Origin of the sequence: Nostoc sp. UCD121 (assembly GCF_014222285.1) — a bacterium.
In the GTDB taxonomy this organism is placed as follows: Bacteria; Cyanobacteriota; Cyanobacteriia; order Cyanobacteriales; family Nostocaceae; genus Nostoc.
On sequence record NZ_JACKZS010000004.1, the window covers coordinates 57,672 to 99,032 of the forward strand.

Below are 41,361 nucleotides of genomic sequence, written 5' to 3' on the forward strand. Positions count from 1 at the left end.
ATAAGAAGCAATACAAATTGCTAAACCTTCAGAATGAGGCGGACGCGCTGCACTATAAGCGTGTAATCCGCTCAGACTAGAATCATTTTCAACTATTTTGGTATAAGCGTTGAGAATTTCTGCAACTTCACAGTGCAAACTCAAGCTGATGCTATCTCGTGCTTCTGGATGTTTTTCCATCAAGCGAGTTAGACCACGCATAATAAATTCAAAATGGGCGAAGTCGTATCTTTCCTCTTTATTAATCATCAAAAAGAGGTTTTGCTGGTCTGACAAACCATGCAACCCATAGCCACCATAAAACATGAAGATTTTAAACGAAGATATACCGTGTTCCTCAAACAATAAAGGTATTTCATCGATATGCTGGCTTGCTATAGGTGCAATGTGGTAGGCGTAATCTACAAAAAAATTACCTGCGGATAACACCAAAACCTCTGGAAAAAAATCGCGGTAGGAGCCGCCTTTGTTAAGATAATACTGCCCTGTACGAATGTAATTCAGGCTGGTAGTCACGCCTCCCATAGCGGCTGCTTTGCTTTCAGTCAGAGCATCTTTATCAAGGGGTTGATAGATACCGACGTGCATGTGGGCATCCACGACTCCAGGAAAGGCTAGCAGGTTTTTGCCATCGAATATCTGTTTGCCTGTGTCTGCGCTAATATTAGAGGCAATCTGAGCAAATTTTCCATCTTTAATGCCTAAATCAAGTAGTTCGATTACATCCTGATGGGGACGAACTACCCGCACATTTTTGATAATTTGATCTAATAGGGGAGTTTCAGACACAGTAGACCTCACACTAAAATGAGTTTAGTCAGGAATTCCAACATCGAATCTGGACAAAGATCAAATCCTATCATTATATATAACGGTTTTTTATGAAATCATCTTCAGGAGAAAAAACAATGGAAAGCTTTAATGAATATAATATAGACCCAAATCAATTTACTTTTCTCAAAATCTTTGAAGATAACTGGCAAGTGATTAGAGAGGAATTTAAACGCTTTATTAACCAGGCATCTGATGAAGAGCTAAAGTTAACTTACGATATTCTGGGGCCTAAAAGTAAAACGATTAAAACCAAGGGTAATGCAAAATACAGCGCTTTTGGTATTTTATTTCAAGGTGTTTTTATTGAACAATATATTCAAGCTTATCAAATACAATATCCTGATTATGGGCCAGATGAGGCATCAAAAAAAGCACTTTTATTAAGAGAGAAGTATTTTCCAAATTTAGCTAATTTGATAAAAAATGTGAATTTTATTGATGATGATATTATCAGAAACGTCTATTATGGGACATTTCATCCAGGGTTAGATATTAAGCTGCATGTAAACTATAACCCTCATACAAATCGTGGGTATTTAGGATTAATAGTTCCAGAGGGAGATGTGGCTATGAAAATATGCCATGATCAACTTTATTGGCATGAAGGAAAATTCCTGGTTTTAGATCATAGCTATCCACACTGTCCACATAATTACACCAATTATGATAGAACTGTTTTGGTTGTAGACTTTTTTAAACCAGATAAGCCTAGAGATGAAGTGATCCGATTTGAGAAAGAGCAAGTCGCACAACGGATGCAAGATAATCCTTACAGTTTAGGTGTTTTTGGTAAAAGTGATAAAGCTAAAGAAGAAGATTTTATCAAATATGGTTTAGCTCATCAGTTAGAGTGGGATAAAGCTTTATAAGCTTAATTATGATCTTCAAACTGGCTAGGAAGGATAATTCGTCATTTTCAAAATTCTCTCAAGAGTCTCCCATACCCGTACACTCTATCTTGGATATTGTTATGTCGTAAGGCATACCACCAAATTGCCGCATTAATGGCAATGACCGGCTTTCCGAGCCACCGCTCTGCTTCGTCGGCAAGCTGGAGCATACTTAAATTGGTACCCATCTGCACGATCGCGTCTACGTCATCACCGTCGAGTTCCTGAAGATAGTTGCGAAGAGTATCTTCACAGACCTCAGCGATCGCTATTGCAGTAGGAGAACGCAGTCCTTTCAACCGGACGACCTCCACCCCAATATCACTGAAGAAGCCGCATAATCTGTCGTCAGCTACAGCCTGATAAGGGGTGATGACGGCGATCTTATTTACTTTGAATGCTTCGAGAGCCGCCTGACACGCCGATCCACCCGCAGCCACTCCAAGACCAGTATAATCCTCAAGCCGTTTCACGAAGGCTCTGTTCCCCTTAAGTCCTTCCCAAAAAGTTTCGGCGCTCATTGCCATGATCAAGTAGTCGATACCAGCTGTCATCACGCGATCAACCGCGAAGAGAATTTCGTCGTCGATCTGCTCCAGAATACGCACCATCTTTTCGTCACTACTCAAGTCCTGATCGCGAATATGAATCCGGGACATGTGGGATGTAACACCCCGTACCGCCATCGCGTGAAAATCTGGTTCGACAATCGTGTTTGTGCTGGGCGCAAGCACGCCAAATTTTTTGCGCCACCCTAACGCATCTGTCATTGTGGAGTACCCGTGGATATCGCTTATGTCAAGGTATACCGACTATACATGAACTTGCCCCCAGATCGTGAAAAATTCTGATGGAATCGTAGTCAATTATTTGTTGTCTAAAGGTTGTTTTGCTTGTGGGATGAGTATATTGCGATCGCCTAATTACTTACCCTGCTTGCTGATTGTATTTTCAGGAGTGGGATTTGTTGCGATCGAGTGCAGCCTGGAGACGTATCTCATCTTGCTGAGTAATATCTGGGTTATGCAGTATCCAATAACAATCTAGGCGGTCATTGGTGCGAAACAAAAGTAATGCTCCGCTTTCTGTCCAGAACGGGCCGTGTGGAATGTGTGCTGGTCGCCAGTAATAGCCATCTTTGCACATTGCCGTATAGCGTCTATTAAAAGGATCATCGCTCATAGACCAATGTCCAAGCACATCTCCACTAATGACATAAGCCTCCTCAGTAGTAGGATGACCAGCATAGAAATTGCCTTCAGTCCACATCGGTACTAAGCCTAAAATCCACGTGGCGCGTCCGGTTTTTTTATTGGTATACAGGCTTTTACGTGCTGAACCAGGAGGTAAAAAGGTTGTGCTTTCCCATTTCATCGCGTGGAGTTCTTGCAAAGGAACATACTCAGTCATCCGTTCATGGGTCTGTATATTCACATGATATACAGAAGTTTCTGGGATTTGCTCAAGGCTTGCGTAGTCTTCTGTGATATAAGTGGGGGTAGCATTTGGCATCCACAAGATGATGGTGTCTTCTTCCGTTTTCCAAGGGCCAGTAGGTATGCCAGTGGGGATGAAAGAGTAACTGAGATTGCGTAGTCTAAACCCACCCTGGCAAAGTGTGCCGGTTAATACAAAAATTTCCACATCGGTAGTGAAATGACCAATCGGTGCGCTCCAACCCTTTTTCAGGACGACTCGCTGTGTAGATTCACCTGTACTTTCGTTGACGGATAGAACCTGTGCAGTACCATGTTTACCAATAAAAAAGTTTTCTACATTAAAAGGCACTTGTGGAAAGTTAAGAACTGAGTTGAGTGATTCTTCCGTTTCTACATGTTTGCGCCCTGTAGAGATGTTCTTGTTCATTTTAATACCTGTGTCTGGGTGTGGAAGATTAACATTATTATCGAGTGAATATGAGATTTTATGAATATATAGCAGAGGCACGCGATCGCATTTTTTACCTGTTATACATGAACCAACACAGTTTCAAGGCATAGAAGCAATTCCCGAAGCTGTAGAATATCTCTTGCGTAGTCAGAATTGTGGCAAAGTAGTTGTGAGGTTTTAAGTCACACAGCATTAGTCTATATCTAGTTAGGGTGGGTGGGAATGACACAAGACTCAGAAAATACTTTAAAAGTTGCTCGACAGGCATTTGAGCATCTTACGTATGGTATGGCAACTGGAGAGTGGGAAGCATTGTTAGATATGCTCACAGAAGATTTTACCCTTTGGTTTCCAATGGGTAAATTCCACGGTTTGAATGTCGGTAAAGAGCGAGCTAGAGAATTTTTCGAGTACGTTTTTGAAGCCTTTAATCCTGGTTTGAACCTGACTGGTTTAGACCGTGTTACTAGCAATGAAACAACGGCTGTTTTTGAGTTTCGAGATGAGGGGCTTTTGTTCGGGCAGCTTTACAAAAATCGAGTAGCAGTTTCTTTTGATGTGCGCGGAGAAAAAATTTGTGGCTATAGGGAATACTTTGGCAGCGATGGTAAATCCTATTAAATAATTCGTAATTACGAATTACGAATTTGTATTGAGCGCAGCCGAAATATTACGAATTATTTAGTTTCTCTCAGGGTTGAGTTTGTTGATTTCTTTACACTTAGCTTCTGCGGCTTGATATGCTGCCAAATAGTCCTGACCACCCAACATCACATCACCATAATATTCATAAGGTGGCTCGCCATAGATTGGCAATGGTTCATCTTCTGGATAATCTTCTTTCGATTCTTCAATGATGGCTTTCAATTTTTTAACCGTTAGCCTTTGTGCCGCAAAATACCAGAGTTCTTGGGGATTTTTGTTCAGGTGCGGTAATGTGGGATCGATAATGCGTACCTCAGAGGCATCGCCTAGTTCAATCCAACTGTGTTCAATCGGCCTGTATGGCTTTCCCACAAAAGTTAAAAATCCTTGGACATATCTTGCTCCCTCAGTAGACAATGCTGCTTTGTAAGCATTATCAAAGGGAGTGCTAGCTCTGCTTTTTATGCGTTCAGCAGTTTCGATTGACAGCGTTTCATCCAGTAGTTTGTTCATCAATAGCAAGGATTAGAGCAGCCATGAGAATATATTACCACTCATGGGCACTGGGGAATAGGGAATAGGGAATAGGGAATAGGGAATAGGGAATGGGGAATGGGGAATGGGGAATGAGGTAGAAATAACCAATGACAAATGACAAATGACAAACTCTACTTTGTATTAATTACCATCTGTAAATTTCTTAACAAGTCGCTTGAGGTGTAGGGCTTGGACAAAAGGGTTTTGACACTATTACCAAGGATTTTAATCATTTCATGATTGGAAGCTAATCCACTAACACCAATAATTTTGATCTCTGGATTAATTTTTTTCAACACACTGATGGTTGTTGGCCCATCCATGTTTGGCATCATCATATCAACCAAGACGACACTAATTTCTTGTTGATATTCTGTGTAGAGTGCGATCGCATCAATCCCATCACTAGCTACTATAACTTTATAGGCATTTTTTTCTAACCAGGTTTGAGTAACCTCTCGAATTGAATCTTCATCATCAACAACGAGAATCAATTCTCCATGCCCCGGCGGTAATTCATCTCTAGCTAATTTACTATCTGTCTCTATTGTTTGCGTGACAGGTAAGCAAACTTGAAGCTCTGTGCCTTTGCCCACGTCAGTCACCACATTCACAAAACCGTAGTGGCTTTTGATAATCCCAAGCACTGTTGAAAGACCAAGCCCTGCGCCTTTTCCGACTTCTTTTGTTGTGAAAAATGGCTCAAAAATTCTATCTACTATTTCTCTCTTAATTCCTATCCCTGTATCACAGACGCTAATCATTACATAAGAACCTACTTTAGCATCAATATTCATTTTGGCGTAGTGAGTATCAACCCAGAAATTCTTCGCAGAAATCTTTAGGATACCGCCATTAGGCATGGCATCACAAGCATTGATACATAGGTTCGTTAGCACTTGGTGTAACTGAGTAGCATCGCCAAAGATATTCCATAAGTTTTTCTCAGAAACATCAATACGGATTTCAATAGCTCTGGAAAATGTTTGCTTAATAATATTTTCAATTTCTGAAATCAAATACCGCACCTGTAAAGTTTTAAAGTTACCTACAGAGCCGCGTGAAAACCATAACACTTGTTTAACTAAATCTGCGGCGCGTTTAACATTTGTTTCCATAATTGTTAGCCAGTACTGACTTTTTTCATCTGGAAGCTGTGCCTCTAAAAGTTGCACTGTCATCAACATAGGTGTTAGTGCATTGTTAAGATCGTGGGCGATACCACTTGCTAGAGTGCCAAGGCTCTCCATTCGCTGGGCGCGGAGAAACTGCGCTTCCAGTTGTTTTTTCTCGGTAATATCGGAGTTGACAATTAGGACGGATTTAGCTTGTCCCTCATTATCATTTACCAGTGTCCATCGGCTAGCAACGATAATCTCTTGGCCTTGTTTGGTAACTTGATATAACTCACCTTGCCACGAACCATGTTCAACTAAAGTTTTCTGGATGTTTTTTAGTTGGCCAAAACTTTGCTTCCAATACAAAAACTGATTGGCATTCTTGCTCAATGCTTCTTCTGCCATCCAACCGTACAGATGTTCAGCCCCTTTATTCCAAAATTGAATTTTGTTAACCAAATCTTGAACGATAATTGCGTCTGTGGTGATATCGAGCCAAGCTGCTTGCTCACGAATTTTTTGTTCTGCATTTTGGCGTTCACGTAGCACAGCTTGCTGTTCGGTAATATCAATTACAAAGCCCGCCATCCGAGCAACTTTACCTGTAGAATCTAAAAAGATATACCCGTTATTTTCAACTGTGATATAAGTGCCATCTTTGCGAGCAACACGAAATTCAAGATGGAATCGCTCTTTTGCGGATAAAACGCGGTTAATCTCTTCATTGAATAATTTTCTATCATCAGGATGAACTAACTCTAACCAACGCTTCAAACCTCCTAACATCTCAGGCATAGAGTAACCTAATATTTGCTCTATATTGCCATCATATTTAATATCATTGGTATCCAAGTACCAGTCGTAGAGAATTTGACCACTCGCTTGAATTAGTGCTTGGTAGCGATTGTTCCACTCATTTAATGCAGCTGAATAACATCGCAGTTCTTCTTCTACTCGCTGGCGCTCAAAGATTTCTATTTCTAAACGTTTATTTTGCTCTGTGAGTTTTTTTGTGAGATTTCGTAAACGTAAATGGATATTTACTCTAGCTAAAACCTCTTTATGTTCAAGAGGTTTAGTTATGTAATCTACTGCCCCAAGATTCAAGCCTTTGATTTGATCTATCTTATCGGTTATAGCAGTTAGAAATATTACTGGAATATCTTGGGTAGCTGGATTTTTTTTCAAAAGTTTACAAGTTTCAAATCCATCAATTCCTGGCATTAATACGTCCAATAAGATTAGATCGGGTAAGGCATTCTCTGCAATTTCAATGGCATTCATTCCATCTTCAGAGACTAAAACCTTCAAGCCGTAAAACTCTAAAAGCTTGAATAATATTTCTAAATTAATAGGGGCATCATCAACTATTAAAATGACATTTTTTTCATCTTTATTAAAATTCATACTTGCCTCCTATTAAATTTTTTTTAAATTTATCGAATTTGTTGATCTTTCAAATCTTTGGCAAGTTGACGAACATGGTTGGCAAACGGCGCTTCATAACCTAACTCTTGGGGAGCATTATTGGCCTATATTCTATGCAATTGAGAACCGCTATAAATAAAATATGTAGAAAATTTAAGGTAGCCCAGCTAGCTAGGCTACCTTACTATCTTTATCTATAAAATCATGGGGTTGTAGGGGTATCAAGTTTTATGCGACTCGTCTTAGGACGACAGGGGCTTCCCCAACAAACCTGTCCAGAAGGCATATTCGTCAAAACAGTACTACGAGCGCCAATCACAGCATTAGCACCGATTTGCACTCCCGGCCCAACGAAACAATCTGCTGCTACCCATGCACCATTGTTAATAGTGATACTCGCTGTTTTTAACCCAAAAGCAGGATCTTGGATATCGTGACTACCAGTACACAGGTAACTTTTTTGAGAAACTACGCAGTGTTCACCGATGTGGATCTGATCGAGGCTGTATAAAACTACGTTATCTCCAATCCAACTGTAGTTGCCAATGGTAACTTTCCAAGGATAGGTGAAGCGGGCGGTGGGTCGAATTAATACACCTTTGCCGATACGAGCGCCAAATAGCCGTAACAAAGCACAACGCAGAATATTTAACGGTTGAGGAGTAAGGGGAAATGCGATCGCTTGTACAAGCCACCACAACAATACATACCAATTTGGCCGTCCCCGATCAAACCAAGATTGGTCATATTTGCGTAAATCTACAAAAGGTTGATCATTTGTCATTTGTCATTGGTCATTGGTCATTTGTTATTAGCTATTAGTTATGAGTCAATAGTCAATAGCTTTACCTCTGCTCCTATGCTCTCTTGCTCCCCTGCTTCTGCCTTTGGGGTAGTTGCAGTATTTAAATGACCACCACAATTGCGTAATTCGTAAAGTTTAACGCCAATTTGATATTCATATTGACTCAGCAAGCGTGCATAAATATATCCAGCTTTGCCATCCAAAAAACCGCGTTGAATTATATAAAATAAAACAAACCGCAAAATGGGTTTAAATGGCAGGTGTACCCACACTTTTTTCAAAAAGCGCTTACGTTGCACCGCATCACCAAATAGATTTGCGCCGATGGTGCCGCTATCATCTTTACCTGTGAGAATATTAAAATAAACGCTGGCTTCCCAGTTAGAATAACGATTGTGCCGTTCTAGCCAGTGATAAAGGTCGCGGAAGTCTTCGTGGAGCATATCATTGTTGAGATACCCAACTTTGCCCTGCAAAATCACATGTTCGTGAACTTCATTGTCACCAGTATTAGGAATATCTTCTGTATGCAGGTTTTCGTAGCGACCTTTTTTATGCTGAAATAAACGAAGATTCCAATCGGGATATTTCCCACCATAACGAATCCATTTTCCTAAGAAAAAGACACGGCGGTTGAGGTAATAACCTGTATATTCTTGATTTTGGATTGCTTGGTCAATTTCTTCCCACAGTTCCGGGGTGATGCGCTCATCACAATCTACAATTAGCACCCATTCGTTACGGAAAGGTAAATTATCTAAAGACCAATTTTTCTTTTTGGGCCAACGTCCATTGAAGTCGAATTGCACAACATTGACACCGTGGCTTTTGGCAATTTCAATGCTGTTATCGGTACTTTGAGAATCTACTACAAATATTTCATCTGCCCTGCTGAGGCTAGCAAGGCAGGCTGGCAAGTTTGCTTGTTCGTTTTTTGCCGGAATTAATACAGAAACTGGTATTTTAGATGACATATCAGTATAAATTATGTTATTGGTTATTTCTTATTTGATGTAAATAAAAGACCTTGAATAGCAGCATTTAAGTAACCAATCTGACCGTAAGCATATACAAGTTTGTCAAACCGCTCTGCTGGATCAGAAAAATATTGCAATGCTTTATACAAGCCCCGCACAAACCGTTCGCCGCCTCGCTGCAATTGAGCGATTCCAGCTTTACCAGCGAGTTGTTCTCGATAGCATTCACTGATACCCTGCCACCAGCCTCGATTTAAAAACCAAGTGCGTTGTAAGCGTTCTGGGGCAACATTGTGAGCAACCAGTGCTTCAGGAAGATAAGCAACTTGCCAAGCACGCTGTAGGGCAAATTCGGTCATTTGCAGTTCTTCATTTGATAATAGATTTTTCCCCACTCGACCGAGATGGGGATCAAAACCGCCAATTTCTTCTAGGAAACTGCGGCGGATGGAGTAATTTAAGCCTCTGGGTGTTAAGCCAGGTTGCTCGATAAAGATGTTACTGTCACCCAAGTCGTATGCACCCAGATTTGCAGCTAGCCCTGGAGATAGCCATCGTGGTTGTTCGATTCCTGGGGGCCATAAGAGAGTGACTTTGCCACCTGCGATCGCTAGTTTAGAATTATTGTAATAGGCAAAATATAAAACTTGTAGCCAGCCAGGGCTAGCAACAGCATCGTCATCCAGATAAGCCAGAATGTCGCCACTAGCTACTTTTGCGCCTGTGTTGCGGGCGACAGATAAACCGATAGTGGGTTCAAATACATACTTCAGGTGCGGATTGTGGGCCCTTTGTTCTACAACCTCACGGGTGCGATCGCTAGATCCATTATCAACTACTACAATTTCAAAGTCAGCAGCAAAATCCTGCGCTAAAAGACTATCAATTGCAGCCCCTAAATAGGTATCTCGATTGTGGGTACAGATAATGGCAGAGATTTGGGTGTCTGGCATAGATTTTATTTTGGATTTGAGATTTGGGATTTTAGATAAAAATCTTAAATCCAACATATACCTGCTGAGAGTTAATCTAAACCAAAAATTACCGACCCACCAACCGAGTTTCTTCGGAAATAATTTTTAAAACTTCACGTTTGTTGAATATGACTGTGTAAAACTACAAGTGTTTGGGCCAGTTGGCTCAGGCGGGTTTCTAAAGATTGCTTGCGCCCCAAAAGTTGACGTAACTTTTGGTAACGTGCGATCGCCATACTAACATTAGGAACCTGATCTGCTGGACATGGGCGTGACCATACTTTACCAGCATCGTCTACACCACATAGGCGGTAGCCAGTAATCGATGATTTATAAGATACTTTCCCACCCGAGGCACAAATTTCTTCTACGTAGTTCATTAGGCGGTCAACTTCTGCATGGCGCAGTGTTGCGGTTCCTCCCGGTTCTGGTTCACTGGGATTGGATTCTAACCAGCCATTGACAATTGGGCCTTCTAAGTAAATATCCTGAATTTGGTTCAAAATATTTTGCAGTTCTATTTGCCAACCAGCGACAGTTTCTTGAATTTCTTGTAGTAGATTCATCGCCAACGCTGGATTTGCTCCGTGGCGATGGTTACTAAAACTCGGAGTTTTCAACTTGGGTAAGCTGGGTGTTTTCCCTCCATTCTCTTGTGTTTGAAAGGTCTGCACAGAGTCATGGTGAGGAAAGAAATTCTGTTCAGGAGAATAATCACTCTCACTATCTACACCCAATTCAACTGTTTCTTCTTCCTGAGATGATGGAGTTTGTGTACTTTCTGTGGATTCGTTGGCTCCGACACTGATTCTAAAAGAAAAAGGCCGTTTTGTCGTCGAATCAGCTGCTTCGGCGGCAGGGGCAGTGCCGCGATTCCCTAAATCGTGTAGAGTTGCTTCTATGCGTTTTAAGCCTGCGTTCATAAAGAAAGACATCCTAAATTTTGCTGTCCCCAATGGTGTTGAAGAAGAGGCAGGGGGGCAGGAAGCAGGGGGGATAATTCAGATGGGGATTCGACCCAATAGAACTAGAACCACACTTGGTTGTTGTAGGGGAATCAGACCCATGTTCTGCTTCGCTCCACAACAGGGAGCAGAGATCATTTCCCCTTGCTCCTTTTCCCCCTGCCCCCTGCCTCTTGTTGAATCATTAAGAATGGGGTTGTTGGGATTTTTGGCTTTTGCCAGTTGTGACATCAACGATGTTGGTGCTAATTTTATCCCTTAAAAGTTATTTGAAACCAAAAATCTCGCTGATGAAGTAAAAACTGTGGTGATAAATTGCAACCGTAAGCATATTGTTGTTGAAGAAGGCAGAATTCAGAATTCAGAACAAGAAAGTTCGAGGAGCGTACCGGAGGCATTATTCTGGCTCCTGATTTCTGAATTCTCGTTTTGTTACAATACTCAGAAAACAACTTTGGGTAAAATCATCTTAATAACAGGGCCAGCACGATCTGGTAAAAGTGAATGGGCAGAAACTCTGGCTATGGAGTCAGGGAAAGGAGTTGTTTACGTAGCAACAGCCACGGATAATACAGATGACCAGGAATGGCATCAACGTATTTTAGAACACCAACAACGCCGTCCCGAAGACTGGGTAACTCTATCCGTGCCTATAGAACTGTCTGCTACCCTCGCCGATGCCAAACCCTATAACTGCCTTTTAGTGGATTCTTTAGGAACTTGGGTTGCTAATCTCTTAGAAGAGGACGAATCTAGCTGGGAAAATATCGTTGTAGAGTTGTTAGAAACGGTGGATCTAGTTGCTGCTGATGTGCTGTTTGTAGCAGAAGAGGTGGGTTGGGGTGTAGTACCAGCTTATCCCCTTGGGAGGATGTTCCGCGATCGCTTGGGTTCTTTAGTGCGCCAACTAGCTGCCCTTAGTGAAACTGTTTATTTAGTAACTGGTGGTCATGTTCTCAATCTCAGTGTCCTTGGTTCGCCATTGCCAGCCAGAGAAGATGCTGGAGTATTCAAAAGTCAAGATTCTTAACTATTGATTCAAATGAATCCAAAATCTAAAATCTAAAATTGTCTTATGGCAACCAAACAAGAAGTTAGAGGATACCTTGCCTACTGGTTTCAGTTGGGTAAGAAAGTGATTACGGGCAACGGTAAGGCAAGCATTTTGCCCAAATCGGTGCTAAATGGCGATCGCTATAGTGAAGAATTTGAAGAGTGCTGGCAAAAAATTCTCTCCCCGGAATCAGGTGATTGTCACCTAGAGGGTACGCAAGAAACCATTGCTGAACTATTAACACCAGCATGGGATATGGTTCCTTGTGGTCGTTGCAGTATGCCAGTAGCCGCGCGAAACGTCGGGATGCCAGCATTGTTATGTCCCTGTAATAGTTTACCTAACTGGCCTAATACAGAACTGCCAGCGCCACGAGAGCCAATTAAGACTCAAGACCAACTTAAAACAATTTGCGATCGGCTCGTAGATAATATTTCTTAAAAAAGAAGCAAGGGCGCAGGGAGTAGGGAGCAGGGGTAATACGGTTCGGTTAAGGCAAGAGACGCAATTTATCGCGTCTTTGTGATCGAGAGGTGTCATCAAAAAACCTTATTGCCTCTGCCCCTTAGCTTCTTCAATTATTGGAAATCCCTTAGTTCACTTTGGTGGTTGAGAATTTGGCGTTGGACAAGTTTTATTAGCAAAATCACACTGATAAATATACGGTTCTTGCCAACTTAAGGGAATTTCTAATAAATCTCGCGTTCCTGTCATACCTTGTCCAATAAATAGCAACAAAGCAATGCAGTTTAAAATCGTATGAACGATCCGCCAGCGATTGGATTTATCTTGATAAATATCTTGAACAATAGCTAACGAAAAAATCATTAGCAGTGCTGCGGTAATACCAATATAATAATGTGACCAATACCACTCATTGGTACGGCGAAATACTCCATCTTGACAGCCTAGGATGACTAAACCTGCACCAGTTAAAGTAGCAAAAGCTGCCCGCCACACTCTCTGCTTTGCCCGATAAAGAAATACTAAAGAGGCGGTAGTAGCAGCTAATATTAATAGGATAAAAACAACTTGAAAAGGTGTTTTATTCCATAATTGATTTTTAATAGTATTTTTGCCAATAGGGTAGCTTAATCCAATTAAAGTTAATCCGACAACTGCACTTGTTAGTCGTTCTCCTAACTGCTTATGCTCTACACCCACCACTGGGGGAATTTTGCTCTTACTTCCGTTTAAAATTTGCAATCTGCGTTGGCGTGTTTGCCAAGCAAAATTAACCACTGTCCCGATTAGTGGAAACACGAATATGATTGCGATCGCTGGATGTAAAAGACCAAGAAAATCTGCTATTCCCATACAACACCTTTAAATTAATCATTAAATTAATCTCAAATGACAATTTAAAGCATCGTAGTACTACTTAAATTAATTTTAGATAAGAATCTGTTGAATATTTATTTTTGTTATTTTTAGCTAATTTTAAGCAAGTAAAAATGTTAATCCCTTTTGAACAATACAGCATTTTCTGCTGCTATGAGGTAAAGATACTTGGGATGCTATTAGTAGTCTGTCAAGCTAGTAATGAAAAGTTTGTAGTAAGCACTTTAGTGCTTAGAAAATAAGGACTGAAGTCCTTACTACGAATTTTCTTACCCATCAATTTAAACTTGACAGACTATTAACACAGATAAACAATAATTCGATCAATGAGTGTACCTCATAACTTCGGGAAGTGCTGTAATTATCTAAAAACTAAACTTGTCTTATAACCTTATAGTCAACGATTGGATAATTTCGTCTTGCGGAGAATATCACGTTGGCGTACACTGCGAGGTTTAGCTAATTTCCAAACCGAATAATAATTGTCACTATAAACAATGTCTGTTTTTAAATTATATTTTTTTTCTATCGTTTCGCGCCAAGTGTCTGAAGGATTGAATAAAAAAACATTAGCAAACCTATCAGGAATTTTAGGAATTTTTTGATTTTGAACCAACAGAAATTGTACCTTTGGCTCCAAAAGATAGCTCAGAGAAAAAACATTTCCATAATTATTACCCAAAGCATCACTAATCAAAAGTGGGCGAGTGGTCAGATTGATAATTTGGGCAACTTGAGGATTGCCATAGCTTATACCCTTATTCCACCAAGTTTCTGCTTGAAAATTAACCTTACAAGAAATTAAACCACAAATAATTACCAATCCGACGATCGCATACCAAATATTCTGGCGTGACACGCTCTCATTATATATTTTTGTATTTAGTAAGTAAGCAACAGCTACTTGAATCCCTAAATAAGATGGTATGAAATATGGTTCAGATGATTGTATACCCTCAACCATCAAATCTGGCAGTATTGGGACGACAATTAATATTATGATAAACAACCAAACTTTATAGTTAGTTGTTTGGCAAAGGAAATAAATTGAATATCCTATAAACATGAAAAAAGTTAATGTAATTAAATAGTAAAATTGATTATCTGAACTCAGGTCTATATCAAAAAATATTCGGCTTAATTGCATCAACAAAAATTTCAATTTAGGCATCAAAGAGGACTGTGGTGTTGCCTTATCTGCTGAAATCAAAAATTGGAAAAAATCACCTATCACAACCACGAGCCAAGGCATGAAGGCTAAAAAACCTATCAATGATGCTATAAGATAAGTTCTGACAGTTGAAGAGAACTGGAATCTGGCAGTAATAATAACATAAATTCCGTGAGCAACTGCGACAAATGCACTCCAAAGAAATGTATAAAGACTGATTGCCAAAGTTACTGCATAAATACTCCAGATAGTAAATATTTCTGGCTGCTGTCGTTGTTTTGCTAGCTCATCTCGATCTTGTGATTCCAGGCGCATTGCTCGCAGCAAAGAAGCGCTAGATAGTAATATGGTGACTAACCAGAGAATATATTCTTGTGCTTCTTGGGCGTATACTAGTTGAATTGGAGAAATTGCCATAAGTGCGATGGCTACGCCCGCCGCAGGCATCGCTACACCAGGAACTGATAGCGGCACATTAAATAATTCTCGACATAGCCAATAAACACCAGGGAAAACCAGCAAACTGATCAAAGCAGATAAACTTCTGATCGCCGTCACCGAATTACCAAAAACTTCCAACCACAATCTGGCTATTATGTAATAAAGCGGTGGATGCAAAGAATCTTCTTTAGCCAAAGTCATTATTGTGTCATTTAAGCTTTTTTGATTTACCCCTTGAAACTGAGCAAAACTTTCTTTGCCGATGACACTACCATTAAACAGTTTGTTTTGTGCTTCAGTTCTTGTATAACCAGAAATTCGCAATGAGGTATAGATTTCATCATGGGAGTAAACCTTGGTATCAAGGTTAAAAAAGCGAAACAATACACCCATTGTCAATAAGAAAATAATTAAAAATCGCAACCAACTCGGAGCAATTTTGAGGTGGCGCATAAGTAGTTTTCCCAATATTTTGTCTAAAATAATTCAGTCAGGCGCACTTGATGAAGTGTCGCAGCTACGCCCATCATGATAATCCGTAATTCGTAATTACGAGTTATATCTAAGTCTGTTCATTACACATCCCAAGGTAGGTTAGGACTAAAGATAATTTTTACAATATTTGATAATGCCATCTAGCAAAATCTTTGGTATTAGATATGGTTAAAAAATCAATAGTTTTAAAGTGCCGATCGATAGCGGGAATACTGCATATTTTAGCTCCAATATTCAAGTATGCCTGCAAAATTTTAGGAATTTCCACATTATACGAGTCTGGACAATTTTGAGGTAGTTCTAGACAGGATTGTGAATTTGGATAAACCAAAATACTTGGATGCATCAAGCCATTATTCTGAAAATAATTATAAGTGCAAATAGCTTGCGAAGGAGATTGCGTTAGTAATGACGCACAGCCAAAGAAGTATTGATTTTTACTCCAGACAAGATAGTTTGCTAGCCCTTTCCATAATAGTAAAAGTGCCTGACTGTTACGGTATTCTTTAGCTATACATGCACGGCCAACTTCAACTGATGCCTGAAGTACAGAATTAGGAATTGCATTAAGATTAAATATATCGGCAGCATCAAAGCCTAGTCTTTGAGAAGCCATTGTATAGGTTTGCATCCGATAAGTTCCAATGGTTTTACCCGTTTGTTTGGAAATCATGATTAAATGATGGCAAACTGCATCAAACTTATCTATATCCATCTGAGTAAAGTTAGAAGCAGAAAATCCCAAGCCTAGTTCTAGATTAAAAACTTCAAATCGTAACCGAAATATTGATTCTAATTCTTCTTCGGTTGAAGCCAGTCGTAGGGTATATTTTTCAGTTTGAAGTATGGGGAAATCTTCAAAAGAGGGAGGAGGATTCAGTGAGTAATTGATGTTGCATCCAGAAACTTCCATCTATCTTCCTACCTAGATTTGCGAAAATATCCTACTATGATTTAGGCACTATACAAATAGTTCACATTATGCGTTAATGTGTCGAAGCGTGATTGAGACAGTTTTCGATAAAATAACCTCTAGAGAGCTTTCTTGCTCTTTTGGATTAGAGGTATAGTGCTTTTATTATGGACATTAATTCCTAAAAAATCTGGCAATAAGATACAAAATTTTCCTTTGATATAGGTTATAAATACAAGTCAAATAAAAGGACAAAGAGATAGGCTTTTACCATAAGTCTCAGCAGAATTGGGAAAGCCCCTAGATGAATCTAGGGGCTTGGATGGTTTTGATTGCGTAGGCGTAGCCCGTCGTAGACATCGCCTACAGCCGACAGAGCGATCGCAATCTGCGGTAGATGCACTCTAAAATACTTAATTAATTACGGTGATTATTGTTGTAGTGAACTCTTGTACCAGCCCAAAGCAACTTCTCCCGTAGCGTCTGATAGTAGGAATTGTTCTCGCGCAAAATAATAAATTTAGCCCGACACTCTGCCATCCGCACATCAACGCGGTGTCCAGGCCAAATAGAAGTCCCTAACACTCCATCTGTCCACAGTTTGGTACTCAAATCGTAATCCCCCAAAGGCCAAATACTCACCACAGAACCAGGGGGTAAAACGAGGGGGCGACTAGAAAGGCTCATTGCACAAATGGGAGTGATGGTAAGCGCCTCCATCCCATCGTGCATAATCGGCCCATTAGCAGAAACGGTGTAACCAGTAGAACCTGTGGGAGTCGAAATAATCAACCCATCCCCAACGTACTGATCGACTACCTCACCATCGATTTCCATTTCTAGAATTGAGGTTATCATTCGGTCAGCAGAGGCGGGTTTGACACAAAATTCATTCAAAGCCAGGTAACGCTCACTGACTGGTTCTAAATTAGAGCCGTGACCCTCATACACCGCAGCTTGTAACATCATCCGTCGTTGGATAGCATAGCGATCCTCAAACAGCCGATCCCAAACTTTCTCTGTATCCTGAAATTCTTCCACCGACTCAGTTAAAAACCCCAGATGACCTCCCACATTCACTCCCAGAATAGGGATACCAGCTGGGGCTAGATGTCTGGCACCAGTTAAAACAGTACCATCGCCACCGAGTACCAAGGCGAGATCGATTGGTTGAGCCGCCGAAGCCAAAAAGACTGGATAAGGGTTGTCTTTTGGCCCACTTGGCCCCATCAACACCTGGCACTCGCGGCTTTCTAGTTGTTTAGCACAGATTTCTGCCCATTGTTTACTCCGGGCATCCCGCGCTTTATAAGCAATGATTACCTGCTTGAGTTGCACGCACAATTACCACTTCAGGAGATTGAACTGCTCCATATCGACGGTATCGCGGTTGCGATAAATGGCAAGCACGATCGCTAAACCCACCGCCGCCTCGGCCGCGGCCACGGTAATCACAAACACTGTGAAAACCTGACCCTTAATTAATGTTGAGTCGAGGAAGTTGGAAAATGCCATTAAATTCAGATTAACAGCATTGAGCAGTAATTCAATTGACATCAGCACCCGCACAGCATTGCGGCTAGTAATTAAACCGTAGATGCCGATGCAGAATAAAGCTGCTGCTAGTAATAAAAAGTACTGGAGTTGCATGAATTTGGGTATCCCTCCTGAAAAAACTGGCTGTTTATCTGCGAATGAAGTCGCAAATATTATTCTTTTGTCTCGCTGGTTGTTGATACTAGTTCTCTGGGGCGTTCTTGTAAAGTCAAAACAGTTTGCCCCACATTGGATCGTGTCAATTGGTCTGGCAAATACTCACGACGTGCCAAAATAATTGCTCCTACCATCGCTATCAGCAGCAAAATGGAAGCCAGTTCAAAAGGTAGTAAAAAGTCAGTGAAAAAATGCTCTCCAATTACAACTATTGAGCTTTCACCACCCACTACAGGAGTAGTTGAGTAAGCCCAAGGAGTAGCCAGCACCATTGTACTTAAAAGACCAAACAATCCTACGCTGACTAGACCAGTAAGTAATTTACGCACCCAAGAGTTGGGAAATGCGACAAAATCTTGACGCTTGTTCACCAACATGATGGCAAACAAAATCAGCACGTTAACCGCCCCAACATAAATTAGTATTTGTGCCGATGCAACAAAATCACCATTTAGTAAGAGGTAGATTCCCGCCATACTGATGAACACACCCCCCAGCATAAAGGCAGAATAGACAATGCTAGAGAACAGCACCACACCAATGGCTGCCCCAATCATCATCACGCCCAGTATGCCAAGTGATACTAACTGTACTCCTTCTGCTAGATTCACTGTTTTTTGTCCTTAGTCATTAGTCATTGGTCATTAGTCATTGGTAATTAGTCATTGGTCATTGGTCATTGGTCATTAGTCATTGGTTAAATAACAAAGGACGATAGACATAATGACAATGCAAATGACATTTATTTTTCTGTTTGTTCTACCAGGTCTTCTGGACGCGCACCTGCACGTGGTGCATCTGCGGGCAGCCCGTGGGGTTCGAGGACACCCTTGGGTAGGTAAACTAGTTCGCGCAGTGGTGTAACCATTGGATCATCTGTTACCTTATAGGGCAGACGACCTAGGGCTACGTTGTCATAATTCAATTCATGGCGATCGTAGGTGGAAAGCTCATACTCTTCTGTCATCGATAGACAGTTAGTTGGGCAAAATTCCACACAGTTACCGCAAAAGATACAAACTCCAAAGTCAATGCTGTAGTGGTTGAGTTTTTTCTTTTTGCTGGCTTTGTCGTATTCCCAATCGACTACAGGTAGGTTAATTGGACAAACGCGAACGCAAACTTCGCAGGCGATGCACTTGTCAAATTCAAAGTGAATCCTACCGCGAAACCGTTCGCCAGGAATCAATTTCTCGTAAGGATACTGTACGGTAATCGGTCGCCGTCGCATGTGGTCGAATGTGACAGAAAGCCCCTGACCAATGTAACGTGCAGCTTGTACCGTTTCTTTGGCGTAATCACCAACTTGTTTCAGGAACTTGAGCATTTTTAGTTCACTCTCTCTTTTTAAGCTATCAGCGTTATTTATCCCTTGTCTTTTGTCATTGGTCATTAGTCATTTGTAGAAATGACCCTTATGGGTGACGCTCCTACGTCGCTACCGCTTCGCTAACGCCAGTCACTCATGGGGGAAATCCCCTTGGCGCTAGCCTCTCCCTTTGGGAGAAGACCGCGCTGGCTCACTAATAACTAATGACTAAATGACTAACCACCAAAAGCGAAGGGAAAGGCTAGTTTCAGAGCGGCGGTTAATAGAAGATTAACCAAACCAACTGGCAACAAAAACTTCCATCCTAAATCTAACAGTTGGTCAATCCGTACCCGTGGCACTGTCCAGCGCAACAGGATGGCGACAAACACTAGTAAATAGGCTTTGAAGACGGTCATCGTGATTCCCAAAGAAGCAGTTACTATTTGGAACACGGGATTTAATTCACTGACTCCCAGCCAACCAGCGATGAGGTTGAGGGGAATAGGAAAGTCCCAACCGCCCAGGTAGAGAATTGCTACTAGTAAGGATGAGAGGATCAAGTTAACGTAGGAACCCAGGTAGAAAAGACCGAATTTCATGCCTGAGTATTCAGTCTGATAACCTGCGACGATTTCTTCTTCCGCTTCAGGTAAGTCAAAGGGTAATCGTTCGCATTCAGCTAGAGCGGCTATCCAAAAGATCAGAAAACCGATTGGTTGTCGCCAAATGTTCCAGCCCAGAATGCCGTAGCCAGATTGTTGATTGACAATATCAACAGTGCTGAGGCTGTTAGACATCATAGCGATCGCTAACACCGCCAGCGCCAAAGGAATTTCATAGCTAATAGATTGCGCTGCTGCCCGTAAGCCCCCTAAGAGGGAGTATTTGTTATTAGATGCGTAGCCAGCCATTAGCAAGCCAATGGGTTGAATGCTTGACAAGGCAATCCACAAGAATACGCCCATGCCCACATTGCTAATAACGATATTCTGCCCAAAGGGAACGATCAAGAACGACAGAAACACCGGAATTACAACAATAATTGGGCCCAGGGTAAACAGCCAGGGGTCAGACTTGGCTGGTACTATATCTTCTTTAAATACCAGCTTCAAACCATCAGCTACAGGTACAAGCAAACCAAAAGGCCCCTGGTATTCTGGCCCAATTCGCTGCTGTGCGGAAGCGGAAATTTTCCGTTCTAGCCAAGTAGCAACTAATACCCCCACTGTTGCCCCAATCAGCATCAGTATCATTGGCAGAGGCATCCAAATCGCTTTGGCTGTTCCTGCTGGTATACCTAAATCCCGGAGGGATTCAATAAAAGTTCCTTGGAGGTCTATTCCTGAGTTCATGTTTCCGCTCTTTAAGACATCGAGTCATAGTGAATTACAACTATTAGTTAAATTAATACCTGTAAATTCACCCATTTTTAATTTTTGCCCAGATGATGCTTGATAGAAGATTTGTCGCTAATTCCCATGCCTAGTATATCCTTGGATGGTTTTAGCCCTCTGAAGCGATATGAGAACTTCTACTTATGATTGGCATTGGGATTGGCTATTCAAGGAGCAAGTGAGACGAAGGGACAAGGGGACAAGGGGACAAGGGGACAAGGGGACAAGGGGACAAGGAGAATAACTATGCCCCATGCCCAATCCCCAATCCCTAATTACCGTTGGTCAATGGGAGTATAAGTAACTTCGTGCAGACCGTTGTAAACCTGGGTAGGACGGAAAATCCGGTTTTCTTCTAATTGTTCTTTCCAGTGGGCTAGCCAACCGGCAACCCGAGCGATCGCAAATATTGGTGTAAACAAGTCTGTAGGAATCCCCATCTTCCTATACACCAAACCTGAGTAAAAGTCAATATTGGGATAAATCCCTTTGCTACCGAGTTTTTCCTCTACCACTCGTTCCATTTCTTGAGCAATGTCATAGAATTTGTCATAGCCAAACTTCTCAAACAGTTGCTCTGCTAGACCTTGTAAAATTATGGCTCGTGGGTCTTTTACTTTATACACACGATGTCCAAAGCCCATAATCTTAGATTTAGTTTCTAGACAATGATCTATGTAAGGACGGACATTTTCTACAGAGCCAATTTTTTCCAACATCTGAATTACTTCTTCATTGGCTCCACCATGCAGGGGCCCACCTAATGTTCCCACAGCACTAGCAACCACAGCGTAAGGATCAGTTAAGGTAGAAGCTGTCACCCTAGCACTGAAGGTAGAAGCATTCATTGTATGCTCGACTTGAAGTATCAAGCAGATATCAAAAATCCGCGCCATTAAAGGATCGGGTTCTTTCTCATCGAGCATGTATAGAAAGTTGGACGAATAGTCTAAGTCATCACGGGGACGTACCGGGTCATTGCCTTTTCGCATCAGTTGGAACGCCGCCACCATCGTCGGAATGGTTGCTATCAGGCGCACCACGGAATCTCGAATGTAGGCAGGATTATGTAAATCCCGGAGTGAATAAAACAAACCTAAAGCAGCAGCAGAGGCTTGTAGGGCATCCATTGGGTGGCCGCTTTCTGGAAAGCATTTCATCATGTCCCGAATGCGGTATTTTATCCGCCGGTGGTAACGAACTTCATGCTCAAATCCTTCCAGTTCTTCCTTGCTTGGCAGTTCACCCCAGATTAAGAGATAAGCAGTTTCTAGGAATGTACTTTTTTCTGCTAGTTCCTCAATCCGGATGCCACGATATTCTAGTATTCCTTTTTGCCCATCAACATAGCTGATACTTGATTGAGCGGCGGGAATGCCTTCTAAACCAGGCTTGTATTCGCACACCATCATGGCACCACCATTTGCTTTTTGAAATATCTGATCAAGCTAACTTACCAGAAATTTATTGTCGCCATAACAGTATCCGTTCTAACAACAATCGAAAATGTTGGAAAACTGTTATAGCAGGTACTTGGGTGGTGTCAACCAAAACATCTGACTCCGACCCAGAGGAGAACCTGTTTCTGGTAGTTTTATCCCAATCATACCTGCTTTTTTCAAGACTAAGCTTTCTTTGACTTCTCCCCACAGGAGAATTTCTGCCCAATTGGTCAAATCAGGTTCGTGTCCAACCAGCGCCAGTTGGGTATTTTGGGAATAATTTCTCGGTTCTAACCAGTTTTTTAGCCAATTAGAAATTTGACCATCGTGGGCGAGGTGGTTAGATTCCTCTAACTGAGAGCTTAGTTTTTCTGCTATCAGGATTTCAGCCGTTTGGCGGGCCCGCACTAATGGGCTGGTGAGAATCAAATCAAAGCTTAAACCCAATTTAACAAGTTTCTGGGCAACTTTCTCAGTTTTTTGCCTTCCTTCTTTGGTAAGGCTGCGTTCCTCATCCTTGATGCCTAATCCCTTGTCTTCGGCGATGCCATGACGAATTAAGTATAGTTCCATTCTTTTAGTTTTATTAACGTAGCCCTTGCTTAGTTAGGATTCACGTCTGGTGTGACTTAATCTATCCTAATCTTAATTATTATTACGTATTCGTTGATCTGATTTTAAATTATTAAACAGTAGGACACCATTTACACTGATCAAACCTCTGTTTTAAATACTCTTGTTTTGGATGGCAAATTTGATCTTCTGGAACTCGCAACTTTATCCCATCAATTCTTCGATACTCAGTGGTTTGAAGAATTGGGGAAATATGCACCATCATTGTTTTTGGATTAATGGCAATGAGGTTTAAGTCAAATAAGGTATGTAAATCAGCACGTAACAATAAACCATTTGACGGATCATTATTTTCGGTTTCAATATAAGGAATAATGTGGGCAGCTTCAAGTGCAGCCTCAGCATCAAAATTTGTAATTGCACATTTGCAAGAATAGGCTTTCAGCAAAGATTGACGAAACTGTGATTGACCCTGCCTCCTAACTATTGATACAGCAATTTTTTGACGAGCCTCAGTATCACTTGTAAAAGTGAAGAAATTTTCGCTCTTCTATCGCAGGCAATAATTCATTCGTCTCTGGCAATGGCTCTGGCTCAATCAGCAGTATTTTTGGCTCCGGTTCTATCGGTGCTTCTGGAGGCTTAGATATCTCACTCTCCCTCTTAATAATTGATTTACAATTCTTTATTCTCTCAATTGCTTTGCCATCTTTTGGATCAACTTCCAAAGCTAGTTGATAAGCATCAATTGCAGCTTGATACTGCTTTTTTTTCTTCCAATCATCTCCTTGGTCAACAAATACATCAACAAGTCTTCGCCCTTTTTCTAACCTTTGATATTTGAGAGAATGTTCTTTCCATTCTGAATCTAAAAAGGGAGCAGCTTTACTATTGAATCTACAACCGCCACCTCCAAAATTAAAATTTATACCTTGAAATTGAGGTAATCTTCTTAAATTCTTTTGTTCCAGAGGGAAATCAAAATCAACAACTGAATCTATTTGAATGTAAACGAAAAAACATCCAGCATTATCGGATATGTACGCTTCACTTAAATCTGAATATTTTTTGCTATCTAGAACCTTTGGTTGATAATCTTTTGGTGCTGCAATAATATGACCAGCAGCAATAAAGCCACTAGGTTCATTGCCAGTATTTCCGCTTCTCTGAAAGTAGGCTCTATCTCCAACCTATATGAATCTAGAATTCGAGCAACTCCAGGATATTTCGTAGTATTCTCCTGACGAAATTTCTGACTTTATCAAGCCAGGAAGTTTACTATTTTTAATGATTCCTTGTCCACTGTTATATTTTGCTTCACCGTTGCAAAGAAAAATTATAGTTTCCATCAAAAATAAAATTGACTAATCATGATTGCCATGATGCTAGCCATTTATCATACTAAATATAATCCGTATATTTGCTTAATTTAGACTATGATTAGCGGTTGTTAGAGGGTAAATAACTTTACGATTATTCCTCAGCATTATGATAAAAGTCTAAGTCTAAAATCTCATCAACAGAAAACGGACAAACGATCGCAAAGTTATCTTCTGATAAACTTGTTTCCACCATTGCCTCTCGCCGCGCTCTTTGATAGGTAGTATTTATCCACTCGGCATCATTTAAAAAACGCCGCAAGCTGGGACTTTCTTGCAGCAATTCATCTATATTCAGTCGCTCACGGGTAATGGTCACTTGCCAACTGTGACTACGACGTTCTGGTTGATACTTCCATTTCAACAAATGCGATAAGACTAACCGCAACGCACTTTGCAACGCCCGTTGTTGACTCTTACCCAAGTCCACCACTTCCTCAATTAAGTGTTCTAAATCTAGGATGTCCCATTGGTGCGATCGCAAAAGCTCTGCTGTCTGCTCTACCCAAGCATAAAAATCTTGCTCATACAGAGTTTGTAAGATTTGGAGTTTTAAAGATTTCATGGCGCTCCTTCTTCACAAATAAATAAGTAGGCGCAAGTTAACTTTGATTTAGTTCAGTCTCCGTCATAAAACCCAAATTCCCGACTTTTATCAAAAATCGGGAAGGGATGCTATCTGAACAAACACTTTGACTGCTGCATTAGTTAGGAGTTCTCCGCCTCTCCTTGAGTTCCCTTTACTCCGACTGAATCGGGTTGTCTCTAGGATTAACCAACCTCAGCAGTTTTTGCTTAATTTGAGCGTCGAATACTTCCCATTTCATTTTCGCATAAGCGGAATTTTCGTTACTGCCAGATAAGAAGCCCATCGGAATTTCAAAGCCGCCTGCGCTTGTCCTTCCACCGCCAAAAAACCGCCCGGCGCTATCTTGTCCGAAGGCTTCTTTGATGAATTCATCAGGGTCAAGGGTCAGTTTGCTAGTTCTCAGGGAACCGATGACTATTTCCAGTTCATCGTCTTCATCGTGAACAATGCCATAAACTACGGCAGTGTGAACGTTTTCTTCGGTGACGAGAAAATCAGCCGCTTGGGGGATGGCATCGCGGTCATCGTAGCGTAAGTAACCTACACCAGCAATGGAAAAGTTATTTTGGACGATGCGATTTTTTAGCGATCGCTCGATCACATCCATTACCCGCTTGGAACGGTTCGCCTGTAAAATGGCGTTTAGCAATTGGGCATCATAAAATCGGCTTAAATAAGCAGCTGCCATAAAGTCTTCTTCTTGAGCTTGCATTAACCGATTTGTATCCGATCGCAAGCCGTGCATCAAGGCAGTTGCACATTTAACGTGTTGATTTATGCTGCTATCTAATGCCAATAACCCCGTTTGCAGATACTGCGTAAAAATTGTTGCCGTTGCTCTTACGTAAGGGCGAATATCCTCAAACTCTGAGTGCAGATCGCCTTGGATACTATGATGGTCAACGAGTACCACTAAGGGAATCTTAGCCTGCTGCACTGCTGATAGTAGCTGTGAAGTAGTTCCCTGGTTATCAATTAATACAAAACCTTGATAAGATGACAAATCTTTAGTTTTCAAGGTTTGCGGTGTCCAGCGTTGGATAGGTAAGTTAGTCAGCCTTACCAAGGCAATATTTTCTTGATGGCTCAATGCGCCAGCATAAATGATTTCGCATTTGATATCATATTGCTGGGCAATTAACTGATAAGCCCATGCACAAGAAAGGGCATCAGGGTCAGGAAAATCTTGCAAAATTACCAGTTGGCGATCGTGTCGATGTGCCAAAAGGTTTTTTTGCAGTTCTTCGGACTTTTGTTGTGCCAGAGAATTACCACGTTGACTAAGAAATATAGCTCCTTCACCTACCGATGGCGGTAATGATGGACTTTTAAATGCAACTTCCACTGGCGCTTTCTCGATTTCAGGTTCCTCTGGGTTTGGCTCTGTTGTGGTCAATGACAAATTCTCAAACTGAGTAACGGGAGAATTTAAATACATAGGGAACTTTTTTTTAAGTGTGAGGCTCCTTTAATTCAGAAATACTAAGATCAGCTATTCACTGAATTCAGCCACATTATTTTGATCTTCGCAAAAATATAAAGACATTGCACTATACATCTAAGTATATTTTTTGTCAGTAACAGCGCTTGACATCAACTAAATTCTACTAAAGGATGTATGAGTCCTGAAGACAAGAAAGTTTAGTATATTTGGCTGTATTTGGGAGCATAAACTTGTTTGAGGAGCTTTTTTCATCTTCCGTAAATTGAACCAGCAGGATTTTTATCTAACTTAGGGTCTACTTTCTATCTTATACTTTAGGGTTAGTGTTTGATATTCAAATATTCTTATGCTCAATAATCTCATTTTTATGACTATTGAGCAATTAACAATTATTTTTGGTTAACAACGCCTGTTTGTATGGCCTTTGAAAATTCTGGAAATTCAGAATGGGGAGCAAAAGGGAAACCCCATACACAAGTGTAGAGGCTTGAGCGTTTCTCCATTGTGCCTGTCTACCAGACGTGATCGCTTCGTTGCAGATCGTATAACCAGCAACCTCTCAACACCCAACAACTAAAGTCGTTGAGTGTATCCCAAAGCAATAAGGTATTTCGTCTTTCTCCTTTGCTCCTTTATATTTTTGCTCAAAGACCTATAACATACTTTTGCCACTCTGTATGCAGTCCACTCTTAAGGTGTTTGCTGACCTCGAAATAGAGGCTGCTATAAGGTTGGCGGGGGGGATGACGTAAAGGCATGTGAGCTTCATGGGGAGTCCGACTGCCTTTTTTAACATTGCAACGGACACAAGCTGTCACAATGTTCTCCCAGCTATCACCCCCGCCGCGCGATCGCGGTATTACATGGTCTAGAGTCAACTCATCTCCTGTGTAACCACAGTATTGACAGGCATGACCATCACGGTGCAAGATATTTCGGCGAGTCAGAGGAATTTCTTTGTAAGGAACACGCACGTAATGACGCAATCGGATCACGGTCGGCAACGGAAAATCGGAGTACAAAAATTTACCGTTGTGTTCTACGCGTTCTGCTTTGCCCTTGATTAACAGAACCACAGCACGCCGCCAACTCGTTATATTGAGAGGTTCGTAAGATGCGTTTAAGACTAAAACCTTCCCCATTTATCTGCGCTCAGGGTATTAGCTTTACATAAATGTTAACACAAATACACCCTGCTAGGGAGATGAGAATAAATTATACTTTCGGCAGAATTCAGCAATTAATTTATGACTTAAAAGTTATGAGTGAAGAGTTTGCAGTTATAAGTAAAGCTTCATACTTTAGCTCAATATTTTTACGTAGGTTAATGCAAATAACACAGCAAAAAACCGAGCTATAACATTTACCTCTAACTCCCTATTCATAAATCTTAACTTTTAGTTTACTACTGCAACATCTTGTATCACTTCCAATATGAAGGTTAAACTTCCTAGTTAATCTGATCTCGCTTTTAGGAGCGTGTATAGATAGATAACTTGAAAGTTTAGCCGTGGTGGGATAGGAGTCAGTAGAAATGTTAAGTGGCAAACAAATCCCTGGTGTGGTTCCTAACCAGCAGTGCGATACCTACGCGTGGTTTTCGCAACGAGCTTGGGTAGAAATTGATTTGGGGGCGTTGTCGTACAACGTACAGCAATTGGTGAAGTTTTTATCGCCGCGTACCCAGTTGATGGCAGTAGTAAAAGCTGATGCTTATGGACATGGTGCGGTGACAGTTGCCCAAACTGTAATTCAATCGGGAGCTAGTTGGCTGGGAGTCGCTACAGTTCCAGAAGCTATTCAATTGCGAGAAGGCGGGATTGAAGCGCCCATTTTGATTTTAGGAGCAACTCATACACCAGAGCAGATTCATGCGATCGCACAATGGAAACTTCAGCCCACACTTTGTAGCCCTAAACAAGCTTTGGTATTTTCCAATATCCTGGAATCCATGAATCATGGTTCGCCAGTGCCCGTACACATCAAATTAGATACGGGTATGTCTAGGTTAGGAACTAATTGGCAGCAAGCTGGTGAATTTGTGCAATTAGTGCAGCGCTTACCACATCTATCTATTGCCAGTATTTATTCTCATTTGGCAACAGCAGACGATCCTGATACAACGGCAATGGAAGAACAGCATAGACGATTTGAGGAAGCGATCGCTCAAATAAAAGCAATGGGAATTGAAGTGCCTTGCTTGCACTTGGCAAACTCAGCCGCCGCACTTACAAATCCGGCATTGCATTACGATATTGTGCGTGTAGGTTTAGCAGTTTACGGACTCTACCCAGCGCCGCATTTACAAAATGCGATCAATCTCAAGCCCGTTTTGCAACTTAAAGCACGAGTCACCCAAGTTAAAACAATTGCCGCAGGAACTGCTGTCAGTTACGGGCATAAATTTATTGCCCCGCGTGAACTTCGCCTCGCTGTTGTCGGAATTGGCTATGCTGACGGTGTTCCTCGCAGTCTTTCTAACAAAATGCAGGTGTTAATTCGCGGTCAGAGAGTGTCGCAAATCGGCACAATTACAATGGATCAGTTGATGTTGGATGTAAGTGCCATACCCAATATCCAAGAAGGAGAAGTAGTCACCTTACTAGGGGAACAGGGAAAAGAACAAATTTCCGCAGACGATTGGGCAGAACAACTAAACACTATTTCATGGGAAATTCTCTGTGGGTTTAAGCATCGTCTGCCTCGTGTTGCGGTCATGTAATTGGGCATTGGGCATGGGGCATGGGGCATGGAAGAGACTTGTTCAATAATTTCCCCTTGTCCCCCTTATTCCCTATTCCCAAAAATAATTTCTTATGGTATGATAATAAACTGATGCGGATATGGCGAAATTGGCAGACGCGCTAGATTTAGGTTCTAGTTCCGAAAGGAGTGAAGGTTCAAGTCCTTTTATCCGCATTTTTAATAAATTGAATTGCCTTATATAGGCTGGTAGTTATATTGTGCAGTGACTAATTTTTTTGTTGGTGACAGATTATTGTCATTGAGACAAACACCTTAATCACGCCATAAATGAAATATAAATCATCATTTTTAATTGGTATCTGCCTAGTTTTGCTTTTCAACTTAGTATTTTCTAATATTTCCTCAGCACAAATTGCAGATCCCATTCCTGATTTTCCTGTGAAACAAAATTATTGATAGCGCAGATATATATCATCGAAAGTTCTCACCATGACGTAGTTATAGAATAGAAAACTACTAATCCTGCTGCTAATACTTTTTCTGGGACTTTTCGAGAAATTCTGCTGATCAGGCTTTTGCAGCATCTACCGAGGTATGAACAGTGAAATAAGACATACTATTATCTCTGTTCATGAAACTAAAATATATAAAAAAATCAATTTATTATTATCAATAAACCAGTATTATTACTGTGGTCAAGCTGAAGCAACTCGATACAAAGTGGCTTCATCTAGCGTTTAGCTCCTTCAAAAATAGAGCTTACTTCAGTGTAAATACATAAATTAAAATATATCATTATCTACAAAATCAGTATTATTCCTGTGGTCAGATGGGGGCTACTCAATGGAAAGTGGCTTCATCTAGTCTTGACATTTTTATGTCTTATTCTCGCAAGATGTTTATCAATCTCAGTAACAGTAAGTAAATTAATAACGATTTATGAATTTACTAAGATTTACTCATCTGAAAATAACGCTACTTTCGTTGAGTTTTACCACAAGCCTAGATATAAACTGATGTACTTTAAAATACAAAAGTTTGATGCTTTTTAGCTGATTTCAAATGTGGAATAACTCTATACGAATTTAGCTTACACGTATCGAATTTAGCTGAAGTAAAAGCAAAATGAGCACAACTCCTATAGGTAGCTACAGGTTGTTCCAGAAACTACATCCACTATCTCTGTTGGCACAATTAACCAGCCGCCATGCTACAGGGTGCTTAAGCATATTTACTGGAATAGTTTCTTGGTCAATTTATCTAGAGGACGGTAAACTTACTTATGCCTCCTATTCAGATAAACTGTTTGAGCGGCTTGACAGTCACTTGCGACGCTTAAGCCAGCAGATTCCTGCTCTCAACAGCGCCACTCGCGTGCAAATGCGGTTGATGTTCGAGACGAAGAATGAACATCAATCAATACCCAATGCGGATTACCAAGCTATTTGTTGGTTAGTCAATCAGGACTATATTACTGCTGTACAAGCAGCAAGCCTGATAGACGAATTGGCAAAAGAAGTACTGGAATCATTCTTGTGTTTAAAAGAAGGTAGCTATGAATTCAGCCCGGAAAGCTCTTTGGATGAACTACCAAAGTTCTGTCGCCTGGATTTACGGTTACTTGTTGAACACTGTCAAAGACAGTTAAGAAATCGGCAAAATATCCAGTCATCAATTCCGTCTGGTACAGGTTCTCAAGTTTTATCTAAAATACAACCATCTCAAATCCAGCCACCACTACAAATAAAACTTGGGCAAAAGTTGCCGATATCAATCAACTTTGATACTCCTGAAAATAATAAAACTAATCAGCTACCTACTGCCAAAAAGCTATATACAATTGCCTGCATTGATGATAGCCAAACAGTTTTAAATTCTATTAAACACTTTTTGGATGAAAATACATTTTCTGTTGTCATGATCAACGATCCGGTGAAGGCTTTAATGCAAATTTTGCGGAGTAAGCCTGATCTAATTTTACTAGATGTTGAGATGCCGAGCTTAGATGGTTATGAGCTATGTTCCTTATTACGAAAACATTCAGCTTTTAAACACACACCTATCATTATGGTGACTGGTAGAACAGGATTTATCGACAGGGCAAAAGCGAAAATGGTTAGGTCGTCAGGATATTTGACTAAGCCTTTTACACAATCAGAATTGCTAAGAATGGTTTTTAAACATCTTGGTTAATTTTAGTAGCAATCAATAACTATAAGCAAATTTAATCGCCTTAAGTTATTTTTTAGGAGATTTATATAGTGAGTCTGACTTTACTTGGCACAATTTTGATTGTAGAAGATTCTCCCAGTGAATTGGAACTAATGAGCCATTATCTCAAAGAGAGTGGTTACAACGTAATTAAAGCAAGTGGTGCAAAAGAGGGTTTAGAAAAAGCTGTGTTAGAAAAACCAGATGCGATCGTTACTGATGTAGTAATGCCAGAGATGAGCGGATTTGAATTGTGTCGTTCTCTGAGAAGAAATCCGATTACTGCAAAAGTGCCGATTGTGATTTGTAGTTCTAAAAACCAAGAAATTGACCGTTTATGGGCAATGAGACAAGGTGCAGATGCCTACATAACTAAACCTTACACCCGTGAACATCTCCTACGTACTATTAAATCAGTGGTAATTTGAATCAATGACTACTACAAACATTACACTTCCTTTAAAACCAACTCAAAATAATTTAACAGATAGTTATCTGAAGTTTCAGCTAAATCAACAGACTGCTGCTGTTTTATCAATGAAGCATACGCAAGAAGCAATTCTTGTGCCTATTGAATCAGTAACCTCAATGCCTAATATGCCCACCTGCATATTAGGATTAATGAATTGGCGGAGTCGGATAATTTGGGTAGTTGATTTGCCAAGAATGCTCAATTTAGAATCTCTAGATTATCGACTGCGGCAATACAGTACGATCGTTATTCAAGTGGAATCATTGGTGTTAGGTTTAGTTGTGCAAGAAATCAAAGGTACAACTAAGTTCATTGCTGATGAGATTCATTCTCCTATAGGACAAGTGGCATCCAGTTTAGTTCCTTATTTATGTGGTTGCGTTGTCCAACAAGAAGAAATCTTGCTGGTATTAGATGCACAGGCAATTGGGCAGTCTTCTATTCTCCGCAGTGATTAAAATGTACTACTAAAAAGGATTTTTAGTGTTCTTATTCACATAGTTAGGAGAAGTACTTTTATGTTTAATAAAACCAACACGAATCAAGGTAGCAGCGCTCAAAATAGAGCATCGCTGATTTCATCCCAAAAAATAACTAGTAGTGTGATAAAACTACCAAATAAGAATACTAACGGAATTGCTAATAATTCTTCGCTAAATCAGGCTTTTGCATTTTTTACAAAACTCGGATTGGCTAAGAAGGCGACTATTTTAGCGATCGCAATCGGTACAATACCAGTATTGGGCATTGGTGCGATCGCTTTTACTTTTGCGAACAAGTCCATTACTAAGCAAATTACCCAGTCTCAACAAGCTGAAGCAACAGGGTTAAGTGATAAAATTAACCGCTTTATGCTGGGACGTTACGGGGATATTCAGGTAATATCAAGTTTACCTTTCTTGACAAGTTCCCAAACTCGTACTCAAGATAAGCAAGCAGTTTTAGATCGAATTGTCGAAGTCTACAAAGCTTATGACAGCGTGGCTGTTTTTGATCGTCAAGGTAACTTGATTGTCCAATCCACAGGCGAACCTCTAGATAATCAAAAAGACCTTGCCTACTTTCAAGACGTTTTACAAAAAGATACTCCTGTCATCAGTAAATCGGAAGCAGTAAAAAATACTGGTGTAGTGAGTATTTATATAGCTGCACCTGTGAAAGAGAAAAGGACGGGCCAAACTATTGGCGTGGTAAGAGCGCGGCTGCCTGTGACATCCTTAGAAGAAGTCATCAAAAACTACGTAGCCAATGGACAACAATACCAGTTGCTTGATGCTTCGGGAACAGTTTTCTTGAGTCCCCAAAAGGGATTATTGGGGAAAGAGGCAAAGGGAGAGTATGCTAATTTACCTAAACTGCTGACAGCAAACAAGGTAGATAGTTTTATAGATGTTCCCAAAACTGACAAAAGACAAAAATTAGTCAGCTACGTACCAGCCACCAAGCTAGATGGCTTACCTGATTTAAACTGGCAAGTACTTTTGTCCACAGATACTGCAACTGTATTTGAGCCGCAAAGACAGTTATTGTGGACTATAGCGATTGGTACAGCACTGACAGCATTGATTGTAGGTGCGATCGCATCTTGGTTAGCTAAACTTACTACACTGCCAATTCTGACTGCAACTGCGGCATTAGCAAAGCTTGGTCAAGGTAAATTCAATACCCGTGTGGAAATCGAAAGAGAAGACGAATTAGGAGTATTGAGTGCAAATATCAACCTGATGGCCGAACAATTGCAGGTGTTAGTTAAAGAACAAGAAGTAGACGTTGAAGGGGCAAAATTACTAGCAGATATTACCCTACGAATTCGGAAAAGTCTGAAAACGGAAGATATTTATCACGCAGCAGTGAAAGAAGTTCGCCAAGTCCTAAAAACAGACCGGGTAATAATTTATAGTCTAAATTCAGATAATCGGGATGGCGTTGTTGTTGCGGAATCGGTAACTGGTAATTGGCCGGAAATGCTCGGAGTAAAAATCGACGATCCTTATTTTCGGGAGCGTTATATAGAAACCGAGCGCGATGGACAGGTGCAAGCAGTTGCAAATATTCATCAAGACCAAAGTCTGAAAAATGCCAACAGTTACATTCAACTATTAGAAAAATTTGCGGTCAAAGGTAATTTGGTTGTACCAATTCTTGTCCAAGAGCAACTTTTAGGCTTATTAATTGCTCATCATTGCGAAACTGCCCGTGTTTGGCAACAGCCGGAAATTGACTTATTTCAACAGATAGCAACTCAAGTCGGCTATGCCTTAGAACAAGCCAAGTTATTAGAGAAGATAGAACAAGTTAGAAATACTGGAATCACCGATTCTGACGATGAACGGCATCAAAAAGAAACACTGCAACAACAACTTTTAGAACTACTCAACGACGTAGAAGGTGCAGCTAGAGGCGACTTGACAGTACGTGCAGACGTGACGGCTGGAGAAATTGGCACTGTTGCCGACTTTTTCAACTCAATTGTCGAAAGTCTCCGCGATATTGTTACCCAAGTTCAAAAAGCTGCCACCCACGTTAATACTGCCATTGGTTCTAACGAAGGAGCAATGCGCCATTTAGCAGAAGAAGCACTTACGCAAGCTGCCGAAATCAACCGCACCCTAGATGCTGTTGACCAAATGACCCAATCCATGAAAGCTGTAGCCGAAAGCGCCGAAAAAGCTGCTTTCGTTGCCAATCATGCGGCTAACACCGCTACTAAGAGTGGACACGCGATGGATTTGACAGTACAAAATATCCTGTCTTTACGGGAAACTGTGGGTGAAACTGCTAAGAAAGTGAAACGTTTGGGAGAATCTTCGCAACAAATTTCCCGTGTAGTTTCCTTGATTAATCAAATCGCCATTCAAACTAACTTACTAGCCATTAACGCCGGCATTGAAGCAGCGCGTGCAGGTGAAGAAGGTCAAGGTTTTGCCGTAGTTGCTGAAGAAGTCGGCGAATTAGCAGTCAGGAGTGCCGCAGCAACCCAAGAAATTGAACAAATTGTTGAAAATATTCAACGAGAAACCAGTGAAGTGGTTCAGGCGATGGAAATAGGCACTACCCAAGTGGTGGAAGGAACTCTAATTGTGGAGGAGGCTAAACAAAGCCTGAGTGAAATTTTGGATGTATCGCGTCAAATTGACTCCTTAGTACAGTCGATTTCTACTGCAACTGCATCTCAAGTTGAAACATCACAAAGTGTTAGCCAATTGATGAAAGATATTGCTGCTATATCACAACGCACCAGCAATTCTTCTCGTCAAGTTTCCGAATCTCTACAACAAACCGTGGAGATTTCTCAACAGTTACAAGAGACTGTTGAGGCTTTCAAAGTTAGTTAGTGGTAATTTGTCAGTTGTTTGTTTTTCAATACTTACTACTGACAAATGACAAATGACAAATGACAAATGACTATTAACAAAAACCATGTTACAAGACAAAGAATTAGAAATCCAGATGCAGTTTCTGGAAGAAGCAACTGATTACTTAAATACCTTAGAAGGGGTATTGCTAGAAATTGATACTACTAACCGCATTGATTTAGAGAAAATAAATGCCGCACTCCGAGCCGCTCATTCTATTAAAGGTGGCGCGGGGATGATGGGATTTAAATCGCTAAGTCATTTATCTCATCGTTTGGAAGATTCTTTTAAAGTTTTAAAAACTAAAAAAAATTCCCTAGAAATTGACACCCAGTTACAAAGTTTATTGCTATCTGGAGTTGATTGGCTGCGTCAGATTGTCGAATTGTTGGCAGAAGGAAATGTTGTTGAAGATGCGTGGTTAGCAACTTTTTGTTACCCAGTTTTTGATGAGTTGCACGATCGCTTGGGCGACCCCACCCCGGAGGATGCCTCATCCATGCTATCCCCAGAGGATGGGCAAGATGTTATCCCCTTGCTATTTGCCACAGAAGTAGAAGAGTGTTTGCAGCGTTTAGAATCTATATTGGCAGATAGCGAACAGCCTGGTTTGCATGAAGAAATTGTGATCATGGCAGCGGAATTGGGCGGTTTGGGTGAAATGCTCCAGTTGGCAGCTTTTAGCAAGCTTTGTGAGTCAGTAACGCAGCAATTAGAAACGGTTAGCAGCGATCACATTCCCGAAATTGCCCAATTAGCATTGCAAGCATGGCGGCGATCGCAAGCTTTGGTGCTGACAAATCAATTAGATAACTTACCTACAGAACTTGATTTTGCTAGTTATACACAATCACCGCTACTATTACCAGCAGCAGAAGTAATACCACAGCTTCCCATCGCACACATAGATATTGTCGAGCCAGAAGCAGTGCCAACACCTGTTTGGCAGCCAGAAAACACTAGAGAAAATTGGACTAATGATGAAGCGTTGGCGCATCCTGGCGCAGGTATCGCTGCTAATTTTACATTTGTAGATGCAGAATTTGCAGATGATGTTAATTCTATCAATGTTACAGAACAAAATCCCATATTTGCTAGAGAAAATAATCCTGCCGATGCTAAATCTAACGAAGGAAAAGGAGAGTCAAACGGCGTTGTTAAAGATCGGGAAATTCATGAAAATAGCGTTCGAGTTCCCAGTAAACAACTAGAGCAAATTAATGATTTATTTGGCGAACTGATTGTTCAGCGAAATGGCTTAAACTCGCAACTAGAAAGATTACGCAAACTCGTTCGGAACCTGAACCAGCGAGTACAAGTTCTCGACCGAGAAAACCAGGACTTGCGTATAGCTTATGACAAAATTTCTACTCAAGCTGCTGGGCTACGGGTACAACCTGAAAATGGCCAGCAAACACAAGGCACAGACAGAGAATTTGATGCCTTAGAAATGGATCGCTATAACGATTTAAACCTGCGATCGCAGGAAGTTATGGAAACCATTGTTCAGGTACAGGAAGTTACAACTGATGTGCAACTCAGTGTAGATGATACAGACCAAATCGCTCGTAAAATCAACAAAACATCCAAACAGTTACAGACAAAGTTAAATCACATCCGAATGCGGCCACTGTCCGATTTGACCGAACGTTTTCCTAGAGCCTTGCGCGATTTAAATGTAGAGTATGGAAAAAATGTTCAGTTAAAAATTGAAGGCGGCAATACTTTAATTGAACGCAGCATTTTAGAAACATTAAACGAACCTTTAATGCATCTCTTAAGGAATGCTTTCGATCATGGTATTGAAGACTCTGGCACTCGTCGCCTTTTAGGTAAACCAGAACAAGGATTGATTGAAATTACAGCTAGTCACCGTAGTAATCGCACCCTGATTAGCATCCGTGATGATGGTTGGGGCATTTCTTTGGAGAAAATTCGCACCCGCGCCCTAGCGATGGGATTAGATGCTTCTCTACTCGCAAATGCTAGTGATGAAGAACTATTATCACTAATTTTTGAACCAGGTTTTACCACTTCTGAGCAAGTTACAGCATTATCTGGTCGAGGTGTCGGCATGGATGTAGTTCGTAACAACCTCAAACTAATTCGAGGAGATGTGAAAGTTGATACAGAACCAGGAGTTGGTACTACTTTCACCCTATCAGTACCATTTACACTTTCGGTTGCGCGAGTTCTGCTGGTAGAAATCAACAAAATGCTGTTGGCATTTCCCACAGATGTCATTTCAGAAATATTCTTACTCCAACAAGAGCGAGTTTTCCAAATGGCAGGTAGCGAAGTTCTAAATTGGCAAGGAACCATGCTGCCACTGATTCGCCTGACTCCTTATTTAGAGTTTAATTGTCTGCGCTACGATACCTCAGAATTAGAGACTCCGGCAGCAATTAATGCTAACAGCGTGTTAGTAGTCAAAGGCAATAATCAGCCAGTAGCAATCCAAATAGACCGTTGCTGGGGTGAACAAGAAGTTGCTATTCGCCAAGTTGAGGGAAATATACCTTTACCGGAAGGCTTCAGTAACTGCACAATTCTCGGTGATGGTCGAGTAGTGCCACTAGTTAATGTCAATGAATTGCTGTATTGGATTGCTACAAATCGCCGGACTCCTAAAGGTATTCAATTACCATCAGCAAGGTTAAAAACACCGTTCTTGATATTTGATGAGAACAAAATATCAGCATCTTCTGTTAAGCAGAAAGGCACAATTTTAATTGTAGATGACTCAATTAATGTTCGCCGCTTTTTAGCCTTGACCCTTGAAAAGGGAGGGTATCAAGTAGAGCAAGCTAAAGATGGTCAAGATGCTTTAGAAAAACTCCATAGTGGATTGAGAGTTGAAGCAGTAATTTGTGATATTGAAATGCCTCGTCTTGATGGTTATGGCTTTTTAGGTAAGGTGAATTCAGATGTTGATACAAAAAATATTCCAGTTGCGATGCTGACTTCTCGTAGCAGCAATAAACATCGGCAACTAGCGATGCAATTGGGGGCGCGGGCTTACTTTTCTAAACCTTATAACGAGCAAGAGTTATTGCAAACGCTGGAGGAAATAATTCGTAATGTGGGAGAGAAGGCAGCATCTAATTAATAATTCATAACTTGAAACAAGAATGCGAAAAACAGACTATTTGTAGAGACGCGATGAATCGCGTCTTTACCCAAGGATGTATTGCAATCATTAATTGAATTGGTATTAGTATCCTTGCGATTAGAAATCGCGGCTACACAGACAAAATCCGCACTTCTCTACGAGACGCTGCGCGTAGCTTGCTTCCACGAAGTGGTACGACAAGCTCAGTGACCACCTGCGCGGGTTAAAAGACTGAATTTATATCACAATACGCTGTTTCTATCAAGCTTGGCATCAGCATAATATTGCTACTCGTGCGATGCAAAGCTTAAAGAAAATCCTCTTCACAAGAATAATTTAAGTATTTTTGCAGTAGCTACGTTACAAAGAAAGTTTCCGCGACGCAACGGCTTGTCAATTTGTTACCAAAACAGAAGCGGGCGTTAAGAATAAAGTTGTTGTCGTCACCAAAACTTGTCCGTTTGTTCACAACACAAGTTGTTTCGTTCAGAACGCTTATGCGTTGTTACAGAAAACTTGTCTGTTCGTTCACAACACAAGTTGTTTTGTCCAGAATGCTTATCCGTTGTTACAGAAAACTTGTGCGCTCGTCCACAACACAAGTTGTTTCGTCCAGAATGCTTGTGTTTTTGTGACAAAACTTATGTCTTCGTTCACAACGCTTAAACAAAACTTATCAATTAAGTTGTTTCGTTAAGAACGCTTATCTATTTGTGACAACGCTTATGCGATCGTTACTATAGCTTAAGCAAAACTTATATATACAAGTTCTATACTATTAACAGCACAACTCAGATTCACGACAATGAAAGCAATTGAAGTCAAGGGAACCGTGAACGAATTGGGTCAAATTTCTTTAGACAAGCCGTTGACTATAGCAAAACACAGTCGCGTTCGAGTCATTGTCCTAATCACAGAAGAGAATGGAGAAGATGATGAGCTTGTCGAGTCTGCCGGTGAAAGTTTTCGTCAAGGTTGGTACGATGCGATGACCGGAAATACTATACCTGTATCTCAACTGTGGGAAGGTATTGATGCAGAGTGAACCACCTTTGATTCAAGTCGAAGCCACTGCTAAATTTAAACGTAATCTGCGTATCTTAGCCAAAAAGTACCAGAATATTAGTAATGATATTCAACCAATAATAGAACAACTGCAATCAGGAGAATTACCAGGAGACAAGATACCCGGAGTTGGATATACAATTTTTAAGCTACGGATCAAAAATAGTGATGTTCAAAAAGGTAAAAGTGGTGGATATCGAGTAATTTATTATTTAAAAACAGATACAAATATTATTTTAGTAACCATATACTCAAAATCTGAACAAGAAGACATCTCAGCAGAAGAAATTCAACAAATATTAACTGACTTTAAGCAGCAACATCAAGAAGAATAGGCGATCGCTATTTGCTGTCTTTTAGGATAGCAAATAGCGATGTCTACGATGAACACTGAGCTTGCCGTACCGCTTCGTGGAAACAAGCTCAGTGGAGCGTCTGGTAGACAAGTGCGGGCTACGCCTACGCACAATTTTGCTGCATATTGAACCATTTATAGCGATATGGGCAATATTTCACAGCTTTCTGAAAATTATTCAATTATATTTTAAATCTGCGAATTATCAAAACCGCTTGGCAAATTAAATTTAAACATTATGATGTATCTATGTAATTGTACAAGTTATTCTTTTATTCCTTTAAAAATTAATACCAGGAGTTTTAAGTGGCAAAAAACAATAGAAAAAAAGTTGTCGCTCAAGCTATTTCCACAGCCTTCGCCTTGGGTTTGGTGATAATGCAAGTGGAATCAGCCGAAGCTGCGACTTTAACGGTTAATAATCTTGATGACAGTGGCGTTGGCTCGTTGCGAGACGCTATCAACATTGCAAGTAGCAATGACGTGGTAGAGTTCTTATTGGGTAGTAATCCCAGTACAATTACCCTGACAAGTGGGGCACTTGCGATCGCAAAGAATCTTACTATCAATGGCCCAGGTGCTAATTTACTTACCATCAGTGGCAATAATCAATTCCCCGTGTTTGATATTACCGCCGCCGATGTTACACTTTCCGGGCTTGCGATTGCTGGTGATATCAATGGTTACAATTCTAGTAACATAACGTTTATCAATAGTACTGTTAGCAGTGACGATGTAAAGATAAATAACAGTACTGGTAACGTAACATTTATCAATAGCACTATCAACGGCAACAATAGTGTGGAGATCAATGCTAATAGTGTAGAGATCAATGCTAGTGGACTGACTGTCATTAATGATAGTAACGTAACGGTTCCAACTAACAACGGCACTGCTGGGCAAATCAATTTTGGCGGCAATATTTCAGTAATAGGAGGCAGCATTACCGTTGACAATTCTGGGCAAATCAACGGTGGTGGAAATAATTCAGGAGCAGGAGGCAGCATTACTGTTGACAATTCTGGGCAAATCAACGGTGGCGGCAATAATTCAGGAGCAGGAGGCAGTATAACTATTACAGGCGGGAACCTTACACTGACAACAGTACCCGAACCAAGTGCGATCGCTGGTGTTATACTTGCTGGTGGTCTGGCTTGGTTAGCGAAGAGAAAGCAAACCCCACTTTGCAAAGCAAAAGTATAATGACATCTTAAAGTACTGGTTAGCAAAGATTCTCAATGAGACTTTTCATACATGACTATTAGGGTATACTTCTGAGTCTGTAATTGAAAAACGCAGCAATTAATAATAAATCAGCAAATAGTTTAAGAGGATGTTTGAAAAGTCCTCTTCTTGGTAGCAAAACGTTTTAGATCCCCCTAAATCCCCCTTAAAAAGGGGGACTTTGATTCCGGTTCCCCCCTTTTTTAAGGGGGGTTAGGGGGGATCAATAAATGCCTAAAATCACAGCCAACCACTTTTCAAACAACCTCTAAAAATGTGGAGATTAACTTGTGTCAACCTCCACAAAATTTTGTTTGATGATTGCTGTAAATACTAAATCAACGAAGGCAGAAGGCAGGAGGCAGGAGGCAGAAGGGAAACCTCTCCCATAAAGGGAAGAGGTATGAAACGGACGAATATGTTCTCGTGCTACGCATCGCACTTCGTGCCGCAACGCTTTCGCAAAGAATGTTTTTAATTTTTCGCCCACAAGAAGCGAGGTTTGTACCTTTTCTTCCTTCTGCCCTCTGCCCTCT

The 41,361-nt window shown here is 40.8% G+C and carries 39 protein-coding genes and 1 tRNA gene (1 of these 40 cut by a window edge); 14 read left to right on the plus strand and 26 right to left on the minus strand.

Going from position 1 to position 41,361, the window contains the following annotated elements; all coding sequences use genetic code 11:
* Positions 1–789, minus strand: partial view of an amidohydrolase family protein gene (locus GNF10_RS01730; RefSeq protein ID WP_185581911.1) — the 5' portion only. Its footprint begins 696 nt before the window's first position; the window shows 789 of its 1,485 coding nt (coding positions 1–789); the start codon lies at positions 787–789; its stop codon lies beyond the left edge, outside the window.
* 119 nt (positions 790–908) lie between these two features.
* Here GNF10_RS01730 and GNF10_RS01735 point away from each other — a divergent pair, with 119 nt between their 5' ends.
* On the plus strand, positions 909–1,703 hold the full coding sequence (locus GNF10_RS01735; RefSeq protein ID WP_185592614.1) for an aspartyl/asparaginyl beta-hydroxylase domain-containing protein: 795 nt from the start codon (positions 909–911) through the stop codon (positions 1,701–1,703).
* 47 nt (positions 1,704–1,750) lie between these two features.
* On the opposite strand, the gene GNF10_RS01740 is transcribed toward GNF10_RS01735, so the two are convergent.
* Together GNF10_RS01740 and GNF10_RS01745 are read right to left on the minus strand one after the other, a co-directional pair.
* Positions 1,751–2,494: an arylmalonate decarboxylase gene (locus GNF10_RS01740; RefSeq protein WP_185585936.1), complete on the minus strand. Its 744-nt coding sequence runs from the start codon at positions 2,492–2,494 to the stop codon at positions 1,751–1,753.
* Positions 2,495–2,675: 181 nt separating this feature from the next.
* On the minus strand, positions 2,676–3,590 hold the full coding sequence (locus GNF10_RS01745) for a DUF4437 domain-containing protein (RefSeq protein ID WP_185585937.1): 915 nt from the start codon (positions 3,588–3,590) through the stop codon (positions 2,676–2,678).
* Between the two features lie 246 nt (positions 3,591–3,836).
* On the opposite strand from GNF10_RS01745, the gene GNF10_RS01750 reads away from it, so the two are divergent.
* Positions 3,837–4,235 (plus strand): nuclear transport factor 2 family protein, encoded by a 399-nt coding sequence (locus GNF10_RS01750; RefSeq protein WP_185585938.1) that lies wholly within the window; start codon positions 3,837–3,839, stop codon positions 4,233–4,235.
* A 60-nt stretch (positions 4,236–4,295) separates the two neighbouring features.
* On the opposite strand, the gene GNF10_RS01755 is transcribed toward GNF10_RS01750, so the two are convergent.
* From GNF10_RS01755 to GNF10_RS01780, 6 genes are all read right to left on the minus strand, one after another.
* The gene (locus tag GNF10_RS01755) at positions 4,296–4,772 is read right to left on the minus strand and encodes a hypothetical protein (protein WP_185585939.1); all 477 of its coding nucleotides are present in this window, start codon (positions 4,770–4,772) and stop codon (positions 4,296–4,298) included.
* 155 nt (positions 4,773–4,927) lie between these two features.
* A complete protein-coding gene (locus GNF10_RS01760) occupies positions 4,928–7,321 on the minus strand; it encodes a response regulator (protein ID WP_185592577.1) in 2,394 nt (797 codons plus the stop codon).
* A 223-nt stretch (positions 7,322–7,544) separates the two neighbouring features.
* The gene (hpsU, locus tag GNF10_RS01765) at positions 7,545–8,126 is read right to left on the minus strand and encodes a hormogonium polysaccharide biosynthesis acetyltransferase HpsU (RefSeq protein WP_185584970.1); all 582 of its coding nucleotides are present in this window, start codon (positions 8,124–8,126) and stop codon (positions 7,545–7,547) included.
* A 38-nt stretch (positions 8,127–8,164) separates the two neighbouring features.
* Positions 8,165–9,121 carry a glycosyltransferase family 2 protein gene (locus GNF10_RS01770; RefSeq protein ID WP_185584969.1) on the minus strand — a complete coding sequence of 319 codons (957 nt, stop codon included), beginning with the start codon at positions 9,119–9,121 and terminating at the stop codon, positions 8,165–8,167.
* 23 nt (positions 9,122–9,144) lie between these two features.
* A complete protein-coding gene (locus GNF10_RS01775) occupies positions 9,145–10,077 on the minus strand; it encodes a glycosyltransferase family 2 protein (RefSeq protein ID WP_185584968.1) in 933 nt (310 codons plus the stop codon).
* 134 nt (positions 10,078–10,211) lie between these two features.
* On the minus strand, positions 10,212–11,021 hold the full coding sequence (locus GNF10_RS01780) for a hypothetical protein (protein WP_185584967.1): 810 nt from the start codon (positions 11,019–11,021) through the stop codon (positions 10,212–10,214).
* Between the two features lie 496 nt (positions 11,022–11,517).
* On the opposite strand from GNF10_RS01780, the gene cobU reads away from it, so the two are divergent.
* Together cobU and GNF10_RS01790 are read left to right on the plus strand one after the other, a co-directional pair.
* Positions 11,518–12,093, plus strand: a complete 576-nt coding sequence (gene cobU, locus GNF10_RS01785) for a bifunctional adenosylcobinamide kinase/adenosylcobinamide-phosphate guanylyltransferase (RefSeq protein WP_185584972.1) — start codon at positions 11,518–11,520, stop codon at positions 12,091–12,093.
* Positions 12,094–12,138: 45 nt separating this feature from the next.
* Complete coding sequence (locus GNF10_RS01790) at positions 12,139–12,558, plus strand: hypothetical protein (protein WP_185584966.1); 420 nt, start codon at positions 12,139–12,141, stop codon at positions 12,556–12,558.
* 156 nt (positions 12,559–12,714) lie between these two features.
* Here the strand turns inward: GNF10_RS01790 and GNF10_RS01795 are convergent, their stop codons facing one another.
* From GNF10_RS01795 to GNF10_RS01865, 15 genes are all read right to left on the minus strand, one after another.
* Complete coding sequence (locus GNF10_RS01795) at positions 12,715–13,434, minus strand: DUF4079 domain-containing protein (RefSeq protein WP_185584965.1); 720 nt, start codon at positions 13,432–13,434, stop codon at positions 12,715–12,717.
* Positions 13,435–13,855: 421 nt separating this feature from the next.
* A complete protein-coding gene (locus tag GNF10_RS01800) occupies positions 13,856–15,523 on the minus strand; it encodes a glycosyltransferase family 39 protein (protein ID WP_185584964.1) in 1,668 nt (555 codons plus the stop codon).
* Between the two features lie 160 nt (positions 15,524–15,683).
* A complete protein-coding gene (locus GNF10_RS01805) occupies positions 15,684–16,478 on the minus strand; it encodes a GNAT family N-acetyltransferase (protein WP_185584963.1) in 795 nt (264 codons plus the stop codon).
* Positions 16,479–16,895: 417 nt separating this feature from the next.
* Entirely contained in the window at positions 16,896–17,816 is a 921-nt protein-coding gene (locus tag GNF10_RS01810) for an NAD(+) kinase (protein ID WP_012411870.1), read from the minus strand.
* A gap of 6 nt (positions 17,817–17,822) precedes the next feature.
* Positions 17,823–18,128, minus strand: a complete 306-nt coding sequence (gene nuoK, locus GNF10_RS01815) for an NADH-quinone oxidoreductase subunit NuoK (RefSeq protein ID WP_006199065.1) — start codon at positions 18,126–18,128, stop codon at positions 17,823–17,825.
* 59 nt (positions 18,129–18,187) lie between these two features.
* Positions 18,188–18,802: an NADH-quinone oxidoreductase subunit J gene (locus GNF10_RS01820; protein WP_185584962.1), complete on the minus strand. Its 615-nt coding sequence runs from the start codon at positions 18,800–18,802 to the stop codon at positions 18,188–18,190.
* Positions 18,803–18,933: 131 nt separating this feature from the next.
* The gene (ndhI, locus tag GNF10_RS01825; RefSeq protein ID WP_185584971.1) at positions 18,934–19,518 is read right to left on the minus strand and encodes an NAD(P)H-quinone oxidoreductase subunit I; all 585 of its coding nucleotides are present in this window, start codon (positions 19,516–19,518) and stop codon (positions 18,934–18,936) included.
* Positions 19,519–19,736: 218 nt separating this feature from the next.
* Positions 19,737–20,855, minus strand: coding sequence for an NADH-quinone oxidoreductase subunit NuoH (gene nuoH, locus GNF10_RS01830; protein WP_114083481.1), 1,119 nt, complete (start codon positions 20,853–20,855; stop codon positions 19,737–19,739).
* 317 nt (positions 20,856–21,172) lie between these two features.
* Positions 21,173–22,309, minus strand: coding sequence for a citrate synthase (locus tag GNF10_RS01835; RefSeq protein WP_185584961.1), 1,137 nt, complete (start codon positions 22,307–22,309; stop codon positions 21,173–21,175).
* Positions 22,310–22,417: 108 nt separating this feature from the next.
* Positions 22,418–22,912 carry a phosphohistidine phosphatase SixA gene (gene sixA, locus GNF10_RS01840; protein ID WP_185584960.1) on the minus strand — a complete coding sequence of 165 codons (495 nt, stop codon included), beginning with the start codon at positions 22,910–22,912 and terminating at the stop codon, positions 22,418–22,420.
* A 112-nt stretch (positions 22,913–23,024) separates the two neighbouring features.
* Positions 23,025–23,360 carry an HNH endonuclease gene (locus GNF10_RS01845; RefSeq protein ID WP_185584959.1) on the minus strand — a complete coding sequence of 112 codons (336 nt, stop codon included), beginning with the start codon at positions 23,358–23,360 and terminating at the stop codon, positions 23,025–23,027.
* 70 nt (positions 23,361–23,430) lie between these two features.
* Positions 23,431–23,640, minus strand: coding sequence for a hypothetical protein (locus GNF10_RS01850; protein ID WP_185592284.1), 210 nt, complete (start codon positions 23,638–23,640; stop codon positions 23,431–23,433).
* A gap of 745 nt (positions 23,641–24,385) precedes the next feature.
* Positions 24,386–24,856 (minus strand): DUF29 domain-containing protein, encoded by a 471-nt coding sequence (locus tag GNF10_RS01855; RefSeq protein WP_185584958.1) that lies wholly within the window; start codon positions 24,854–24,856, stop codon positions 24,386–24,388.
* Between the two features lie 175 nt (positions 24,857–25,031).
* Complete coding sequence (locus GNF10_RS01860) at positions 25,032–26,318, minus strand: bifunctional oligoribonuclease/PAP phosphatase NrnA (protein WP_185584957.1); 1,287 nt, start codon at positions 26,316–26,318, stop codon at positions 25,032–25,034.
* Positions 26,319–26,968: 650 nt separating this feature from the next.
* Positions 26,969–27,466, minus strand: a complete 498-nt coding sequence (locus GNF10_RS01865; RefSeq protein ID WP_185584956.1) for an HNH endonuclease — start codon at positions 27,464–27,466, stop codon at positions 26,969–26,971.
* A 392-nt stretch (positions 27,467–27,858) separates the two neighbouring features.
* Here GNF10_RS01865 and alr point away from each other — a divergent pair, with 392 nt between their 5' ends.
* The 9 genes from alr (at position 27,859) to GNF10_RS01910 (ending at position 39,581) form a co-directional block, all read left to right on the plus strand.
* Entirely contained in the window at positions 27,859–29,046 is a 1,188-nt protein-coding gene (gene alr / locus GNF10_RS01870; RefSeq protein WP_185584955.1) for an alanine racemase, read from the plus strand.
* A gap of 115 nt (positions 29,047–29,161) precedes the next feature.
* Positions 29,162–29,243: transfer RNA gene (locus tag GNF10_RS01875), tRNA-Leu, on the plus strand.
* Positions 29,244–30,155: 912 nt separating this feature from the next.
* Positions 30,156–31,223 (plus strand): response regulator, encoded by a 1,068-nt coding sequence (locus GNF10_RS01880; RefSeq protein WP_185581770.1) that lies wholly within the window; start codon positions 30,156–30,158, stop codon positions 31,221–31,223.
* Between the two features lie 68 nt (positions 31,224–31,291).
* Positions 31,292–31,669: a response regulator transcription factor gene (locus GNF10_RS01885; protein WP_012411883.1), complete on the plus strand. Its 378-nt coding sequence runs from the start codon at positions 31,292–31,294 to the stop codon at positions 31,667–31,669.
* A 4-nt stretch (positions 31,670–31,673) separates the two neighbouring features.
* A complete protein-coding gene (locus GNF10_RS01890; protein ID WP_185581771.1) occupies positions 31,674–32,171 on the plus strand; it encodes a chemotaxis protein CheW in 498 nt (165 codons plus the stop codon).
* Between the two features lie 60 nt (positions 32,172–32,231).
* Positions 32,232–35,048: a methyl-accepting chemotaxis protein gene (locus tag GNF10_RS01895; protein ID WP_185581772.1), complete on the plus strand. Its 2,817-nt coding sequence runs from the start codon at positions 32,232–32,234 to the stop codon at positions 35,046–35,048.
* An 85-nt stretch (positions 35,049–35,133) separates the two neighbouring features.
* Positions 35,134–38,178, plus strand: a complete 3,045-nt coding sequence (locus GNF10_RS01900) for a hybrid sensor histidine kinase/response regulator (RefSeq protein WP_185581773.1) — start codon at positions 35,134–35,136, stop codon at positions 38,176–38,178.
* Between the two features lie 808 nt (positions 38,179–38,986).
* Complete coding sequence (locus tag GNF10_RS01905) at positions 38,987–39,226, plus strand: hypothetical protein (protein WP_185581774.1); 240 nt, start codon at positions 38,987–38,989, stop codon at positions 39,224–39,226.
* Positions 39,216–39,581: a type II toxin-antitoxin system RelE/ParE family toxin gene (locus GNF10_RS01910; protein WP_185592464.1), complete on the plus strand. Its 366-nt coding sequence runs from the start codon at positions 39,216–39,218 to the stop codon at positions 39,579–39,581. The genes GNF10_RS01905 and GNF10_RS01910 overlap by 11 nt, the downstream gene beginning before the upstream one ends.
* Here GNF10_RS01910 and GNF10_RS01915 read toward each other — a convergent pair.
* Positions 39,569–39,736, minus strand: coding sequence for a hypothetical protein (locus GNF10_RS01915; protein WP_185592462.1), 168 nt, complete (start codon positions 39,734–39,736; stop codon positions 39,569–39,571). The genes GNF10_RS01910 and GNF10_RS01915 overlap by 13 nt on opposite strands.
* Before the next feature lie 171 nt (positions 39,737–39,907).
* On the opposite strand from GNF10_RS01915, the gene GNF10_RS01920 reads away from it, so the two are divergent.
* Complete coding sequence (locus GNF10_RS01920; protein ID WP_185580257.1) at positions 39,908–40,804, plus strand: PEP-CTERM sorting domain-containing protein; 897 nt, start codon at positions 39,908–39,910, stop codon at positions 40,802–40,804.
* Between the two features lie 304 nt (positions 40,805–41,108).
* On the opposite strand, the gene GNF10_RS37785 is transcribed toward GNF10_RS01920, so the two are convergent.
* Positions 41,109–41,361: hypothetical protein (locus GNF10_RS37785; RefSeq protein ID WP_221644628.1), on the minus strand; the 253-nt coding region annotated here is incomplete at its 5' end.

Excerpts from the sequence above, each read along its gene's own strand:
- GNF10_RS01735 (WP_185592614.1), top strand. The coding sequence starts at position 909 with ATGGAAAGCTTTAATGAATATAATATAGACCCAAATCAATTTACTTTT.
- GNF10_RS01740 (WP_185585936.1), bottom strand. The coding sequence starts at position 2,494 with ATGACAGATGCGTTAGGGTGGCGCAAAAAATTTGGCGTGCTTGCGCCC.
- GNF10_RS01745 (WP_185585937.1), bottom strand. The coding sequence starts at position 3,590 with ATGAACAAGAACATCTCTACAGGGCGCAAACATGTAGAAACGGAAGAA.
- GNF10_RS01750 (WP_185585938.1), top strand. The coding sequence starts at position 3,837 with ATGACACAAGACTCAGAAAATACTTTAAAAGTTGCTCGACAGGCATTT.
- GNF10_RS01755 (WP_185585939.1), bottom strand. The coding sequence starts at position 4,772 with ATGAACAAACTACTGGATGAAACGCTGTCAATCGAAACTGCTGAACGC.
- GNF10_RS01760 (WP_185592577.1), bottom strand. The coding sequence starts at position 7,321 with ATGAATTTTAATAAAGATGAAAAAAATGTCATTTTAATAGTTGATGAT.
- hpsU (WP_185584970.1), bottom strand. The coding sequence starts at position 8,126 with ATGACAAATGATCAACCTTTTGTAGATTTACGCAAATATGACCAATCT.
- GNF10_RS01770 (WP_185584969.1), bottom strand. The coding sequence starts at position 9,121 with ATGTCATCTAAAATACCAGTTTCTGTATTAATTCCGGCAAAAAACGAA.
- GNF10_RS01775 (WP_185584968.1), bottom strand. The coding sequence starts at position 10,077 with ATGCCAGACACCCAAATCTCTGCCATTATCTGTACCCACAATCGAGAT.
- GNF10_RS01780 (WP_185584967.1), bottom strand. The coding sequence starts at position 11,021 with ATGAACGCAGGCTTAAAACGCATAGAAGCAACTCTACACGATTTAGGG.
- GNF10_RS01790 (WP_185584966.1), top strand. The coding sequence starts at position 12,139 with ATGGCAACCAAACAAGAAGTTAGAGGATACCTTGCCTACTGGTTTCAG.
- GNF10_RS01795 (WP_185584965.1), bottom strand. The coding sequence starts at position 13,434 with ATGGGAATAGCAGATTTTCTTGGTCTTTTACATCCAGCGATCGCAATC.
- GNF10_RS01800 (WP_185584964.1), bottom strand. The coding sequence starts at position 15,523 with ATGCGCCACCTCAAAATTGCTCCGAGTTGGTTGCGATTTTTAATTATT.
- GNF10_RS01805 (WP_185584963.1), bottom strand. The coding sequence starts at position 16,478 with ATGGAAGTTTCTGGATGCAACATCAATTACTCACTGAATCCTCCTCCC.
- nuoK (WP_006199065.1), bottom strand. The coding sequence starts at position 18,128 with ATGCAACTCCAGTACTTTTTATTACTAGCAGCAGCTTTATTCTGCATC.
- ndhI (WP_185584971.1), bottom strand. The coding sequence starts at position 19,518 with ATGCTCAAGTTCCTGAAACAAGTTGGTGATTACGCCAAAGAAACGGTA.
- nuoH (WP_114083481.1), bottom strand. The coding sequence starts at position 20,855 with ATGAACTCAGGAATAGACCTCCAAGGAACTTTTATTGAATCCCTCCGG.
- GNF10_RS01835 (WP_185584961.1), bottom strand. The coding sequence starts at position 22,309 with ATGATGGTGTGCGAATACAAGCCTGGTTTAGAAGGCATTCCCGCCGCT.
- sixA (WP_185584960.1), bottom strand. The coding sequence starts at position 22,912 with ATGGAACTATACTTAATTCGTCATGGCATCGCCGAAGACAAGGGATTA.
- GNF10_RS01855 (WP_185584958.1), bottom strand. The coding sequence starts at position 24,856 with ATGAAATCTTTAAAACTCCAAATCTTACAAACTCTGTATGAGCAAGAT.
- GNF10_RS01860 (WP_185584957.1), bottom strand. The coding sequence starts at position 26,318 with ATGTATTTAAATTCTCCCGTTACTCAGTTTGAGAATTTGTCATTGACC.
- GNF10_RS01865 (WP_185584956.1), bottom strand. The coding sequence starts at position 27,466 with ATGGGGAAGGTTTTAGTCTTAAACGCATCTTACGAACCTCTCAATATA.
- alr (WP_185584955.1), top strand. The coding sequence starts at position 27,859 with ATGTTAAGTGGCAAACAAATCCCTGGTGTGGTTCCTAACCAGCAGTGC.
- GNF10_RS01880 (WP_185581770.1), top strand. The coding sequence starts at position 30,156 with ATGAGCACAACTCCTATAGGTAGCTACAGGTTGTTCCAGAAACTACAT.
- GNF10_RS01890 (WP_185581771.1), top strand. The coding sequence starts at position 31,674 with ATGACTACTACAAACATTACACTTCCTTTAAAACCAACTCAAAATAAT.
- GNF10_RS01895 (WP_185581772.1), top strand. The coding sequence starts at position 32,232 with ATGTTTAATAAAACCAACACGAATCAAGGTAGCAGCGCTCAAAATAGA.
- GNF10_RS01900 (WP_185581773.1), top strand. The coding sequence starts at position 35,134 with ATGTTACAAGACAAAGAATTAGAAATCCAGATGCAGTTTCTGGAAGAA.
- GNF10_RS01905 (WP_185581774.1), top strand. The coding sequence starts at position 38,987 with ATGAAAGCAATTGAAGTCAAGGGAACCGTGAACGAATTGGGTCAAATT.
- GNF10_RS01910 (WP_185592464.1), top strand. The coding sequence starts at position 39,216 with ATGCAGAGTGAACCACCTTTGATTCAAGTCGAAGCCACTGCTAAATTT.
- GNF10_RS01915 (WP_185592462.1), bottom strand. The coding sequence starts at position 39,736 with ATGGTTCAATATGCAGCAAAATTGTGCGTAGGCGTAGCCCGCACTTGT.